Source organism: Streptomyces candidus, assembly GCF_014207445.1.
In the GTDB taxonomy this organism is placed as follows: Bacteria; Actinomycetota; Actinomycetes; order Streptomycetales; family Streptomycetaceae; genus Streptomyces; species Streptomyces candidus.
This window is the reverse complement of record NZ_JACHEM010000005.1, coordinates 114,745-171,645: the sequence shown is the minus strand read 5'-3', so window position 1 is coordinate 171,645 and position 56,901 is coordinate 114,745. Positions and strand designations below refer to the sequence as shown.

Genomic DNA, 56,901 nt, shown 5'->3' with positions numbered 1-56,901 from the left:
GCAACCTGTGCCGCTGCACGGGCTACCGCCCCATCCGCGACGCCGCGTACGCGGTCGGCCTGCCCACCGGTGACGACCCGCTGGCACAGCGCCGCGACCAGTCCCCGCCGGAGCCGGTGGCCACCTCGTACACACAGGGCGACAGCACGTTCCTGCGCCCGGCGAGTCTCGACGAGGCGGTCCAGCTGCTGCGCGACCGTCCCGAAGCGGTCCTGGTCGCCGGAAGCACCGACTACGGCGTCGAGGTCAACATCCGCTCCCGCCGCGACAATTGCATCGTCGCCATCGACCGGCTGCCCGAACTGCGGGAGCTGCGCGTCGAGTCCGAGTACATCGAGATCGGCGCGGCGGTCACGCTCACCGAGATCGAACGCCGTCTCGACGGCACCGTGCCGCTGCTGGCGGAGCTGTTCCCGCAGTTCGCGTCCCGGCTCATCCGCAACAGCGCCACCCTCGGCGGCAACCTCGGCACCGGCTCCCCCATCGGCGACAGCCCGCCGGTGCTGCTCGCGCTGGACGCCTCGCTGGTGCTCGCCAGTGCGGACGGCGAGCGCGTGGTCCCGCTGGCCGACTACTTCACCGGGTACCGGCAGAGCGTGCGCCGCCCCGACGAGCTGATCCGCGCGGTGCGCATCCCGACGCCCCTGTCGCAGGTCACGGCCTTCCACAAGATCGCCAAGCGGCGTTTCGACGACATCTCCAGTGTCGCGGTCGCCTTCGCGGTCGACATCGAGGGCGGAATCGTACGCAAGGCGCGCATCGGTCTGGGCGGCGTGGCCGCCACCCCGATCCGCTCCCTGGCCACCGAGGCGGCCCTGGAGGGCAGCCCGTGGACGAAGGAGACCGTCGAGGCCGCGGCCCGGGTGCTGCGGGGCGAGGGAACGCCGATGAGCGACCACCGTGCCAGTTCCCTCTACCGTTCCGCGATGCTCGGCCAGAGCCTGCACAAGCTGTACGCGCACACCACCGAGGCGGTTTCGTCATGAGTCAGCTGTCCGAACGCCCCGAGAAGCCGGTCGTCGGCGTCTCCATGCCGCACGAGAGCGCCTTCCAGCACGTCACGGGTGCCGCGCTCTACACCGACGACCTGGTGCACCGCACCAGGGACGTCCTGCACGCCTACCCGGTCCAGGTGATGAAGGCCCACGGCCGCATCACCGCCCTGCGCACGGAGCCCGCGCTGGCCGTGCCCGGCGTGGTCCGGGTACTGACCGGCGCCGACGTGCCCGGCGTCAACGACGCGGGCATGAAGCACGACGAGCCGCTCTTCCCCGAAGAGGTCATGTTCTACGGCCACGCCGTCGCCTGGGTGCTGGGAGAGACCCTGGAGGCGGCCCGCATCGGCGCGGCGGCGGTCGAGGTGGAGCTCGACGAGAAGCCGGCGATCGTCACCGTGCGGGAGGCCATCGAGGCCGAGAGCTTCCACGGCGCCCGCCCGCACATGGAGACCGGTGACGTCGACGCCGGCTTCGCCGACTCCGCGCACGTGTTCACCGGCGAGTTCACCTTCGCCGGACAGGAGCACTTCTACCTGGAGACGCACGCCGCGCTGGCCCTGATCGACGAGAGCGGTCAGCTGTTCATCCAGAGCAGCACCCAGCACCCGTCGGAGACCCAGGAGATCGTCTCGCACGTGCTGGGCATCCCGGCGCACGAGGTGACCGTGCAGTGCCTGCGGATGGGCGGCGGCTTCGGCGGCAAGGAGATGCAGCCGCACGGTTTCGCGGCCGTCGCCGCGCTCGGCGCCAAGCTCACGGGCCGTCCGGTACGGTTCCGGCTCAACCGGACCCAGGACCTCACCATGTCCGGCAAGCGGCACGGTTTCCACGCCTCGTGGAAGATCGGCTTCGACGCCGAGGGCCGCATCCAGGCACTCGACGCCACCCTGACCGCGGACGGCGGCTGGAGCCTGGACCTGTCCGAGCCGGTGCTCGCCCGCGCGCTGTGCCACATCGACAACACGTACTGGATCCCCAACGCCCGGGTCGCCGGGCGCATCGCCAAGACCAACACGGTCTCCAACACGGCCTTCCGCGGCTTCGGCGGCCCCCAGGGCATGCTCGTGATCGAGGACATCCTCGGCCGCGTCGCCCCGCTGCTGGGCCTGGACCCCGTCGAGCTGCGGGAGCGCAACTTCTACCAGCCGGGCCAGGGCCAGACGACGCCGTACGGGCAACCGGTCACCCAGGCCGACCGGATCTCCGCCGTCTGGGAGCAGGTGAAGGAGAACGCCTCCCTCGCCGACCGCAAGCGCGAGATCGCCGCGTTCAACGCCGCGCACCCGCACACCAAGCGGGCGCTCGCGCTGACCGGCGTCAAGTTCGGCATCTCGTTCAACCTCACCGCCTTCAACCAGGGCGGCGCGCTGGTGCTGATCTACAAGGACGGCTCCGTCCTGATCAACCACGGCGGCACCGAGATGGGCCAGGGCCTGCACACCAAGATGATGCAGGTGGCCGCGACGACGCTGGGCATCCCGCTGCACAAGGTGCGCCTCGCGCCGACCCGTACGGACAAGGTGCCCAACACCTCCGCGACCGCCGCCAGCGCGGGTGCGGACCTCAACGGCGGGGCAATCAAGAACGCCTGCGAGCAGCTACGCGAGCGGCTCCACCAGGTGGCCGGTACCCAGCTCGGCGGCAATGCCTCGGACGTACGCATCGTCGAGGGCGTCGCCCGGGTCCTGGGCAGCGACAAGGAACTGGCCTGGGACGACCTGGTGCGCACCGCGTACTTCCAGCGCGTCCAGCTCTCGGCGGCCGGCTTCTACCGCACCGAGGGGCTGCACTGGGACGCGAAGGCTTTCCGCGGTACGCCGTTCAAGTACTTCTCCAACGGGGCCGCCGCGACCGAGGTCGAGGTGGACGGCTTCACCGGCGCGTACAGGATCCGGCGCGTGGACATCGTGCACGACGTCGGCGACAGCCTCTCCCCGATGATCGACATCGGCCAGGTCGAAGGCGGGTTCGTGCAGGGCGCGGGCTGGCTGACGCTGGAGGACCTGCGCTGGGACACCGGTGACGGCCCGCACCGGGGCCGGCTCCAGACGCAGGCGGCGAGCACGTACAAGCTGCCGAGCTTCTCGGAGATGCCGGAGGAGTTCAACGTCGCACTGATGGAGAACGCCACCGAGGAGGGCGCGGTGTACGGCTCCAAGGCGGTCGGCGAGCCTCCGCTCATGCTGGCGTTCTCGGTGCGCGAGGCGCTGCGGCAGGCCGCCGCCGCGTTCGGTCCTTCCGGGGCCAGTGTGGAACTCGCGTCCCCGGCGACTCCCGAAGCGGTGTACTGGGCCATCGAGTCGGTCCGCGAGGGCGACGAGAAGCGCACCGGTATCACCCCTGACACCCACGCGCTCAGCAATGCCTGACATGACCTGGGTGGCCGCGGTCGCGCGGTTGCGGACCCGCCGGGAGACCGGCGTGCTCGTGACCGTCGCGACCGTGCGCGGCCACGCGCCCCGCAAGGCCGGTGCGAAGCTCGTCGTGGGCCCGGCCGGGACGTGGGGTTCCATCGGCGGCGGCAACATCGAGGCCGTCGCGATCGACCGCGCCCGCGAACTGATCGACGCGCCGCGCCCGGAGGCGGAACTGATGGAGTTCGCCCTCAACGACAAGGTGTCCGGTCCGCACGGCGTCCAGTGCTGCGGCGGGGCCGTCACCGTACTGCTCGAACCGCTCCCGGTGGTCCCCGCGGTGGCGGTGTTCGGTGTCGGGCACGTCGGACTGGAGCTCGCGCGCATCCTGGCCCGTCACGACCTCGATCTCCATCTGGTCGACACCCGGGCCGACATGCTGGCCGACGACCGGCTCGACGTCCTCACGGACGCCGTCGCGCAGGTTCACGTGCACCACGTACCGCTGCTGCCGGAGGAGGTGCTGGCGGAGCTGGCGCCGGGCACCCACGTGCTGATCATGACCCATGACCACGCGGAGGACGCGGCACTGTGCGATGCCGCCCTGCGCACCCCCGGCCTGGGCTCGATCGGACTGATCGGCTCCGCCGCCAAGTGGGCCCGGTTCCGCAAGCGCCTCGCCACCGAGGGCGGCCACGACGACGGCACCATCGACCGGATCAAGACTCCGATCGGACTGCCCACGATCAGCGGCAAGGAGCCCGCCACGATCGCGGTGAGCGTCGCCGCCGACCTGCTCCGGGCCTTCGAGGACGACCGGGGCTGAGCCTTCGAGGAGAACCGCGGCCCGACGGCGCCCCGGTACGGCGCGCCGTCGGTGCGCTCCGTCGGATGCACACCCCGGATGCGCACTGCCGGGGCGCCCGTCGGCATGGCGGCGACGGGCGCGGCGGGTGCCAGAGCTCCCCGGCTCCTCATCCGAGCACTGTGAGTAAGGCCATGAAACGGATGTTTGACGCACTTTCGGTGCAAGAGTGGCTTCATTGCCAGCTCGCCTGTCACGCAGGGCACTCGGATCACGTCGAGCGGTCGTCTCTCTGACGCGGTCCGGTCGTCACCGCCGGTGCGGGGCACGATCCACCCAGGAGCACGTTCGTTGACCGCCCTCGCCCGCTGGTGCGTCCGGCACCGGCTCGCCACCGTCGTCCTGTGGCTGTTCGTCCTCGGGGCCACGTCCGCCGCGGCCGTCTCCGCGGGTTCCGCCTACTCCAACGACTACGACGTGCCCGGCACCGAGTCCGGACACGCGAGCGCCCTCCTCGACGCCCACTTCGCGGACGGCGGCGGCGACGTCTCCACCGTCGTCTGGCACGCCGACGGCGGCGGTCGCGCCGCGGCCGACGGCGCGGTGGCCGACCGCATGGCACAGGTGCTCGACCGCATCGCCGGGCTGCCGGGAGTCGGCGCCGTGACCGGGCCCTACCCGGCCGGGGGCGGCTCCGACACGGCGGCACACGCGCCCGTGCGGTACGGCCCCGGTCAGCTCAGCGGGGACGGGCGGACCGCCTACGCCACGGTCACCTTCGACGCCCAGGCCGACGACCTCCCCGTCGAGCAGGCGCAGGCCGTGGTGGACACGGCGCGGGCCGCCGCGGACGACGACGTGCAGGTGGCTCTCGGCGGGAGCGCCATCGCCCTCACCGAGGCCCCGGACGCCCACCTCGCCGAAGCCGTGGGGGTCGTCGTGGCCGCCGTCGTCCTCTTCCTGGCGTTCGGTTCCGTCGCCGCGAGCCTCCTGCCGATCGCCACCGCCCTGGTCGGGGTGGGTACCGCCTACGCCGGTACCACCCTGCTCGGCCACGCGATGACGGTCGCCGACTTCGCCCCCATGCTCGGAACCCTCATCGGGCTCGGCGTGGGCATCGACTACGCCCTGTTCCTGGTGACCCGGCACCGGCGGGGGCTGCGGCGCGGCCTGTCCGTCGAGCACGCGGCGACCGAGGCCGTCGCCACGACCGGACGCGCCGTCGTGTTCGCGGGCGTCACGGTCTGCATCGCTCTGCTGGGCATGCTAATTCTGCGTCTCGGGTTCCTGAACGGGGTGGCCGTCGCCGCGTCGCTCACGGTCGTCCTGACCGTCGTCGCCTCCGTCACCCTCCTGCCGGCGCTCCTGTCCTTCATCGGCATGCGCGCGCTGGGGCGCCGCGAACGGGCACGGCTGGCCGCACACGGCCCGCGCCCCGAGGTCACCGGCGGCCTCGCCACCCGGTGGTCGGCGTTCGTGGAGCGCCGTCCGAAGCTGCTGGGCGCGCTCGCGGCCGTGATCATGGTGGTCCTCGCGATCCCCACGTTCTCCCTCCGGCTCGGCACCTCCGACCAGGGCAACAACCCGGCCTCTTCCACCACCCGCCAGGCGTACACGATGCTCGCCGACGGCTTCGGCCCCGGCGCGAACGGCCCGCTGACGCTCGTCGCCGAGCAGGGCGGTGCCGACGGAGGCGGGGACGACGCGGCCCGCGAGGCCGTGGAACACCTCGCGGCGACGCTGCGCACCACCGAAGGCGTGTCCTCGGTCGGTCGCCCCGCGTTCGGCCACGACGGGGAGACGGCCGCGCTGACGGTGGTTCCCGACTCCGCACCCCAGGCGCGCGAGACGAGCGAACTCGTCGACCGGCTGCGCGCGGACGTGCTGCCCGGCGTGGAACGGGACACCGGTCTCGACGTCTCGGTGGGCGGCATCACGGCGAGCTACGACGACTTCGCCCAGGTGATCGTGGGGAAGCTCCCGCTGTTCGTCGGTGTGATCGTGGCCCTGGGCTGCGTCCTGCTGCTGCTGGCCTTCCGTTCCGTGGGCATCCCGGTGAAGGCGGCCGTCATGAACGTGGCGGCGGTGGCCGCCGCGTTCGGCGTGGTGGTCGCGATCTTGCAGTGGGGCTGGGGCAGCGAGCTGCTGGGACTGGGCAGCGCGGGGCCGATCGAACCCTTCCTGCCGGTGATCATGGTGTCCGTCCTCTTCGGCCTGTCCATGGACTACCAGGTCTTCCTGGTCAGCCGGATGTACGAGGAGTGGCTGGCCACGGGCGACAACCGCCGGGCCGTACGGGTCGGACTCGCGGAGACCGGCCGGGTGATCAACTCGGCGGCCGTCATCATGATCGCGGTCTTCCTGGCCTTCGTGCTGAGCGGCGACCGGGTGATCGCCATGTTCGGCATCGCGCTCGCGTCGGCGGTCGCGCTGGACGCCTTCGTGCTGCGCACCCTGCTCGTGCCGGCGCTCATGCACCTCCTGGGCGGGGCGAACTGGTGGCTCCCCGCCCGCCTGGACCGGCTGCTGCCCCGGATCAGCATCGAGCCCCCGGAGCACACGGACGCCGCGGCCGGCGTCCTGCCGTCGCCGCGCGGTGCCGGTCCAAAGGGGCCCCCGTTCACTGCCGCGGCGGACGACGACAGGACACGCGCCTGACGCCGGAGGGAACGCTCGGGCGCGCGCTGTGGCGTGGGGCACGGCTGACAAGCCCGTGTTCCGCTCGTCGTCCATGTCGGTCATCCTGCCGGGCGTGGCAGGTCACCGCAGGTGCTATCGGCGTGCGGAGCCCGTGCGCACGGTGATCCGGTCCCCTTCGCTGCGGCGCTTCTTCTCGTATGCCGTGACCCGCTTCAGCGGGGAGGGGTCCAGCATCGGCTGGGCGCGTACGTAGGCGATGAAGCTCTCGCAGTCGCGCTCGAAACGGTAGGGCAGGCGGTGGGTGGCGAGTGCGGGAAAGCCGTCGAGGCCGAGCACGGTGCGCGAGGTACAGGCGACCCGGTAGTCGGCGCCGGGCTGCAGCGGTGCACCGTCGATGAACACCTCCGCCGCGTCGACGCGGTCACCCACCGCGCCTGCCGAGTTGAAGGAGTAGCGGACGTTGTGCGAGACAGCCAGCGGGGCGAACCGTACCGCTCCCGAGGAGTCCTTGGTCCACTGCTGTTCGAGGGCGTCGTGGATCTGTTGGCCCGTCACCGTCACGCTGACGGTGGGACTGCTCCGGCCGATCGCCGCCCACGCCTTCCCGAAGGTCACCGTGTCCCCGCCGTCGGCCGACGGGACCAGATCGCCCCGCATGACGGGGCGCCCGTCCTGGGGCGCGAGCGGGACGAGGGCGAGCTGCGCGGGAACGAAGGGATGGATGTTCGAATCGTCGTACGCCGGGACCGGGCTGCTCGCCGCCCACAGTGTCCAGTCGGCGGCGAGGTCGCCCATGGTGCTCTGCCCCGCCGCGTTCCGCACGCGGGTGAAGGGACCGCTCTGTCTGCCGATCGGGCTCCTCGCGCGCTCCAGCGCCCGCTCGGCCCAGTAGTCGGCGATCGCCTTGAGCTTCGGGTGCGGAGTGACGTCCCGGGTGTTGGGGTGGCTGGTGGACACGGTCAGATCGCGGACGACCTTTCCGGTCAGCGGGTCCAGGTAGAGGTTGATCTCGTTGATGACCTGCCCGTGGTACCCGGCTTCGACGAAGGGGCGGGGCACTCCGCGCGGATCGGGCACCATCATGTTGAACCGGCTGTGCCAGTGCCCGCAGACAATGGCGTCGATGTCCGGCGACACCTTCAGCGCGAGGTCGTAGGCCGGTCCGGACGGATTGCTGCCGCTGTTGAAGTCGTCGCCGGCGGTCGCTCCGTCGTGGATGCACAGCACGATCGCGTTCACACCGCGCACCTTGAGCTCCCTCGCGCACCGGTCTGCGGTCGCGAGATCCCCGAGCGTCCGCAGGCCGGGGTGGAAGGAGCCGGGCATGTTCTCCATGCCGACGACCGTGAGGTGGATGAACCCGATCGGCAGCATGCGGTTGCCCAGGCCACCCTGCACGTACTCGACGTGATACGGCCGCAGCACCGTCTGTCCGCTGCCCGAACGCACCACGTTGCCGCTGTAGTACGGGAAATCCGCCCCCTGGAACGGCTCTCCGGTGGAGTCCCTGAACCCGGTGTCCTGCCCCACCACCGGGAACGGCTCACCCTCCATCATGTGGCGGGTCAGGAACGAGGGCGACTTGTCGAACTCGTGATTCCCGGCGGTGGCGAAGTCCAGCCCCAGCGCGTTGAGCGCCTCGATGGTCGGCTCGTCCGCGAACGCCGCCGCACCGAACTCCCACCCGGAGAAGAGGTCGCCCGGCGCGAAGAACAGCGAATTGCGCCGCCCCTTGCGCAACCGCTGCAGATGGGTGCCCATCGCGGCGACGCCCCCCACCGTGTAACTGACGCCGCCTGCGCCCTGGATGACCGCATCCCTGCCGACCGGACCCTGGAGGTACCCGTGCAGGTCGGTGATGTTCAGCAACTGGACATCGACGTACGCATCGTCGCGGACACCCTCACCCGCCCGGTCGGAAGCATAAGCGGGAGCACCCACCGCGGCGCTCACACCCACAGCACCCACCGCGGCGAGGAAGGCCCGCCGCCCCGGGTCCGGTCGGCGGGCACCCGGCGGCGGCGCAAGGAAGGCACTCGGAGGAGCGCTCGGGGTATTCGTCACGCATGGACAGTAAATCCACCAATAGGAATATTAAGGGATTTACGTAGACGACCTGGCATATGTGCCCGTTTGACGCAACGACAGAACGCAGGGCGACACTCCGGCACACGCCCAGCGGGCGGTACGGAGCAGGTGGCGAGTACGGGTGCGGACGCGGGCTCAGACGAACGCGCCGATGCCCGTGACCGCGCGGCCGGTGATCAAAGTGTTGATCTCCCTGGTGCCCTCGTACGAGTAGAGGGCCTCCGCGTCGGCGACGAAACGGCCGATGCCGTAGTCGAGCACGATGCCGTTGCCCGCCAGGAGTTCGCGCCCCCAGCCCACGACCTCCCGCATCCGGGTGGTGCAGTGCGCCTTCGCCATCGCGGAGTGCTCGTCGCGGAAGGTGCCGGCGTCCTCCAGCTGCGCGAGCCGCACGACCATCCCCAGACAGGAGGTGGCATCACTCAGCATCCGTACCAGGAGGTCCTGGACGAGCTGGAACCGGGCGACGGGCCCTCCGAACTGCTCGCGCTCGCGCGTGTAGTCCAGGGCGATCCGGTACGCCGCCAGCATCACTCCCACGGCTTCCCACGCCACACCGCTGCGGGTGTGCCGCAGGACGTCCGCGGTGTCCCGGAAGCCATGGGCCTCCTGGAGCCGGTTCTCCTCGGGCACCCGGCACTCCGTGAGGACGATGTCGGCGTTCTCGACGGTCCGCAGGGCGATCTTGTTCTCGATGAGGGTGGCCTTGAATCCCGGCGTCGACGCCTCGACGACGAAACCGCGCACGCCGCCGCCCTCCCCCTCCTCCCTGGCCCAGACGACCACGAGGTCGGCGAAGGTCGCGTTGCCGATCCACCGCTTCTCGCCGTTGAGGACCCAGGTGTCGCCCTCGCGCCGCGCGGTGGTCCGCAGCCCCAGCGCGACATCGGAACCACCCTGCGGCTCGGTCAGTGCGAACGCCCCGATCTGCTCCATCCGGCCCATGGCCGGCAGCCAGCGGCGGCGCTGTTCCGGCGAGCCGCACCGGGCGATGCTCCCCATGGCCAGCCCCGCGTGCACCCCGTAGAACGTGGCCACCGACGCGTCGACCCGCGCCATCTCCAGCGCGATGAACCCGCTGAGCAGGCTGCTCGCCGGAGCGCCCGCGCACTCCTCGTACCCCATGCCGGCGATGCCCAGCTCCCCGAAGCGCGGGACGAGATGGTGCGGGAACGCCGCCTTCCCCCACCAGGCGTCGGCGTGCGGGGCCACCTCCTCGCGCAGGAACTCGCGTACCCGGTGGAGCGTTGCCCGCTCCGCGTCGTCCAGCAGTTCCTCGAACCGGTACAGGTCCTCTACCAGCATGCCGTCAGCCGTGTCAGCCATCTGTCCGCCCTCGTGCCGCGCGAGTGGGTGAATGATCGTTTACTGCCGGTTCCCGTACCCCTTGAGGCAATGGCAGAACCCCTCCTGACCGGGCGGCGACGTCCGGCCGCCGCTGTCAGTACCGCCCGCAGCGTCGACGTAGGTAAGTCGCCGGCGTGCACGCACCCGGGAACCGCCGCCGTGCCGATGGGGGAGGCACGCGCGCATGTCCCGTACCGCCGGAAGCGGCTGCCGTACGACCCGGGTGGACGAATCGTTTCCCTGCCCGACCCGGCGAGGTACGGGACACGTTTCGCACAGCCCGCATCCCCGTACACGTCGAAGGCGTTGAGCCTGGCATGACGCACGAGGACGATGAAGCGCTGCAGGACGCGGTCGCCCGCTGTCAGGCGGTCGAGCGGGCACTGGAGGACGCGCAGCGGCGCTACCGGCGGGCCCAGGAGGCATCCGCGCTGGCCGAGGCCGAACGGGTGAGGACCGGCCGGGCGGCGGCCCGGGCGGAGTCCACCCTTGCCGCCCTGCTCGCACAGCAGGAGGCGACCGTCGCCACCCTCACGGCGGTTCTGGAACGGCAGGCCCCCCGAAGGCGCCTGGGCGCGCGGCCCTCCGCGACGGGCGGTCGGCAGGAAGGTCCCCTGGCCGGCCCGCCCGGGGACCCGTCGGACACTGATCCCCACGGCACGCCGCACCAGGTCTCGCCACCGCGGTAGCAGCGACCACCGGCGCGCAGAAACGTTCTGCCGTCCCGGCGCGCCCCGGATCCCCGAGCTCTCGGAGCGCCAGGGGTACGCCCGCCGGGCGAGGGCGTGGCGACGCAGGGCCGCCGGGGCGACAGCGCAGCCGGGGAGCACGCACCCCGGGCCGTGAGCGAAGCCGAGGGAGAGATGGGCGTCCCGACGCAGAGCTCGCCGTTCCGTTACGTGCTCCTGGCCGGACCTGGGGACTTCGCTGGGGGCCTGGTGCGTGGGGAGGCGGCCGGACAGGCTAGGTTGCTCGGGTGAGTCTCCTTGATGATGTGGCAGAGCGCGACGGTTGGCGCTGCTGGGTGTGTGACGAGCCGGTCGACCCCGACGAGTCGGTCAACGACCCGCGGGGCCCCAGCGTCGACAGCCGGACCGCCGACCGGAAGGCCAAGGTCGCCGAGCGGCTCGCGCACCGCGGGTGCAACACCCGCAAGGGCGCGGTCAAGGCGGTCATCGCCTGGCCCGAGCACCTGTACGTGGTCGAGCCCGCGCCGCTGATCGCCGTTGCCGCGAGGCTCGAGCGCAAGGGGGGCCGCGAAATGGTGGGCCGCTGTCCGACCGAGCGGGACGCCCAGGAGGCGGCGGACTGGCTGGTGGACCGGTTCTCCCGACTCGTACCGGGCCTGCCGGTGACCGCCCACGTCGAGACGGGCGGCGGCCAGTTCCTCGTCACCCTCGCCACCGGCCGCCGCTGACCCCGCATCACCGGCGCCCGGACGCGACTGAGTTGAGCGGTCGGCCCACATCGCCGCGCCCGGCGCGGTGCGTACGGGCGCCTGGCCTCCCGGCCTCGCGGGGTGTGGTTCCCGTGGGCGTACGGCAGTTGGTGGACCGACAGTGGCGTGTAGCGTCGCCGCCATGGGCAATGACTGGCGGGCGGATCGCATCGGAAGCGCGCTGCGCGGAGAGAACCCGTCCGTCCTCAGGCGTCTCGACGCGGGGTTCGCGGTGATCGGGGACGTGCAGTTCCTGCCCGGATACTCGGTGCTGCTGACGGACGACCCAGCGGTGGAGCGGCTGTCGGACCTTCCGCGGGCGCGGCGCTCGGCCTTCCTGTCCGACATGGATCGGCTCGGGGAAGCCGTGGAGCGTGCGTGCGGGCGCCTGGACCCGGCTTTCCGCCGGGTGAACCTGGAGATCCTCGGCAATACCGACGGCTTCCTGCACGCGCACGTGTGGCCGCGCTTCGACTGGGAGCCCGCTGACGTCGTACGCATGCCTGTCTGGCTGTATCCGCGCGAGAGCTGGAGCGACGACACGTACGCACTCGGTCCGCAGCACGACGAGTTGCGGGAGGCGATCCGCAGGGAGCTGGACCGGTTGTCGGACGTACGGTGACGGTGCGGTTCCTGAAGGCACCCGCGGGCGGACGTTGCCGACTACGCGGCCGACGCCGCCGGCTCACCGAGCCGGGCGGCGGCAGTGCGCCAGGCGGCCGTCACCGCCGCGTGGGCGTGTCCGGTGCGGATGACGCCGTCGGCCGTGGGCTCGATCGCCGGCCCTACGTGCACGTGCAGGTCCGGGCGACGCAACGGCGCCGTGAGCAGTCCCCCGATCTGTTTGGCCCTGCTTCCGGAGGTGACCCGGCGAGCACCGGCCTGGCCCACGGGCACGACTGGAGCACCCGTGCGCCGCACCAGCCGGGACAGTCCGGAACGGAAGGCCCCAGGGGCCGCCTCCGCGACGTCCGCCCTGACCGGGAGACCGCCCTCGGCGTAGATCAGGACCAGGCGTCCGCGCTCCAGCGCCTCCGCGGCCCCGTCCAGGGCGCTTGCCGCGCGTCGGTCACCGCGGTGGACGGGGATGTGTCCCTCGCGGGCGAGCATGCGACCGAGGACCGGCACGCGCCACAGCCCCGCGGTCGCCATGACGACCGGACGGACCCCGAGACGGTGCAGGGCGGCGAGCACGACGGCGGGGTCGGCGAGGGAGGTGTGGTTCGCGGTGAGGATGCTGCCGGGGGCCAGTTCGGCCCCGGGGTCGGCCGTGACCGTAAGGCGTCCCACGGCCGGCACCAGGACGTCGGCGAGGCGGCTGAGCATGTGTCGGTCCCCTGACTCGGATGATGTTGAACTGCATCATCCGACAGCGGAACGCCGCGGACCTGAGTAGCCGTACTCATCCTGCCCGGTAACTCGGCCTGCCCGGTACCTCAACTTGCCCGGTGCCGCGACCTGCCGGCCGTCTCGACGCCACCGTCTTCGGCACCGACTTCTTCAGCTACCTCGCCCAGCACCCCGAGCTGTCCGCGGATTTCCACGCGGCGATGAGCCAGGCCGTCTCGGGGGCCGCCACCGCGCTCCCGTATGCCTTCGACTTCGGCAGGTTCGGCACGGTCACGGACGTCGGCGGGGGCAGCGGGACCCTCCTTGCCGGTGTACTCGACGCGCATCCGGGCCTCACCGGTACGGTCCTCGACACGACGGAGGGCCTCGCGGAGGCGCCGAAGACTCTGGAACGGCACGGGCTGCACGGACGCTGCTCGCTGTCGTCGACACCGGCGCCGAGGTGACCGACGGCGGAATCACGTACTTGAGCGACCGCAACATGTTGGTGAACGTGGGCGGCAGGGAGCGCACCCGCAAGGACTTCGAGGACGTGTGCCACCGCGCGGGCCTGTCCGTCACTTCGGTCACCCCGCTCCAGGAGGCCGCACCGTTCTCCCTGATCGAAGCTGTGGCGAACTGACGGCACGGTGCGGGCCGCAGGTCCCCGTCACCGCCGTGAGCCCGACGGGCCGCGGGCTGAACCGGAGCCCGAGTCGGAGTCGGCCCGCAGCGGCGGTCACGGAGCAGCGTGCACGCAGGTGAACTTCGAACGCCGCTGCATGGTCCGTGTGTTCTCTCGTCCCCAGATCACACCGGTGGCATCAGGTCGCTCTCGCTGATGGTGTACGTCAGCGGAGGGTAGTTGAAGTCCGTTTCCGTGTTCTCGCGGCGCCGTAGCCGGTAGAACTCGTGCCTCCCCTCATCGTCTGCCGACATGAGGCGTGCGCCCTGCGGGAGGTACGCGTGACCGTCCCGAAACCGAAGAAGGGTCTTCGACGCGCGAAACGTAACGCCCAGCCACTGATTCTCCGTTGACCGAACGGCTGTGTCCAAGACGATTTTGTGCCTGAGCAGCCGGTTCAACTTCACCGAGAACGCGACCACACTGTGTTGAGCGAGGGGGATTTCGAACTTCTCACCACCGGGCCCCTTTGCTTCGAATATGATCTTTCTCTGTGGGCTCACTTCGGGACGCTCGTAGCACGAGAATACGGCAATATGGGAATCGTCGGCCAGATCGAGGGCCTGATCGGAATGGCCACCCATCGTTTTGTAGGCGTTCGTATAGTTCTCGACAAGAGCGTTGTTGAAGCCGATCGGGAGTTCCGCACTTTTGCGAATCCGCTGTGCCAGCCGTTCGTGAACCGTCTGGAAACGCTGCGCCGGTCCGCCGTACTGAGTGGTCGTGCGTACCAGCGGCACTACCCCCGCTTCGTCGACCCTCGTGAGTACGGCGGCTCGCCGCCCTTTTCCCACGTCTTCCCAATGCACCGACGCGGACAGCTCTGTGAAGAGATTCCTTTCGGAGGGCAAAATGAATTCGAGGATCTCATCCGCGAGCCTGGACTCGGGGTGCATCGTAGTCTCCCGTGTTCATACTGAAAATAAAGTCGGAACCGTACTCGACGAAGGACGAGTTCCTGTTCTCCTCGGCGTACAGTCGGCGCAGTTCGTCCATGCCTTCCGCGGTGGGGGGCTCCAGTTCCACCCACCCGTCGGACCCCTTGAGGAGCGTGCGTCCGTTCTTGTGCACGGCTTCGGTGCTCGAACAGCGCACCACGTACCCCAGACGGGTCGGGAGCACCTCGGCGTCCAGCGTCGCAGGCCGGATTTCGTGCGTATACAGGCGGTTGGTAGCCAGTGGCATGAAGAAGACGGAGCCGGGACAGAGGGTGAGGCTGAACTGCAACGGGAGCGCCGACCTGGCGGTCTCTTCGGTCTGTTCCTTGAGACGGAAGTGCAGTTTCGTCAGCCCGCTGACACCCCTCACTCCGTAGTCGAAACCATCTTTGGCCAACGGCTGCAGCTTGTCGAGCCGGTCATAGAAGGTGCAGAAGGCCATGATTCCGTTGCGGGGCATGTCCTTGGTCTTGTCGGCGTGGGCCGAGATCCTGGCCTTGGACTGCTTGCGCCCTTCCGTCGCACGGGTGTTGTGGTAGATCTGCGCGAGAACGTGATTGAGCGGTGCGTGGTTCCGGAAGAGGGTGGCGGCCTCGCGGTTCAGCGCCTCGACGATGCGGGTGTCGGTCGGGCCGAAGTTCTCGGTCGGTCCCGAGAGGTTTGTGGAGCAGCGGAGCAGGCGGAAATGCAATGCGTCGCCGTTTCGGGTGACGGGCGTCAGATAGATCCCGCTGCGACGGGCTGTTCCGGGCTTGGTGGACTCCGTCAGGGACTGGAACGTGTGCTCCGCCCGGATCCGTCCGAAATGATCGGCACCGGGTTCGAAGAAACGGCGGTAGTACACGCCGACACCGTGTACGCGAAGGGGAACCCGGCCGAGGCCGACGGAAGTCCACGGTTCGCCGCCGTCCTCGCGGTAACCGTGTGCGAGTTCCCGTACGACGAACACACGCTCAGCCACATCCAGTTGACGACGACTGATCCGGGATATGTCGCCGCACAGGTAGACGGTCCGCCGAGAGAGGTCGGGCGAACCGGACGCGAGAAACTCGGGCGTGATCGTGGCCCCGAAGAAGTTCCTGACCAAGTCATCGCCATGCACCGTCGAAGGGGCGACCAAGAGGTTGTTCGCCTCGTCGACGCAAGCTTCTGGAGACTCAGTTGGGTACATCAAGACGGCACCTGCCATTCGCAGATCCTGACGGACTGCTCAAACCGTGAACATGGCGACGGCCCGCACTCCTTCATGGGCCTGCGAAGCGCGAATGAAGGAGACGGACCTCTGTACCCCGATGCTCTCATGGGGTTCGACAGCGGACAACGGGCTTCCCATGAACCAGCTGCGATCGGGTTGTCCCGCACGGGGTGCGGCGACTTCTACGGGTCTTGTCGCTTGGTCGGCGAGGTCGGCGAGGTCCACGGCGTGCAGATCGAACCCGTCCGAAGAGGCGGGTGGGTCGCCGACAGGCCGGGCGACGTAGGCGGTGCGCATGCCGAGGCCCTGTGCGCCACGCAGGTCCCAGGCATGGGCGGCGACCATCAGCAGCCGCTCCGGTGGCAGCCCGGAGACGGTGACGGCCAGTTGGTAGACCCGCCGGGTCCGGCTTGCAGGTCCGGGCTTCCTCGGCGGACAGGGCCTGGTGCCAGCGCAGTCCGGCGTGGGCGTTGAGTCCCAGCAGCGCTGTGCGGCTCGCGTTGGAGAGGCCGATCAGCGGGAACCGTTCGGCGAGCCGGGCCAGCCCTGCCACGGTGTCGGGCCAAGGCGGGAGCCTGCGGCCCGAGAGTGCCAGCACTGCTACGGCAGCCGGGTCGTCGACTCCAGCGGCCCGGCGACGAGCCGGGCGGCCTCCAGGTCGAGGCTGTCACCGGCAAGGTAGCGGACGCCGGCGAGGATGCGGCGCTGCTCGCGGTCGATGTGCTGCTGCCACAGAGACAGGAGCTGCTCGACCTGGGGAGCGTCGAGAGCGGGGGCGAGTTCTCGAATGCCGGCGCGGATACCGGCAGGTTCGTCGACGAGTGTGCCGAGGACGTCGAAGACGACGGCACCGATCGCTGGCTCTGACATGAGAGAGGTCTCCCGGACGAAGCAGCGGCGTGCGGCCGGCTGTTGGGCGAACGCGGCAGGTGGCCGCTCGTATTCCCCCGGCCGGCGCCGGCTGCGTCGGCAGCGCAGCGAACGCATACACCGCCACGCTCGCCGAGCCGCAACGCGCGACCGGCGTACCGCCTTGGAGCACTCCCAGCGGGCGACCCGGCGGCTCGGTCACGCAGAGTGGCCGTCCACCTCCCGTCCGGCGGCCCCCAGCACGTGGGTTGCGGTGGAGGCAGCCGCGTGATCTTCCCCGCCGGGGCATGTCCGCTGCGCGAGGACGTTCCACCGCGGCGTTCGGGCACTACGCGAGCCAGGCAGCGAAAGCGATCGAGAGCATGCAGGCTGCTCCTGCAGCTTCAGGCGCCTTGCTCCACGACGTCATCCATCGGCCGTCACCGCCGTGCTCGATTCCTGAGCCCTCTGCCACGGACACCGCACCTGCGGAGTGGCCTGCCGTCCCCCACGACCTTGGCCGTCAAGAAGGCAGCGGCGAGCGGTCAGCAGGCCTGGCCCGCTCCTCGGCCCGGATGTACGAACGGCGGAACGGGGCTCCTTCGCGCACGGTCACGCAAGCCGCTCGACGGTCTCAAGGACCTGGCGCGTACCGTCCTCTCCGGCAAGAGCCGCGGCGAGCTCGCCGGCGCGGGCGCGCAGGGCGGGGTTGTGGACGGCTTCGGTGAGCGCCGCGGAAAGGCTCTCCGCGGTGAGTCGCTGAAAGCGCAGCCGGGGTGGCGCGACGCCCAGCGCGTGGAGGCGGGCGGCCCAGAAGTGCTGGTCCAGCTGCACCGGGACGGGGACGGCAGGAACCCCCGCTCGTAGCCCGGCCGCGGTAGTGCCCGCGCCTGCGTGGTGGACGACCGCCGCGGTCCTGGGAAAGAGCCAGGCGTGGGGCACTTCCCGCACCGTGATCAGGTCGTCGTTCTCCATGTGCAGGCCGCTCCAGCCCGCCTGGATGATTCCGCGCACCTTCGCGCGGCGCATGGCATCGGCGAGCAGAGCGCTCAGTGCTGGGGCCTCGGCGGTCACGCAGCTGCCGAACCCGGCGAAGACCGGCGGCGGTCCCGCACCGAGGAAGTCCAGCAGTCGGGGCTCCGGTTCCCATTCCGGGTCGGGCTGGGGCCACCAGTAGCCGCAGACCTTGTGCGCCGACGGCCAGTCCGCCGGGCGGGGCACGACCCGGGGGCTGAACCCGTGCAGGACCGTACGCCCGCGTGGCAATCCCAGCAGCCCGCCGAACCACTGTCGTGGCAGGCCGAGTTCGCGGCGCAGCGCTCTGGCGGCCGGGGCGAGGATGCGGTCGGTACCGGCCTGCAGGGCGTACGCGGCCAGGCGGTTGCCGTGCGGTCCGAACGAGCGGGCGCCGGTGACAAGCGGCGGAAAGGCGGCGGTGGGCCGGACCGGCTGGAGGTAGACCCCGATGCTCGGCAGCCGAAACGCCTCGCCGAGCACCGCACACAGGGGGTCGGTGACCGTGGAACTCAGCACGACATCGGCGCCCTGCCGTACGGCAGCTGCCACGCCGACGGCCAGCGGCGGCATGAAGTCCCGCGCCATACGTGCCACTCGTGCCATGGCCACGGGCGGACTGACCGCTCTGGCCAGCCCTTGACCGGCCTGCGAGGCCAGCTCCTGGCGCGGATCGACGGGCAGCGCCCGGTACCCGAGGCCATGGGCGGTCACCGCCCGCCCGAAACGCTCGTGGGTCGCCACGGTCACGTCGTGTCCCGCGCCGCGCAGCCGCACGCCCAACCCGGTGTACGGGGCCACATCACCCCAGCTCCCCGCCGTCACGATCAGTACGCGCACCGGTACAGCATGTCAGAACCGGAAAGCAGGGGGCGTCCCCGAGCACGTGCGATTCGGATCTGGCACACCCTGGCACACCCTGCCCCTACCGGCTCCGCGCAGCGACACCGCGCGGCGACGAGGCCGGGCCCAATCGCCGGGTCCCACCCATGGGGCGTACCTGGAGGGCGGCTGCCCGGAGCCCTGCGGCGATCATCTGCCCCCGAGGGCGCCACGGCGAGACGGCGCCCCTCGGGTGCACCGTGCGGAGCCCCGCGGCGGGGGCGTTTTCGGCGCATCCGGGCAGGGGGCCGACGTCTTCGGCCCACCCGCCAACGGGACGGTCGGCACTGGGTGGGCTCCGGCGGCACCGCATCGCTGCGAAGGTGCTGCGTCCACACCGCAGTGGCCACGGTGGGGTCCGGGGCCGCTTCCGCATGGAGGGCGTGGGAGGAAGTGGAGCTGCCCTGCCACCAGGCGTGGCCGACCCGATCCCCCTCTGCGCGCGCCGGGACCGGTGACCCGGACAAGCCGAACTCTCAGGTTTCGTAGCGCTTCCAGAACTTCACGGCACCCTTGGGGTTGTTCGCCGAGTTGGACTTGTGCGCCACCAGGCAGAGGTAGTGCTTGCCGTTGAGGGACGTGCGGTCGTTCACCGCGTACTGCTGGTTGACCTTCCACGCCGAATAGCCTGCGGCCATGTGAGGCTCCCTTCCCGTGGTCGGCACGCTGCCGACGTGGGAAATCATCCCACGGACGCGTGGCGCGCGAACCCGACGACCGGTCCGTGGGGTGGACGATGATGCCCGGGTGAGCATCATCGATGGGAATAGGCTGACCGGTAGCAGATTCGAGGACCTCATCGAAGCCGGTGCGCCTCGCCTCGTCGCCGACCAGGACACCGACGACGGTGTCTCTTTCGCGCTCTCGCCTCGCCTGTCCGCTGCGCTCGCGGGCGACGCCCTCCAGGCTGCAAGCCGTCGCCGCCTGGTGGGCCCTGCTGCGCGCGGAGGACGGCGCGGTCATCGACAAAGAAGGCGTGGACGCGATCGTGGGTGATCTGGCCGTCCTCGTCGGCAGCGCCCGGTGGCAGAACCAGGGCGTCTAGTGCCGGGTCGCCCAGCAGTGCCAACAACGCTATTTTCTGGCGGGGTTGGCGGCCAGCACCGCCGCCAGGCCCTCCTGCAGGTCCTTGACGAAATATTCGGGAACCTCGAGCGACGGGAAGTGTCCCCCGGTGTCAGGTGCTCGCCATCGTACGATCTGCCGGTACCGCTCCTGCGCCCATGCGCGCGGATACTTCTCGATGTCGCGGGGATACATCGTGATCGCCGACGGGACGTCGACCCGTAGTCCAGGGTCGAGCGAGTTGTGGCTTTCGTGGTAGATGCGAGCCGATGATGCGCCGGTCCTGGTCAGCCAGTACAAGGTGACGTTGTCGAGAACCCTGTCCCTGGGAATGGTCTCGAACGGGCTGTCCTCGGTGTCCGTCCACTCGGCGAACTTGTCGAGGATCCAGGCGAGAAGTCCGACCGGCGAGTCGACGAGGGAGTAGCCGATGGTTTGCGGCCGGGTTGCCTGCTGCTTCGCGTATGCGGCGCGGTCGCGCCAGAAGGCGCGGGTCTCCTCGGTCCATGTGCGCTCGGCGGCCGTCAACCCGTCGGTGGTCAGACCGGGCGGTGCCTGCGCGAACGTGGTGTGGATGCCGAGCACGTGTTCCGGGAATCTGCCGCCGAGAATGGTGGTGATGACGCCTCCCCAGTCGCCGCCATGGGCTACGAACTTGCTGTACCCGAGCCTTCCCATGAGTTGCACCCAGGCGGCCGCGATCCTCTCGGTTCCCCAGCCGGTGGTGGCCGGTTTGCCGCTGTAACCAAAGCCTGGCAGCGATGGGACGACGACGTGGAACGCCGGTGCGTCCGTGCTTGCCGGCTCCGCCAGTTCGTCCACCACGTGGGTGAACTCAGCGATGCTGCCCGGCCACCCGTGCGTCAGGATCAACGGGGTGGCGTCCGCGCGGGCGGATCGACGGTGCAGGAAGTGGATTTCCAGATCGTCAACCGTCGTACGGAATTGCCCTACCTGGTTGAGGCGCGCCTCGAACGACCGCCAGTTGTACTCCGTACGCCAGTAGTTCACGACGTCCACGAGGTCGGCAAGGGGAACGCCTTGGTCCCATCGGCGCGGGTCGGGCGCGGCGCACTGGACCGTCTCGGCTTCCGGCAGCCGTGCCGCGGCCAGTCGGGCGTGCAGATCGTTCAGGTCGGTGTCGGCCGCGTGTGCTTCGAATGCGCGCACGTCGTCGGCTTGAGGATTCATGTGTTTGCCCTCCCGGGGTGAGCTGGCCGTGGTGACAGCACCACGAACAACGGCGGTCTCAGCGTCGGCGAGAAGCCGACGTGTGGACACGGGGCCTCCTCGTCATCGAACGGTACCGACGGAGATCGCCGGAACCGGCTAAGACGGTTCTAGTCGGTCTCGCCGCGGTGCGCAACCGGCTATGGTGGTTCCATGCCTGCTCAGTTCCCCGATTTCCGTCTCGGCAAAGTGTTGGCGACCAGCTTCACGGCGACCCTGACGGAGCGTTGTGGTGACGCGGTGGAACGTATTCCCACGCCGAACAGACTCGTCGACTGGCTGGCGGTGAGCGGTTTCGCCGTGGAGTCCTGCACCGCTGCGCAACTCGAACGTGCCCGGGAGCTGAGGGAGTCGATTCACACTGCCGCGACGGCGGCCGCGCGCCGAGACCCTCTCCCGATGACTGCTGTCCGGGTCATCAATGACCGCAGCACGCAAGGCCGGGCCGCTGCCGTCCTGACGCCGGAGGGCAATCGGCAGTGGCGACTGGGCTCGGCTTCGTCCGTAGAAGATGCGCTGGGAGTGGTCGCCGCCGACGCGATCAGCGTCATCGCAGGCGAGCGAGACGGAAGACTGGCCTTGTGCGCATCGCCGACCTGCCAGGCAGCCTTCTTCGACACCAGCCGCAGTCGCACCCGTAGATGGTGCGACATGAACACGTGCGGAAATCGGCAGAAGAAGGCCCGCTTCCAGGCCTCCAAGCTCGGAATCCCGGATTGAACCGCCCGGAAGGCGGACACCGCTTCCGTGACAACCGCATGGGACGCGGTAAGCCTGCTCCGTTTTAGTCAACCCTGCGGGCTGTGCGGCGACTTGCACACCGGCACCCTCCGCGCCGGCTCCGCGTCGGAGTCCGGCGGAAGTGGCACATCACGGGTTGGCCGGCGGGATGTCGGCAGGTCCCGGGTTCGGCGGATCGGGGAAAAGAGCAGGATCAGCGCGGCGAGCGGAACGCCCGCAGTCGTGAGGGCCATGGCGGTACGGAGGTCGAACGCGGTCCCGAGCGCGCCGCCCAGCAGCGCTCCGACGGGGATCGTTCCGTAACTGAGGAAGGACGTACTCGCGGTGAGACGGCCGAGGAGGTCCGGCGGGCAGTAGCGCTGCTGGAAGCTCGCCTTGAGGATGTTGCCGGCGACGACGCCCGCGGAGACGCTGAAACCGCCCGTGACGAAGAGCACGATCCCCACTCCGTCGACGGTCAGCGGGATGAGCAGACCCAGCGTGGGGAGTCCCAGTTCGAAGACGAGTGTCGCGCGGGCCGTGCCGATCCTGTGGGCGACTCGGCGTGCGGCGAACGCCCCGGCGACGCCCCCGGCACTGGTGGCCGCGATGAGTGCGCCGACCGCGCCCGGAGTCAGGCCGACGCTCCTGACCAGGAAGACCACTTGGATCGACTGGTACCCCATCAGGGCCAGGTTGGAGGCGGCGCCGAACAGGGTGAACGTGCGGAACCAGGGGTCGATCGCGACCAGGCGCAGGCCCTCGCGGACTTCACCTGTCAAAGAGGGGCGGCGACGTCCGGGTCCGGCGGTGCGGGGTTCTCGATGCCGGATGCCTGCGAGGCACAGGAGGGAGACGAGGAACGTCGCGGCGTTGGCGAACATCCCGTTCACCGCACCTGCCAACTGTGCGATCAGGCCCCCGGAACCGAGCCCGGCGATCTGCGCGGCGGACGCGCTGCCGTGCAGTTTGGCGTTGCCCTCGGGCTGGTCGTCGGGTTCCAGAATGCTCGGGAGGTAGGCGGTGTAGGCGGTCTGGAAGAACACCGCGGCCGTACCGGTCAGCAGGGCCACGGCCAGCAGGAACCCGATGCTCAGGCGCCCCGACCAGGCGGCGAGGGGGACGCCGGCGTAGAGCGCGAGGGAGACCGCGGCGGCGGTCAGCATGATCGTTCTGCGGCGCAGCCGGTCCACCCAGACGCCGACCGGGAGACCGATGATCAACCAGGGAGCCCAGGCCGCGGCGCTCAGCAGACCGACTTCGAGCGTGCTGGCGTGCAGGGTGGAGACGGCGATCAGCGGCATCGTCACGCCGGTGACGGACGCGCCGAACTTCCCGGCGGTCTCGCCGCACCACAGCAGACGGAAATCGCGGTGGCGACGCAGGAGACCACCGCGTACGCCGGCGCGTATGCCCGCACTCATGCCGTGCCGCCCTCCTTGCGGGGAAAGGACTGCAACTGCACGACGACCGGAAGCGCGTCCGGCGCGGGCTCGGCATCCGACGCGGCGGTATGGCGTGCGATGACGGCCATCAACTCCGCGTTGAGTGCCTCCAGTTGCGCCGGGTTCATCCGCAGGTCGCTCCAGTCCGAGACGGTGCCGGCGCTCCGCCACCTGTCGTCCCAGTCCTCGCCGAAGTACTTCACGACCCGGCTGAAGTACTGCTGGGCCACTTCGTGCAGATAGACCGACAGGGCGCCCCGGGTGTCGGGGTCGTCGCGGAAATCGGCGGTGTTCAGCTCGTTCGGGACGTCGACCCGTTTCCACCAGCGCTCGCGTTTGGTACCCCGTCCGGATTCCTCCTCGATGAAGCCGTGTTCAGCGAGGTGACGCAGATGCCAACTGACGGTGCCCGTGTTCTCACCGAGGCGCTCGGCGAGCCTGGTGGCGGTGGCGGGGCCGTCCAGAGCGAGCAGCTCGTAGATGCTCATGCGCAGCGGATGCGCCAGCCCTCGCAGGCTGCGCGCGTCCAGGCGCCGGGCGGGTCTGGCGGGCTCGGGGAGACGTGCGGGTTCTTCGGACATGCCGTCAGAGTAGATCGCAGAGTGTTCTCTGCACAGGAGTCTCTGCAGAGAACACTCTGCCTGTTTTCGCATCGGCCGCGATGACCGGTGCCCTGGTACGCGCAATTGCCTCGCGGATGGGCCGCCCCGCGATCTACCCTCGCGGTCATGACGTCACACGATGCGCGTGAGGACTCCCGGATCGCTTCCGTTGGTGCCGGGGCGGTGATCCGGCGGGAGACCGCTGACGATCACCGAGAGGTACGCGAGGTTCACACGCGCGCCTTCGGTGACGGCGAGCGGGTTCCCGGGCTCGTGGACGCACTTCGCGTCACGGAGGCAGCCCTGGCGCCGATGTCCTTCGTCGCTGTCGTTGATGACCGGGTCGTCGGGCATGTCCTGCTGAGTGCGGCGCGGTTGGACGCGCCGCGCCGGATCGTGGACGTCCTGTCGCTGTCACCGCTGGGCGTGGCACCCGAGTTCCAGCGTCAGGGCATCGGTACGCGACTCCTCGCCCACGCCCTCGATGCGGCCGACAGTCAGGGTGTGCCCCTGGTGTTCCTGGAGGGTTCGCCGCACTACTACGGCTCGCGTGGCTTCGAGGGCGCCGCTCCGGTGGGCTTCCGTTCGCCGTCGCTGCGTATCCCCGAAGCCGCGTTCCAGGTCGCCCGGTTGTCCGCCCACGAACCGTGGATGACGGGCACCTTCGTCTATTCGGAGGTCTTCTGGGCCTTTGACTGCGTCGGCCTGCGCGACCCCGCGGCCTGAGGGGGCCTGGCGGACGGGAACCGACCACGCGGCGGCCGCCCTCGTGATCAGCTGATGCCATGGAAGCCATATGGACAAGCGTCGTAGCCGTCGGGGGCACGCTCATGGGTGCCGTGATCACGCACCTCTTCCAGCGCCTCGCGTCCGGACGCAGCGAGCTGTTCGCGCGGTCCGAAGCGCTCCGGCAGGAGCGCATCGCCACGTACAGCTCGTTCGCAGCGGCGGTGGAGGACTACCGCCACGGCCAGGCGGACCGCTGGTACCGCAAACGGCAGGACCCTGACGGGGAAGCGTTCATCACGGCACGCGATGAAGCGCACCGCCTCCGCACGGCGACCCGGCAAGTGCTCTATCGGGTCGAATTGCTCACTGACGACCAGGAAGTGGTCCACGCCGCCGAGGAGGCCTATCGGTGCACCCGGGACGTGTCGACCGCGCGGGACCAGGACGAGCGGGACACCTTGGACGCCCGCGCGAGAGAGGCGATCGAGGCATTCGTAGCCGGTGCTTCGCCCCTGGTCCGTTGACCTGCTGACAGCGGCCCGAGTCACTCTTCGGGCCACTTCCCTCCCGGCCCGCCTCGCGAGGGGTGACACGGGCCGGGCGGGAACGCTGCCACCCGCCGGTGCGGGCCGGTCGGGCGACGCGCCCTGGGCTCGCCTCCGCTCGCGCCGCAGCACCCGGCATACGTCCCGGCCGAACGGGGTCAGGCGTACACCCGTACCGAGTTCGTCGAGGTGAGGCTCGTCCACAGTCCTGTGCTGCAGTTGTTGACGTTGAGGTTCCACGCCACGCTGCCCGTGCCGTTGTACCCCGTGAGGCCCTGCACTCCGGCCCCGCCCGTCTGGCAGTTCTTCACTGTGTAGTCGCCGATGAGGTTGGCGACGTTGTACGTGCCGTAGCGGTAGAACCGGTACACCACGGGGTGGTGGGAACCGCCGTCGAAAATGTCGCCCTTGTAGATGCAGACATAGCCCGACCCGCAGGTGGGAGTCTGGGCCGCGGCAGCCGGTGCGGCGGAGGCGAGCAGTGCCGTGGGGACGGCCAGGACGAGACTTGCGACAAATGCGCCCAGGGAGCGCCTCTTTGAGCCCGAGGGTCGCGATCGGAGAACGGACTGGATGGTGTTCACGTGTACTCTCCCGGTTTCTTCCAGCGAGGAATCGGTACGTCCGACAGCAGTATGAGCCTCCGCGCCTGCTCCACCCAGGGCGCACTTCCGCGCGCACACGCCTGAGCCGCGGCGTCGCGGCGTGGAGGTCATGATGGGGTCATGCGCACTCGGCCTGTACTCGTCTTCGACGGTGACTGCGGCTTCTGCACCACCTCCGTGCGGTTCGTGGAACGACATGTCCGGCCCCGTTGCGCGATCGTCGCGTGGCAGTTCGCGGACCTGCGGACGCTCGGTATCACCCAGGAGCGGGCCGAGCACGAGGTGCTGTGGGTGACGCCGACGGGAACCGTGTACGGCGGCGCCCTGGCTGTGGCGAAGGCGTTGCTGAGTGCGGGGCGTGCGTGGTCCCTGTGCGGGGCGCTGCTCATGCTGCCGCCGTTGCGCTGGGTTGCCCGCGGTGTCTACCGGTGGGTTGCGGACAACCGTCATCGCATGCCGGGAGGGACGGCGGAGTGCGCCCTGCCCAGCCGTGGAACGCCAAACCCGTAGCGGCCGGACCGGGGGGCGCACGTACGTGGCGGTTACGGGGGCTCGCGGGGCGGCACCCGTACGGAGGAACTCCCCGCCCCGAGCCCCCGTGCACACCAGCCGGACAGGGGTACCGGAGGACATGGTGAGTGTCTCTCCACGACTTTCGGGAGGTACGGGTCTTGTTCGAGGACTTCGAGTCGAGGCGGGTCCAGGTCGACGGGGCGTCGGTTTTCGTTCGCCACGGCGGGCAGGGCCCGCCGGTGGTGCTGCTGCACGGCCACCCGCGGACGTCCGCGACCTGGCACCGCGTCGCCCCGCTCCTGGTCCGGCGCGGTTTCACCGTGGTCTGTCCCGACCTCCGGGGTTACGGCAGGTCAACCGGTCCGGCGCCCACCGCGGACCACACCGGGCACTCCAAGCGGGCCGTCGCCGGTGACGTGGTCGAGGTGATGCGCTCCCTCGGCCACGATCGGTTCGCGCTTGCCGGACACGACCGTGGCGGCAGCGTCGCGCTGCGTCTTGCGCTCGACCACCCCGACGCGGTCTCGCGGGTGGCGCTGCTCGACTGCCTGCCCCTCACCGAGCACCTGTCCCGCATCACGGCCGAGTTCGCCACCCAGTGGTGGCACTGGTTCTTCTTCGCCCAGCCGGACATCCCCGAACGGGTCATCAACGCGGACCCGGACAGCTGGTACCGCGGCGACCCGCAGAGCATGGGGCAGGAGAACTACGACGAGTGGCGCGCGGCGACGCGGAACCCCGACGTGGTGCGGGCGATGCTGGAGGACTACCGGGCCGGCCTCACCGTCGACCGGCGGCACGAGGAGGACGACCGCGCCGCCGGAGTACGGGTCCGGTGCCCGGCGCTGATCCTGTGGTCGCTGCGGGACGATCTCGAGGACCTGTACGGGGACCCGTTGAGGATCTGGCGGCAGTGGGCGCCGGACGCGCGGGGCCACGGCATCGACTCCGGGCACCATGTGGCCGAAGAGGCTCCGGAAGCGCTCGCGTCCTCCCTTGCGCACTTCTTCGCCGAACCGCCTGAGTAGGGGCCCTGCGGGTCGTTTCCGGCATCCGCGGACCGGTGCAACACCCATGCGGGGCCCCGGCCCGCTCGGCAGCCCGCCCGAGGGTGGCGGGCGCCTCCACTGCGGCGGCCCCGATCCCGACCCGATGTTCATTCGCAAACGCCTCGCCGTCCTGGTTGCCACCCTGGCGGTGGGCTCAGGCCTGGCCTTCGCGCCGTCGGCTTCGGCGGCTCCGCAGGCGGCCGCCGGCTGCCCGTACCCGTACGTCTGCTTCTACAAGGGAACGACGAAGACGGGCCAGTACAAGGACGTCACCAGCGGCTGGCAGAACCTCGGTGCCAGCAAGGGCGCCACTTCGATGGTGAACACCCGCCGCGACGACATCGTCTACACCCACTTCACCAACGGCCGGACCTGGTGCACCCCGCCCCACCGCACCACCACGTTCAACTCCTGGCTGGTCGACAAGATCCGCATCAGCTCCGCCTCCGGCTGCTGACACACGATGACAGCGGCGGCCCGCACTCGCGCGAAGGCGAGTGCGGGCCGTCCGTCCGGGGCAGGCCGACCGGGTGGGCGAGTCCCCCTCGGGCGCGTCCCGCGGGGCCACCAGGGAAGCCGGCGATGCGGCTCTCGGGGTGTCGGGGCCCCCGGGGCGTTCCGCCGGTTCCGGCGTCAGATCAGGGCGTCCTTGTACGCGATGTTCACCCGTCGGTCGCCGGACTCGCCCGAGGCGAAACCGAAGGTCAGGCGGGGGCGGAAGGTGCCGGGGCGGGCCGGGTCGGGGACCAGCATGATGTTCATCCCCTCGGGCTCCCGGAACACGAGGCTCTTCAGGGCGCGGGTGAGTCCGCGCTGCGAGGCACCCGTATTGAGATCGATCTTGGTGATGTGGGTGGTGCCCACGTCCGACGTGTTCGTCGGGCCGCCGCCGGTGTAGGCCTCGCCCTCGTACATGTACAGGTAGGAGCCGTAGAGGCAGAACCCCTGTGCGTCGTAGACGGGCCGGGGCAGGTCCGGGAAGTGGTGCAGCGGCGCGCCCAGCGGGGCCGCGACGGCCGTGTCCAGGTCCCAGACGGCGCACTGGAGCCGGCCGTTACGGGTGAAGCGCACCAGCACCCGCCGGTGCTGCATGTCGACGACAGGTCGCGGTGAGCCCAATGTGGTTCCGGCGCCCGGGAGTTCGAGAGGATCCGGGGTCCGGTCCTTGAAGTCCATCGCCGCGCGGTCCGCCGCGTCGTCCCAGTGAAAGCTGCGGGGCGGCTGGCCGGCCGCGGGTCCCATGTACTTGATCCGGCAGAGCCTGGTGCCGAAGCCCGTGTCGGCGGAGTTGGGCTTCGAGTCGTACTCGATCCAGAGGTACGGGGCGGAGCCCACGCCCGTCGCTTCGACACCGATCTGTGCGCCGTGCCCGAATCCTCGCAGGTACATCCGGCCGAGCTTGGTCGAACCGTCCTCGCTCAGCTTGGTGATCGCGATGTCGCCCTCGCTCTTGCGCTGCGCGTAGGACACCCCGTCGTCGGGGTTGTACATGACCTGGGCCACGTACCAGTGCTTGTTGAGGTGGTCGTAGCCCGCGCACTGCATCACGGTCGGGCACCAGGCCTGCTTGTGCATGAACAGGGCGGTCGCCCCGTCGCTGAAGTCGAACGACGGTGAGGAGGGCAGGGCCGTCGCACCCGCCGCGGTCACGGCTCCCCCCGTGGTCTGCGCCGCGGCGGTGGCGGCACCGCCCAGAACCAGACCGGCGGCAGCACCTCCGCCGAGCCGTATGAGCCCTCGCCGGCTGACCGGCTCCGTACCGAATGCGCTCATCATGTCCCCCTCGTCAAAAGGATGTTGGGGGCACAACCTATGGCACTCGGGACGGGCGGTTTCCGCAGGAGGCCGGCCGGCTGGACCGGATGACTTCCTGCGGCAACACCTGCGGGCCGAGTCGCACGGACGGGGCCGGTGGGGCGTGCGGCTACGGCAGCCGAACGCGCGGGTGCGCCCCGGCGTCGGGGCGCACCCGCGGAACTCTCAGCGGGTCACGTCAACTGGTCACGACGCCGAGATCTGCTGGAGCGCCGCACCCTGGTAGCGTGCCCCGGCGTTCCAGAGGATGAACGACTTCATGTTGTTCGCGGCGGCGGCCCTGATCTGGTCGGCCACCTGGGAGGGCCCGTAGGTGCTGCCCATGGAGAAGTCCTGGAGCCACGGGACGACTTCGCTCTGGGTCTCCTTGGTCTGACGGGCGAAGTCGGCCAGGGAGCGGTGCACGATCGCGTACGGCGACGTGTCGGGCGCGGCCACCCCGTACTCGCCCGGCCCCCAGTGGGACGGGTAGACCATCGGCGCGATGTAGTCGCTGACCTTGGCCAGGGCCGGGATGTCCTGGGCGATCTCGGTGGGCCGGGTGGCCGCGATGCCGAATACCGAGACCCCGAGGTACTTGCCGTGCGGACGCATCGCGGTCTGCGTCTCGGCGACGAACGAGGTGATGGACTGCTCCGGGGTGGCGGACCCGATGCCGGGGAAGCGCATGCCGGACAGCGGGCCGTCGGGGCGGCGCACGTAGTCGTACAGGACGTCGTCGAAGCCGAGCCGCGCCGCTTCGACGGCGAGGTCCTGGTTGTACTTGCGGACCGTGGGGTCGGCGAAGTTGGTGAAGGCGAGGGCGCCGTAGTTGCCGCCGCCGTAGGGCTGCCCGGCGGAGGTCAGCACGACCTGCTCGCGCTGCCCCGACTTCCAGGCGGCCGTCGCGAGCATGGGGTCGCGGAAGGCGACGATGCGGCCGATGACCTGGGCTCCGGCCGCATGGATCTCGGCCACCGCCTTGCGGGCGTCGTAGTAGCCCTTGGCCGCGCCGATCTTCCGAGCCAGCGGCACCTGGGAGTTGTACCCGACCTCGCCGTCCTCGTCCTTGACGTCCAGCTGCACGGCGTTGAGCTTGCCGCTGCGCACCAGGTCGAGGATGCCCTTGCGGAGAGTGTCGTCGCCCCAGCCGATGGCGGTGATGTGCGCGGCGCGGATCATCGGGCGGCGGCCCTGGGCGGAGACGGTGCGCGTCGTGGTGTTGCCCGCCCGGTCCACGGCAACCACCTTCACGGCGGGGGTGCCCTTGGCCACGGTGGCGCGGAACGCCCCGCCGTCGTCGACGGGGACCTCCTTGCCGTCAACGGTCACCTTCGCGTCGGTGGCGGCCTTCCCGGTGAGCGTCACTTCTTTGTCGGTCTGCTTCACCTGGGGTACCGCGACGCTGAGGTCGGGTGCGGTGGTGTCCACGGTGAAGTCCACGACCTCGCGGGAGGAGCCGAACGGGAATCCGCCGCCGCCCTCCACCACCAGGGTGTGCCGCCCCTCGGTGAGACGCGGAAGCGCGAGCTTGATCCGGTCGCCCTCGGCCCTGGCGGGCACCGGCGCGCCGTCGAGGGTGGTGCGCAGGTCCTCGGTGCCGTCCCCCCTGGCGTCCAGGTAGGCGCTCACCTGCATGGCGCGCTGCTTGTCCAGTACGTCTCCGTCGGCCAGGCCGCGCACGCCGGACCCGGGGGCGAGAAAGGTCCACGCCCCGACGCCGGCCCCGGCCACGGCGAGTACTCCGGCAGTCGCCAGCAGAGTACGTCTGCCCTTGCGGCCTCGGCGACGGGAGGAGGGGTTCGGTATGTCACGCGTAGCCATCTGGTGTCCTTCGGGAGTGACTGGGGTGTTCCTTTCAGTGATTGCCGCCCGGACGCGTCACTGTTCCTTCTTCGCGCGGATGTCACCCGGCCGGGTGTGTCCCTCCCCGCGTGGCGACTGCGCCATCCAGGGGGCAGTGCGGTACGAGCAATCCCCAGGCCGGTAGGGATGGGCGCGACACGTTCGTCTTGGAGGCACCCATGCGTCACCGGCTACGCCCGCTCTGCGCCCTGACCGGCGCCGCTCTGCTCGCCACCGGCTGCTCCTCGGGGGCGCCACCGGCCGCCGTGGAGCGCCCGGCCGCCGCGTCTCCCGCAGCGGCGAGCCCCGCCGCCGCGGGGAACCCGGCGGAACTCGGCGTGAACGAGCTCGGTCAGGTGCCCGTCCTGATGTACCACCAGCTCACCGAGAAGCCCGCCAGCGTTTACGACCGCACCCCGGCCGACTTCCGGGCCGAGCTCGAACGTCTCGCCCGCGAGAAGTACGTGCCGGTGACCGCCCGGGACTTCCAGGAGGGGCGCATCGCCACCCCGGCCGGGACGCACCCGGTGGTCCTCACCTTCGACGACTCGACCAACAGCCAGGTGCGTCTGGGCCCGGACGGGGCGCCCGCCCCGAACACGGCCGTGGCGATCCTGGCCGAGACGGCGCGGAAGTATCCCGGGTTCAAGCCCGTGGCGACGTTCTTCGTCAACGCGGACGCCTTCTCGGCCACCGGTCCGGACAAGGCGCTGGCGTGGCTGAAGAAGCAGGGTCACGAAATCGGCAACCACACCGACCAGCACCAGAACCTCCGCTCCCTGGACGCGGCGGGCGCGGCCGGGGCCATCGCGGCGGGCCAGCGGGCGATCGAGAAGGCCGCCCCCGGAACCTCCGTCACCTCCCTGGCGCTGCCCTTCGGGGCGATGCCCGAGCCGGCCGGCGTGGCCGCACAGGGCGAGGGGTACCGGTACAGCGGGGTCTACCTGGTGGGCTCCAACCCCTCGCTCTCGCCCTTCGCCAAGGAGTTCGCGCCTGCGGCGATCCCGCGTATCCGTTCGGCCGGGCCCAAGGACGAGGACGCCGAGCTGGGGTCCGCCCGCTGGCTGGACCGGCTCGCCGCCCAGAAGAGCTGGTACGTGTCCGACGGCGACCCGCGCACGGTCGCCTTCCCCCGCGCGGCCCGGGACAAGCTCGCTCCGGCGTTCGCCGGGCAGGCCCGCCCCTACTAGGTCCCCCCTACTCGGCGGGCCGGCCCGGCCACGGGCCGTCCTCGGTGGGGAGGTCCTCGTGCGGCGGTGGGGTGTGGTCCGCGAGCATCCTCGCGAGAGTGGACCGGAGCCGGTCCTGCTGACCGGCGGGGAGCGTGGCCAGGATGCCGGCGAGCGGCCCGGCGGGAAGCTGGGCCATGAGCCGGCAGATGTCGATCTCCATGTGGCTGTCCTGGCCCGACTTCCATTCCGCCTCGTTGTGCAGCGGCAACCCGGCGTCCGGCAGCCTGGCCACCCGGTCGGCGGCCGCGAACCGGACCTCCTGCGGGGCGGCGGTGGCTCCGTGGGCGCTCATCTCCACCGCGACCGCCAGGACCCTGCTCTCGATGACGAGTTCGTCGGGAAGCATGCCGTAAAGAGCGTCGATCTCCTCCTCGGAGAGGGCACGCGAGAAGAGACGAGTCCGTTCGTCCAGCATCAGCGCCTCCAGGTTCTCGGCGCTCAGAGCGGGGAACGCGGTGCTGGGCTGTTCTGCCATGGGAGGTCCTTTCGGGGCGGAACCCGCTGCTGACTGCGCGGTGTGGGCGCCGTGGCGAAAATGTTCCCTCGGTGGGCCGTCCCATCGGGACGGCAGCGACCCGTCACTCGAATGCCGCACAACTGTCTCGACGCGCCGCCGGTTCTCCGTGCGCGCCGGAAAGGAGTGCTGGTCTGGTCCCGATACCGCTCGGTGCCGATGCCCGGCACCATGGAAGCGACGGTGGGACACGGGTGGGAAAGGGGGCCGGTGGCGCGTGGAGCGCGGTCGACCGCTCACAGGACATGGGTGAGGGTCACGGTGCCGTGGCGAAGGAGGACCGATGGTGCGCTTCGACGACCGGCCCCTGGACCCGCGGCGGCCCGGAAACCACCGGACGACCACCTTTTCGTACGTACGCCGCCATCCGGACGGTCCCGCGCGCCGTGCGCGCACCGGAGGTACCCGCACGGGCGAAAGGCGGCATGGTGCGCGTCGGCCCCGGTGGTGGCGGCGTTCGCGGCCGGGATCACCTTCCCCCGTGAACCGCTCCTCGCGTCCGGCATCGTGGCTTCCGGCCGCAGCGGTCGCCTCTGCGGCCCGTCGCGGTGACCGCACGGCGATCGCGCCGATCCGGGCGCGGCCGTGGCGAGGAGCGGCCGGGTGACGCTCCAGGACCTGTACCAGATCCTCCTGGTGGCTGGCGTGGTGCTGCTCGCGAGCATCGCCGCCGCCCGTGCCGCGCACCGTCTCGGTCTGCCCAGCCTGCTGCTCTTCCTCGGCGTCGGCGTGCTGGTCGGCGAGGACGTCTTCGGTCTGCACTTCGACAACGCGGCACTCGCCCAGTCCCTCGGCACGGCCGCTCTCGCCGTCATCCTCGTGGAGGGCGGTCTGACCACGCAGTGGAGCGACGTCCGGCGACTGCTGCTGCCGGCCGGCGTCCTGGCCACCGCGGGTGTGGCGCTGTCGGTCCTGGTCACGGCCGCCGGTGCGCACTGGCTGCTGGGGATGGACTGGCACCTGGCCCTGCTGCTCGGCGCCATCGTCTCCTCCACCGACGCCGCCGCCGTCTTCGCCGTACTGCGTGCCCTGCCGCTCCCGCAGAAGGTCACCGGCCTGCTGGAGGCCGAGTCCGGCTTCAACGACGCACCGACGATCATCCTCGTCCTGGTGTTCAGCACCGCCGCCGCGGACCTTCCCGGCCCGGTCCACATCGTCGGCAACCTCCTTTACCAGCTCGTCGTGGGCGCCCTGCTCGGGCTGGCCATCGGCCGCCTGGGCGCCGCGGCCCTGCGCCACATCGCCCTGCCCGCCACCGGGCTGTACCCGCTCGCGACCGTCGGGTTCGGCATCGTCGCCTTCGCGGCGGGCGGTGCCGCGGGCGCCAGCGGCATCATCGCCGCCTACCTGTCCGGCCTCGTCCTCGGAAACGCCAGGCTTCCCCACCGTGCGGCCACCCGCTCCTTCGCGGAAGGCGCCGGATGGCTGGCGCAGATCGGTCTGTTCGTCATGCTCGGCCTGCTGGTCACGCCCAACGAGCTCCCCGCCGCCGTTCTCCCCGCCGTGATCGTAGGGCTCGTGCTGCTGCTGGCCGCACGGCCCGTCTCCGTCCTGGTGTGCCTGCTGCCGTTCCGGCTCCCGTGGCGCGAGCAGGCCTTCATGTCCTGGGCCGGACTGCGCGGCGCGGTCCCCATCGTCCTGGCCACGTTCCCGATCGTCGCCGGGGTCCAGGACGCGGACCGGCTCCTCAACATCGTTTTCGTACTCGTCGTCCTGTTCACCCTCGTCCAGGGCCCCAGCCTTCCGGCCATGGCCCGGCTGCTGCGCCTCACCCGGGCCGACGCGCTGCGGGACGTCCAGGTGGAGACCGCGCCGCTGGACCTGCTGGACGCCGACCTCCTCACCCTCACCGTCCCGGACAGGTCCCGGCTGCACGGCGTGGCGGTCTTCGAACTCCGCCTTCCGTCCCCGACCGTGCTCACCCTGATCCTGCGTGACGGCACCACCCTCGTCCCCCGCCCGGACACCGTCCTGCGGGCCGGGGACGAACTCCTGCTGATCACGACACCCGAGGTGCGCGACGCGGCCGAACGCCGGCTGCGGGCCGTGGGACGGCGCGGCAAGCTCGCCCGCTGGTTCGGCGAAACCGGCGATCCCTTGCACCGCACACCCGCCGACTGAGGAACCGCACTCCTGCTTGAGGGGCGACCGCGCCGTTCTTCCGTTCCGTCGGCCGGGGCCATCGTGCTCAAGCCCCTCGTCCGTCCCGCGCGTATCTCCCGGCGAAACAATTGGTGCGATTTGTATATTGGCCGGCGACCGATCGCTGCTTGCCGGGACGGCTTCTGGTTGACTGACGTACAGGAGTTCCTGACCGTGCGCACCGGCCACGACGTCACGAGTGGCCGAGGCCGCGGTCGCTGTCCGGGTGCGGCCGAACGCCGTGCCCTGCTGGAGCGCCGTCACTCATGTCGTGCCTCCGTCCGGTCCCGGGCGCATGCTTCCGGGGGAGCGCTGCAGGACACTTCCGGAGAGAGGCCGCGTCGCGTGCGAGTCCATTGTGAGGTGGTTGGGTGTGCTTGAAGTCCCGCTCTGGCTGTGGGTGGCATTCGCCGTGACGGTGGTCGTGTCACTGGCGGTGGACCTGCTGTCCCATCGCAAGGCGCACGTCATCGGTTTCAAGGAGGCGGCCGCCTGGAGCGGCGTGTGGGTGAGCCTCGCCCTGATCTTCGGCGCGGTCGTCTTCCTCGTCCTGGGGACCGGCGCCGGTACGGAGTACACGACTGCGTGGCTGCTGGAGAAGAGCCTGTCGGTCGACAACCTGTTCGTCTTCGCGGTGATCTTCGCGTACTTCAAGGTGCCTCGCGCCTATCAGCACCGCGTGCTCTTCTTCGGCGTCATCGGCGCGCTCGTCTTCCGCGGCATCTTCCTCGCCCTCGGTGTGGCCGTGGTCAGCCGCTTCACCGCCGTGCTGTTCGTCTTCGCGGCGATCCTCTTCTACAGCACCTACAAGCTCCTGAAGGGCGAGGAGGACACCTTCGACCCGGGCCGCAGTTTCGCCGTCCGGCTGCTCCGCAAGATCGTCCCGGTCCAGGACGAGTACGCCGGGGCCAAGTTCTTCGTCAAGGAGGCCGGCAAGCGGGTGGCGACCCCGCTGCTGGCGGTGGTCGCGGCGATCGAGGCGGCCGACCTGATCTTCGCCGTCGACAGCGTTCCGGCCGTCCTCGCCGTCAGCGACGACGCCTTCATCGTCTACACCAGCAACGCGTTCGCCATCCTCGGCCTGCGGGCCCTCTACTTCATGCTCGCCGGACTGCTGGACCGCTTCCACTACCTGAGCAAGGGCTTGGCGATCATCCTCGCCTTCATCGGCGTCAAGCTCATCTTCCAGGCCTCGCACAAGATGATCAGCCCCAGCATCCCGGAGATCCCGTCGCTGGTCAGCCTCGCGGTCATCGTCGTCGTGCTGACGGTTTCCGTGGTGCTCAGCCTCAAGAGGCCCGCTCCGGCGGACCCGGAGGAACCGACGGACGAGCAGCAGGCCGCCCCGGCGCGAGAGGCGACGGAGCCGCCGGACCCACAGCCGTCCGCCGACGTGGACGAGGAGGCGCCGCAGACCGACGGACACCGGCCCGCCTCCGCGACCACCGGACACACCGGCCCACCGCCTGCGAAAGACGCCCCCGAGCCGCCTGCCGGTCCGGCCGGCCGGGACGCCTGACCGGCCACACTCCCGCTCCAGGAACCCCGGCCGTTCCCCAGACGCCCCACCGGCCCCGAATAGGCGCCGCCCACTTCCCGGCCGAAAGAAACAGGCCTATCGTAAAGATATGGTCAAACCGAAGCGAGAACCCGAAGAGTACTCGTGTCCGACCTGCAAGGGATCGGTGCCGGTCGTAGCCCACCGCCACAAGACCCTCGGAGTGTTCGTGCCCGTCTGGGGACCGGGCCCGTGTCCGCACCGCGAATGCCCCGACTTCCGGCTGGACCCCAAGCGCAAGCGCTCCTCGTCGCAGTAGCCACCGCGACCGTACGGCCGGTTCCGGCGCGCCTCGGCGAGGCGGATACGGCGCTCACGTGGGACGGGGCCGGGTGCTGAGCGCCGGATGCCGCGGGCCGAGAAAGACGGCAAGGCCCCCGGGCGCGGGGTCGGTCACCTCCGTCCAGCCGGCACTCGCGTAGCAGTCGACGGCCGGCCGTGCCGCAACGGACGTCAGCAGCCAGCAGCGTCCGTCGGCCCGGTCCTCGGTCACCGCGTGAAGCAACCGCGCGCCCAGGCCGAGGCCGCGGGCCACTTCCGAAACCGCGAGTTCGTCCACCTCACGGCCGCCGCACAGCCACTCAGCCGCCCGCTCATTGCCAAGGGCCGCGGATACGCGGGCATAACTTCGGTCGCCGGGAAACGGGTCCGGGGTCGTCCAAGCGGTCGCCCAGCCCAGCACCCGCTCCGCATCGAGCGCGAGAGCGGCGGTGAAACCGGGCCGGCCCACCTCCCCCGCGAGCCGGCGCAGGTAGGCGTCGGCGTGCTCCGGCCCCTCACCCCAGGGGGGCGCGCCGAACGCCTCCGCGTAGACGTCCCGCACACCTTCCGCGTACCGAAGCAGTCGCCGCCCACTGACGCGCTCATCTGTTGCCACCCTGCTCACACGGCCTTCGACGAAGCGGCGGGCAGCGAGGTCAGGGAGGCGTACGCCTCGGTTTCCAGTACGACCGGCCTACTCACAACGCAACCCCCTATGCATGCAATAAGTACTTGCAATATATGTGCAGCAGGAGTGCGACGAAAGCTCGGCGGACCAGCCCTCACCAAGGACGGGGCAGGACATCCGCGATATGGAGCGCTGAAGCAACGAGCCTCTCGGTGAAGGGGGGTTGGGAATCAGCCGAGGGGATGACGTCATGTGCGTCCTCGCGGCGGTCGCTGACCGTACGCCGCCCGGCAGGCGTTCGCCGCCCGTCGGGGAGAACGGGCGGCGAACGCGTTCGGGAACCTCACGAGGGCTGCCCGTCGACCGGCAGTCGAGCCGGGGCGGGCAGCCGCCCGAGGCCGTCAGAAGGAGTAGAAGGCGCTCTCGGCGGCGTCCTTCATGCAGGTGTTGCCGAAGGTCTTGACGTGGTGGACGCGTTCGCCGCGTAACACCCCCTCAACGGTGACGGTGAGGGGATCCCACTGCTTGGTGCACATGCGGCCGGGCGTGGCCGTGCCCAGCGCGGAGAGGTCGCCCTGTACGGCGTTGAGTTCGGCGCAGGCGGCCTTGGGCGCCGGGTGCGTGCCCGCGACCGGCAGACAGGACAGCGTCACGGCCCGCTGTACGGCGCCGGTCTGGCCGGCGTCGCCGCGGTGGACCGAGAGGACCAGCGCGGTCGGTGCGTAGAGGCTCGTGGCGTTCGGGCGTGCGCCGCTCGTGTCGCTGGCCTGCGCAGCAGGGGCGACAGCCATTCCGGTCAGGACGACGGTGGACGCGAGGGCCATTCCTGCAAGGGTGCGCATGGAAATCACCTTTCCCTTCGTGAGGGTGGGGTCGGCTGGGAACGGCGCCAGTCTTACGGCAGAAGGCCTCCGACCGCACATCGACCGGGCGAAATCCGGAAGTTCGCCCTTTTCCATCACGGGTGAAAGGCGGAGGCCTTCGCCGTGCACCCCCTCCGGGAAGTGCGAAAAGCTCGACGGGAAGAAGCCTACGGATCGGCGTCACAAGAGGTTTGGGTCCAGGACAAGCGGCGAAACGACGCCCTGGCGCTCGTTCCGCTTCCGGGGTTCACCGCACTTGCGGAGCTTGCGGCGCGGTGGATCGGGGGACGACATCGGTCAGCGGGCCGGCCCGAAGGCCGGCCCGCTGAACCGCCCGGCGTGGCGTGCACCGTCCGCGCCGGGGCCCACGATCCGTGTCAGCGGTGCGGACGCTCGGGCAGAGGCCGCTCGCCGACCCTCGTCACTGGCCTGCGGGCACGGTGTCCTCGAAGGTCGTGCCGGCCGTCCGGTAGGCGGCGACCTTCGCGGCGACCTGGGCCGGGGTGAGTACCTGGTCCTTGACGTGCAGCACGTAGTCGACCTTCTGGTCGTAGGCGCGCGGAGTGGTGCTGGTCTGGCCCGCGAGGTCGATGAGCCACTGGTTGAAGTTGATGGACATCGGGCGTTCGGGGAGGTACCGGGCGTCGTGGCGGCCGAACTCCTGGCCGTCGACGTAGTAGGTGATGTTGTTGTTGTCGATCGTGAGGACGAGGTCGTGCCAGCCCGCGTAGCTGGTGCGCGCCTCGGTGTGCTGGTTGACGGCCTCCCAGGGGTCGGGCCGGTAGGTCTCCCACGACGTGGCGTAGAGGATGTTGGCGGGTTCGCCCCAGCCGCCGTTGGGCAGGTACTCGAAGTCGTACTCGGCGTAGTCGTCCGCCATCGGAGCCTTGAGGTCGTTGATGGTGAAGAACGTCTGGACGATGCGGTCGCCGTCGGGGCCCGTGGACTTCGGAGCGTCGGAGAACCGCACCCGGGCCGCGTACGTCCCGTTCTTGAACTTCATCGCCTGGGTGAGGACCTCGGTGTGCTTCGTGGTCTGGGGCGTACCCGCGGTCGAGGTCTCCAGGTTCATGATCGAGTTGGTCCCCTCCTTGGCGAAAGTGACGTTCTGCGGCGCCCAGCTCGCGCCCGGTACGCCCGGTCCGCCGGCGTTGGACCGTACGCTCCAGCCGTGGGCGCCGATCGCCGGGTCGGTGTGCGAGGTGTAGTTGAAGTCGTCGAAGAGCGAGGCTCCGGTGGGCGGCGGATCGGTCGGGTCCGGGTCGGGTCCCGGGCCGCTGCCCTCGGGCGCCGTGCCCCAGACCTGCGTGCCGCCGACGCTGGCGGTGACCTTCGACCAGTTGGCGTACGAGGTCTGGCCGGGCCCGAAGGAGTAGTCGTCGTTCTGGTTCAGCGGCTGCCAGTTGGAGCGGTGGAAGCGCAGCTGCATGTCACCGGTGTTCGCGCCGGGTGCCAGGGTGCCCGCGCCGGCGGTGAAGCCGATCTCCAGGTAACGGTCGGCGGTGGCGGTCGGCTTGGCGAGGGTGCCGAAGGTGCCGGTGATGTTCGCGCAGCCCTTGACGGCCCAGGAACAGGCGAAGGTGTACGAGGCGCCCGCGTCGGCCTTGAAGTAGTACCGGATCTTGACCTGGTTGAGAGCGACGGGGGCGGTGCCGGTGTTGACGGCCTTGAACCAGGGCTCGACCTGGTCGCTGCCCGAGGCGCTCTGCCGGTACTGGACGGTCAGCGGCTCACCGGCGGCGACGGCGGGCGTCGCCGTCAGGGCGGCGCAGCCGAGTCCGGCGACGAGGGCGGCGGCCAGGGCCGCCCGGATCCTGGTGGTGCGCGTTCTGCTGTTCGTGCTGATGGTGGTCACCTGGTGGTCCTCTCAGGACGAAGGATCGCGGAGGGACGGCTCGGCACTCCGAGGGCGTCGAGCCGGGTTCGGTGGTGGTGCAGCCGGGCCTGGAAGCCCGGCCAGTCGCGCCCGCCGGACCAGGCGGTGTCGGCCAGCGCGCACAGCCTCGGGAAGGCGAGGTACTCGGCGTGCGCCGCCGTGCTGACGTACTCGGTCCACAGCTGGGCCTGGGTGCCGAGCACCCGGGCGGCGGCCGCCGGCTCCCAGTGGGCCGGTGCGGGTTCGGTGGCATAGACGGCGTGCAGGTCGACCGCGTCGCCCGGCTGGCCGGGCGGTTCGCCGGGGTCCTCGGACTGGGGGTAGTCGAGGTACGTGGAGCGGTGCGGTGCCATGATCACGGGCTGGCCGCGGCAGGCCGCCGTCCGCCCGTGGTCCGCGTCGCGCCAGGCCAGGGCGGCGAAGGAGGCGGGCAGGTCGCGGCCGGTCTCGGTCCATCCCAGCGGTTGCCTGCCACGCGCGGCCAGGTGGTTCCCGACGCGTTCCATGAACCATCCGTGGAGTGCGTCGGGGCCGTCCAGCCCCGCTTCCGCGACGCGCCACAGGGCGTCGGGCGAGCGGTGCCATTCGGTGGTGGGACACTCGTCGCCGCCGACGTGGACGTAGGGCGAGGGGAAGACGTCCATGACCTCGTCGAGGACCGTGCGGCAGAAGTCGAGAGCCTCGTCGGTGACGCCGAGGACGGTGTCGCACACGCCTCGGCCCTGCCACACCTCCAGTCGCCGTCCGGGGAAGTTGCCGAGGTGCGGGTAGGCGGCCAGGGCGGCCCGCGCGTGGCCCGGCATCTCGATCTCCGGTACGACGGTGACGCCCCGCTCCGCGGCGTGCGCCACCAGCCCGCGCAGCTCCGTACGGCTGTACGCGCCGCCGTACGGCACCCCGGCGGCCTCGGTGAGCCGGGGGTACGCCGCGACCGGCATGCGCCAGCCCTGGTCGTCCGTCAGGTGCAGGTGCAGCACGTTGAGTTTGTGCAGGGCCAGCAGGTCGGTGAAGCGCCGCAGGAAGGAGACGGGCTGGAAGTGGCGGGCCACGTCGAGCATCGCGCCGCGCCAGGCGTACCGGGGTACGTCCGTGATCTCGACGCCTGGGAGCGTCCAGCGCACTCCGCGTACCGGTTCCGAGCCGAGTGCGGCGACCGGCAGGAGTTGCCGGAGGGTCTGTACGCCGTGCCGGAGTCCGGCGGCGCCCGCCGCGCGGAGCAGAACCGTTTCACCGCTGATGGTCAGGCCGTAGCCCTCCGCGCCGAGGCCGGTGAGACCGGTTTCCAGGACGAGGACGACCCGGCCGTCGGGGGCGAGGGGCAGCGGGAGGCCGGTCGCTGGGGCCAGCAGGGTGCGCAGCAGGGCGGCGGCGGGCTCGGCCCCCGGGGTGGCGCGGATCGCCGTCGCCTCGTCGAGGGTGAAGGTCCCGGAGGACCGGCTGAGTTTGGCGGGAACCGGGACGAGCCCGGCGTCGGGGGAAGGTCGTGACACGGGGTCTCCTAGCCCTTGACCGCGCCGCCGGCGAGGCCGGAGGCGACCCGGCGCTGGAGCACCAGGAAGAGGATGAGAACGGGCAGCGCGAAGAGTGTGGAGGCGGCCATGGTGGCGCCCCAGTCGGTGCCGAAGACGTTGGAGAACGAGGAGAGCCAGACCGGGAGGGTGCGGTCGTCCTGGTTCTTGATGATCAGCATGTTGGCGAAAGCGAACTCGTTCCAGGCGGTGATGAATCCGAAGAGCGAGGTGGCGAGCAGGCCGGGGGCGAGCAGCGGGAGGGTGACCCTGCGGAACGCGGCCGCCCGGGTGCAGCCGTCGACCTGGGCGGCTTCCTCCAGCTCTCTCGGTATCCCGGTGAGAAAACTGCGCAGGGTGACGATGGTGAACGGCAGGGTGATCATGAAGTAGACGAGGGTGAGGGTGGGGAGCCGGTCGAGCATGTCGGTGTCGCGGGCGATGACGTACATCGGGATGAGGAGCGCCTCCCAGGGGGCGACCTGCGCGATGAAGACCATCAGGACGAAGCCGCGACGGCCCTTCCACCGCAGCCGCGCCACCGCGAAGGCGGAGCCGAGGGCGACCGCGAGGGCCAGCAGCACGCAACCGGCGGTGACGATGAGGCTGTTGCGCCAGAACAACCAGAACCCGTCGGCGTTCACCGCTGCGGAGAAGTGCTCCAGCGTCAGTGAGGTGGGCAGGAAGAGGGGTGTCTCGGCCTGGATGTCGGCGGTGGGCTTGAATGCGGTAAGGACCATCCAGTACACGGGAAAGGCGCAGACCGCGAAGGTGAGCAACGCACCCATGTGCAGGGGCAGCCGGCGCAGTACGCGGGACGGGGAGGCGGGGACGGGTCTCACAGCTCGGCCTCCTGCCGGAACATCTGGCGGAAGTAGAGGATCAGGGCCGCGATCAGGATGAGTACGGTGACGGTCGCCGCGGCGGCTCCGAGGTCGTAGCGGTGCAATGAGCGGGCCACCTGGTAGGCGTAGACCGGCAGAGTGGTGGTCGCTCCGCCCGGGCCGCCCCCCGTGACGGCCCAGATCTGCGCGAAGCACCGGAAGACCCAGATGACTTCGAGGCTCAGGACGAGCCCGAAGATCGGCCTGAGCAACGGCAGCGTGATCGAGTGGAAGATGCGCCAGCCGCCCGCGCCGTCGATCCTGGCCGATTCGAAGAGTTCGGTGGGAACGGTGGTCAGCGCGGAGTGCAGGGTGATGGCGACGAACGGCACGGACTGCCAGACCACGAGCAGCACCAGGACGGTGAAGGCGGCGGGTCCGTGCGCCAGCCAGGAGTAGTCCTGGAAGGACTCGAACCCCAGTCGCACCAGCAGCCAGTTGACCACTCCCAGCCGGGACGAGAACAGCCACTGGAAGACGGTGGTCGTGGCGATGACGGGGCTGGCCCACGCGAGCACCAGGCCGCTCAGGACCAGGGTCCGCATCCTTCTGCCCAGGCGCTGGAGCATCAGCGCGACGGCCGTGCCGATCACCATGATGAGTACGACGTTGATCGCGGTCCACCACAGCGTGCGGCGGGTGACCCGCCAGAACTCGGCGTCTCCCAGGATCTCCCGGTAGTTCTCCAGACCGGCGAAGTGCGCGCCGCCCCGGATGAGTTCGGCCATCCCGTAGTGCTGGAGGGAGATCAGCAGGTTGCGGGCGAGGGGGTAGGCGAGCAGGGCGGTGATGCCGAGCACGGTGGGTGCGATGAGCAGGTACGGCCACAGGGAGCCGGGGAGCGCCCGTCGCCCACCGGGCGGCACGGGGGCGGGTGCCGGGGAAGGTGCGGGGGCGGCGGTCGTCGCCGTGGGGACGGGCACCTTCGTCGCTCCGGGGCGGGCGGCGGGGGGCGTCATGCCGTCGTTCCCGGCCGGTGCCCGGTCATGAGTTGAGCGTCTTGCTGATGGCGTCGGAGGCGTCCTTCGCGGCCTTCTGCCGGTTGCTGCCGGTCAGTACGGCGGTCATGTACTCCTTGATCGGGTTGGTGGCCTCCACAGCGGCCCACTGCGGGGAGTTGGGGGTCGCGCGCCCTTGTGCGGCGGCCGCGGCCATGGCGGCGGTGCCCGCGTCGTCCTGCAGGGCGTCGGCGAGCGAGGTGCGGTTGGGCACGTAACTCATGGTTTTGGCCAGGTCCCGCTGCCACTTCTCTCCGGCGAGCGACTTGACCACTTGGTAGGCGGCGTCGGGGTGGGCGGAGGCGGCCGGAATGATGAGGTCCGACCCGCCGGTGAAGGTGGCTCCCGGAGTGCCCGCCGTGCGGCCGGGGATCGGGAAGAAGCCCAGCTTGCCCGCCAGCGCCGGGTTGGCCTGCTCCACGATTTTGGCGCCGCCCGGAACGGCGATGACCTGCGCGACGTCCCCCTTGGCGAAGACGTCCGCCTGCGGCGGTTTGGCCTCGTCGGAGTCCTTGGGGCCCTTGCCGAGGGCTTGCAGCCGCTGGTAGAAGTCCATGCCCCGAGTGGCTTCCGGGCTGTCCAGCGCACCCTTCCATTCGTCGCCCTGCTTCTCGGCGAGTTCTCCGCCCTCCTCCCAGATGAAGCCGGCGAGGGTGTACCAGTTCTGGCCGGGGAGGTAAATGCCCTGCGTCTTGCCCCGGTTCAGCTTTTCGGTGATCCGCAGCCACTCGTCGCGGGTCTTGGGCGGAGCCGTGACTCCGGCCCGGGCGAAGAGGTCCTTGTTATAGATCACGACGCGGTTGGCCGCGTACCAGGGGATGCCGTACTGCTTGCCGTCGACCTTCCCGGGCTCGGCGAGGCCGGGCAGCCAGTCGGCGCCCTGCAGTTCCGTGACCTTGTCGCTCAGATCGAGGACGCCGCCGCTCTGCGCGTACTGGGCGACCTGGGTGTTGCCCACCTCGATCACGTCGGGGGCGTCCTTGCTGGCGAGCGCGGCGGTGATCTTCTCGCCGATCCCGTCCCACTCCTGTATCTGAATGTCCAGAACGGTGTCCTTGTGCTGCTGCTCGAAGTCCTTCTCGAACCGCTGGAGATACGCGTCGGAAACGCTGTCCTTCATGATCCATACGGTGAGCGTGTCCGGGCCGCCCGCCTGGCCGGAGCCGGACGGGGCGCTGCTGCAGGCGGTGAGCACACAAGAGGCCGCGAGTACTGCGGCAGTGGGGATGAAGCGGATCTTCACTGGATTCACCTCGCGGGAGAGTTGACCAGTTGGCCAACTGGGCAACGATGTGGCTCGAAGGTGGCATAGACCAATGAGGGCGTCAACCCCTGGGTAAACAAGGGTTTTTGGTGACCCGCCGTACGGAGAGCGTCTAAACTCTCGTTTACCAGCAGACCAGTTGTGGGCAGCACGGCAGAGAGGTCCGAGTCATGGAGAGCAGCTCCTCAGGTGCCGTACTCAAGCGGGAGCGGGTCCGGGAGTTCCTCCTGGGACTGATCGAGGCACGCAGTCCCGGCGACGCCATTCCCTCGGAACGCACGCTCAGCCGCGAACTGGGCGTCTCTCGCCCGACGCTGCGAGCCGCCGTCGACGAACTCGTCGCCACGGGGCAGCTCGTGCGCGAACACGGCCGCGGGATGTTCGTCGCGCCCGCGAAGATCACCCAGGAGCTCGTGTCGGACGACACCGCTTTCGCCGTGCCCCGGGCCGGCGGCACCTGGTCCAGCAGACTACTGAGGCTGGACACCATCCGCGCGGGCGCCCGCATCGGCCGCAAGCTGCGCATTTCACCGGCCGCCGAGGTCATTTACATCGCCCGGCTGCGACTGGTCGACGGCACTCCGATCGCCATAGAGCACCTGCACATCCCGGCCGACCTCGTGCCCTCCCTGACACCACAGGAACTGGAGGCCGGGGACCTCTACGACCACCTGCGCGAGCACCACGAGGTCCATGTCGACCAGGCCGTGCAGTCCATCGAGCCGACCGTCGTCAACGAGGCCGAGGCCGGGGTGCTCGACGTTCCGGTCCTCTCCCCCGCGCTGCTGATCGAACGCCTGACCACCGACACCGCCGGCCACCCGGTCGAGTACGTCCACTCCATCTACCGGGGCGACCGCTACCGCATCGTCTCGCGGCTGGCCCTGGGGGTCACCGCCCCGCACTCGCGCCCCGGCAGCCACCATCCGGGCATCCCGCCGGGCGACTTCGCGCACGGGGACATCATCAGGTCGTCGACGACGGGAGACGCGCGCTGACCGGGCGTTCACCTCCCGGTCGGCGGCCGGAAACTCAGGCCGCCGCGGAACGGAACGTACTGGGACTCAGGCCCCTGTGGCGTTTGAACGCGGCACTGAACCCGAAGGCGTCGGCATAGCCCACGGACCGCCCGATCTGGGCGATGCTGAGGTCGGTGTCGGTCAGCAGCGTCTCGGCCTCGTCCATGCGGCATTCCGTGAGGTAGGCCAGGGGCGGGCGGCCCATCAGCTGGGTGAAGCGCTTGGCGAACAGCGCCCGGGAGACCCCGGACCTGGCCGCCAGCGAAGCCACCGTCCAGGTATCGGCGGGCCGGTCGTGGAAGGCCTGCAGTGCGGGAGCCAGAACCCGGTCGGCCAGGCCCCGGTACCAGCCCGGCGCGTCGGCGCCGGCCTGGTCGAACCAGTTGCGCAAGGTGCACACCAGCGCCCAGTCGAGCAGCCGGTCCATCAACGCCTGCGAACCGGCGGAGAGATGGGCCGCGTCGGCGGCGGCCTTCTCCAGCCAGGCACAGACCTCCACGTCCTCGGCGATCACCAGGACCGGCGGCAGGGCACGCAGGAGCCGCTCGTGGCGGTGGCCCGAAGCACGATAGGCGCCCACGATCAGCGCGGTCGCTTCCGGCGAGTCCCTGCCCCACCGGATGCCGCCGAGTTCCTGGGCGGTGCACTCGGTGTCCGAGGTGAAGCACGCGATCTCGTAGGCGGCGTGGGAGCCGTGGACAGTGCCGGGATGGTCCACGAGATGGAACGGCGCGGGACCGCGCACGATGGCCGTGTCGCCCACACCGACCGCGCGCTCGGTGCCGTCGGGCAGCAGCAGGGTGCCCCCGCCACGCAGCACGCTGATCATGGTGAGAGGTGCTTCGTCGGAGAAGCGGATGGACCAGGGTGCGGTCAGGACGGCGTGGCTGACGACCGAGCCCTCGGCCCGGATGCCACTCAACAACGAACTCAGAGGATCCACGGAACAGATCGTAGACGCTCTCGTATGCTCCGGAGCGTTTCTCCCATGGATCATCCACATCGCTGCGGCTGTACTGAACTCATCGCACCGACCGACACCAGCCGGGAGACACCGTGACGCAGCACGACAGCCATGCCAGGACAGCCCTCGTCGTCTTCGCGCACCACCGCACCGATTCCCTCACCGCGCACACGGCCCGCCGCGCCGCCGCCCGGCTCGAAGCCGCCGGGTACCGCATCGACCTGCTCGACCTGCACGCAGAGGGGTTCGACCCCCGGATGAACGTGTCCGACGAACCGGACTGGGCCGACAGGGAGAAGGTCTACTCCGACGAGACGCAGGCGCACATGCAGCGCATCCTCGACGCCGATGTGGTCGTCGCCGTCTTCCCGGTCTACTGGCAGAGCGTGCCCGCCCTGCTCAAGGGCTGGATCGACCGGGTGTGGAACTACGGGTTCGCCTACGGCCGCAGCAAGGCCCGCCTCGCCGGCAAGCGCATGCTGTGGCTGGGCCTGGCCGGCGCCACCGCCGACGATCCCATCGTCGAGCAGATGCACACCGTCCTCGAAACCAGCCTGAGCGAAGGCATCGCCTACTACTGCGGCATCTCCCAGTCCACGGTCGGTCTGCTCACCGACGCGGAGGACCGCCCGCAGCGCGTCGACGCCGAAGGCAACCTCACGGTCGGCGAAGCGGTAGCGGGCGTCGAACGGGAGGCGCAGTACGCCGATTTCGACCGGCGGGCCGGGGAGTTCGTGGACAGGTTCGCCGCCGGGGAACTCGTCGCAGCCTGACCACAGCGCAGACACGCGCCGCCCTGGACGGCCCGTGGGCGTCGAACGTCGGGGCCGACCTCGTTTGCGGCCCCGACGCTTCGGCGCGCACGGGCAAGGCGCGGACACGTGGGCCCCGGGTTGCCCGCGCGGGAGGCGAAAGCGTGTGCGTCGGAGGGGAAGCCGTAGTACTACTGAGTGGGCCCGGGACGCGGCCGCCCTCGCCGGTGGAGCGTGTCCGGTTCCTTGCCCTTGCTGGTGGCGCGTATGTCCTTCTCCTGGGAGTCGTCGATGGCTGTTCGTCGTGTCGTACCCAACATCCCGTCGGGGTCCGTCCAGGAGAGCCGTGCGTTCTACGGCCTGCTGGGCTTCGAGGAGGTCATGAACCACGGCTGGATCATGACGCTTGCCTCCCCGTCCAGTCCGGCAGCGCAGATCAGCGTCATGACCAGTGACAGGACCGCGCCGGTCGACCCCGACATGAGTGTCGAGGTGGACGATGTGGACGCGGCTTACGCGATCATGCGGGAGAGCGGCGCGGAGATCCTCCACCCCATACAGGACGAGGACTGGGGTGTACGGCGGTTCTTCGTCCGCGATCCCAGTGGACGGGTCGTCAATGTGCTGGCGCACCGCGCTCGTCCGGGACAGTAAGGACGACATGCCCTCGCCCTGCCTCGGTACGGGAGACCGTCGCCGATGCCGCGCAGGAAACCGTCACCGAGTGCCTCTGGCAGGCGTGGCCGTTGTGCGCCGAGCACGGGCTGGGCATGCGTGCGCGGGACGTGGAGGGGCAGTACCCACTCGGTGAGCAGGTGCGCGACGTCTGCCTCGAACCGGTCGTGACCGGGGACGCGTGCGGCCAGCTTGCGCAGGAGGGCGGCGGGGACGTGCGGCTGGGGAGCCAGGTCACCACGAGGACACTGCGGGCCGCGCCGATACGGACGGCGAGCGTGGGCGCGGCGAGCGCCCCCGCGATTCCGGCGGCTCCCGCGACGGCCAGGACCGCCCCGGTGGCGGTGCCGCTGTGCCCGTCGCGCTGCCGGGTGAGCAGGACGCCGAAGTAGAGGGCGGCCAAAGCCCCGTTGACGACGGAGGTCCACAGCAGGACCAGACGGAGGACGGCGGACTCCGCCACAAGCCGCAGGCCCGCGGCGAGTCCGGCACGGAGGGGGGTACGGGAACGTGCGGGGGCGGCGTCGGCCCTGACGCCCGGTCGCGCTGCCGCCGGAACCGGGGGCGGCTGCCCGTCGAGATCCTCCCGGGCCCGAACGCTCCGCGGTCAGCCCGGGGCGAGGACCGGCAGGCCCCCCGCGGCCTCGCCGGGTGGCTGACCGCTCCACCCCCGGCCCGGGGCAGCCACCGGCCGCTCCCCCACCTCCGGTCGGGAGACCGTGCGGGCGTATCCCTCGGGCGGGGTGGGCATGGCGATCGTGCCGCGTGCGGCGGCCTCGTACACGGCGGTGGCGAAACGTTCCACCAGCACCCCGGCCAGCACCAGCGCCAGAGGCGGACGGCCCGTGGCCACCGCGACCGCGACGAGGCCCATGGCCAGGGACGCCGCGCACGCGGACCACACCATCACCGGTTTGCGGGCCCTCCCCGCCAGGACCGCCCCCTTCCGGTTCTCGGCCGCGGCCCGCAGGTGCCGATGCCGGCCCCCGGATTCCGGAGCCGACCACCCTCACGCGTACGCGGCCGGTACGCGACGCCGTGTGCTCGAACTCGTGGGCACGGCGGAGCTGTTCACCATTCGTCCAAGAAATTGCCGAGATGACGAAGGAACTGAAACGAGCCGGAGCCTCACCGCCCTTCTTCGAGCGCCACGAGACGGCTGACTTCCTCGCCGCTAACCTCCCGGCGGCTCAATTCCGTTGGTGCGGACAGGAGTGGTACGAGATCACGACATCGTTCGAGGCTTACCGGCGCAGGGCCTCCTGGCACGCGTCTTCACGCCCGGTGGACCACCTCTGCGCGTGCGAACCGCATTCGCTCGGGCACATACGACGCACGCCCACCTGCACATGACCGGCCCACGGCCGCATTCCCGGCGGCAAACCCCTGCCACTGGCCACCGCGCGGGACGGGCCCGATGAATCCGCCCCGGAGGAAGACGGTGTTGCGGGACAACAGGGCTCGACCGCGCCCCTTTCCGCAAGCCCTTTCGCCTCGCCATTCTGGCCGGAAGAGGCCAGCTACCGGCACGGCAAATGTGAAGCCTTTCCCCGGTTCCGCCGGCCAGCCACCGCGAGTGCCTCACGTGGACGCTCTTGCGTGGGCCGAGGCACTCGGCAGGGAATTTCCGCCCCGGCAGCCTCTGCGTCCAACCGGTGGCCGGTCCCGTTGATCACCTGCCGGGGATGGCACCACCGGCCGGTGTTGCCGGTCGCGTCGTTACCACTGGGCAAAAGCGGTTCCAGCCAACTCGGCTGCGGGCCGGCCTGCCGCAGCCCGGCCCGACTCCCGTGACCGGAAGGAGCCCGTACACGCCGAGCGGGGGTCGCCAAGGAAAGCGCCCGCTCCCCGGCCGTGCGCGGACCGAGCAGCGCAACCGCCCCCGGACCGTGCGCGAACTCTTGACACCCGCATTTCGGCCGCTCTACCTTCCAGGACACGTGAGAGCGCTCTCAGACGCCCCTACCGTCAGGACTTCGAGGTGCTGTCCATGCACTTTCCCCGCTCGCGTCCATCCCCCCACCGCAGACCAACCGCCGCTCTGATACTGGCCGCCGCGCTCACCGCCGTCGGCCTGGGTCCCGCCGCGACACCTGCGGCTGCCGCCAACGTGCCAGTAGGCTCCGGCAGTTACTCCGACACCCGACCCCCGGGAACCTCCGGGCCCACCACGAACACCGGTGCGCCGGTGACGCCCAAGGTCACCGCCGCCGCCAAGGGCAGGCCGGTCCCCACCAACGACTGGTGGTCCTCACTGGCCTTCCAGCGGTACGGCGACAATCCGTACTCCACCCCGATGTACGGGCACCCGCTCACCTACCAGGCGACCGCGGGCGGCCTGGAGGTCGGCTATCCCACGACGCCCGCGATCGTCGGGGAGGGTCGCCAGTACGAGTACGCGCACAAACGGGACCTCACGCTCGGTCTGACCGGTCTCAACTCCCCCGACACGAAGGCCGACGACTGGTCCGACTGGACCGTCACCCCGTACTGGTCGGACGGCGCCCGCACCCTGCGCACCACCATCGGCCACGGCATGCCCTTCGTGTACGCGAAGGGATCGGGCGGCGACGCCCGGATCACCACCGCCGCCGCGCCGACCGTCTTCGCGGACCAGGGCAACGTCCTCGGCATCACGGTCTCCGGCCATCACTACGCCCTGTTCGCCCCGAGCGGCAGCGACTGGACCGTTTCGGGTTCCACGCTCACCGCAGGACTGGGGGGCAAGGACTACTTCTCGCTCGCCGTCCTGCCCTCCGCGGACGCGCTCGCCACGTACAAGAAGTACGCGTACAGCTTCGTCACCGGCTCCAAGGCGACCTGGTCCTCCGCGGCCGGGTCGGTGAAGGCGGCCTACACCCTCACCACCCAGGCGCAGGAGGGCACCGAGACCGGCACGCTCCAGGCCCTCTACCGGCACCAGTGGCGGCATACGTCCGATCCGCTGACCCCCTACACGTACGTGTCGCCGCGCGGCACGATGAAGGTCCGCGAGGGCACGTCCTTCAGCACCACGCAGAAGGCGTCGCCCGTCCTGCCCGCCCTCCCCAAGTCCTCCGGGGTCGACCGGGCGCGTCTGAAGACGTATCTCGACGAGGTGGCGAACGCCGCCGACCCGTTCTCGGGCGCCACCGACACCTATTGGACCGGCAAGGCACTGGGCCGGCTCGCCCAACTCGTGCCGGTCGCCGACCAGATCGGTGAGGCAGCCACCCGGGACAAGCTGCTCGGCCTGCTCAAGGGCCGCCTCCAGGAGTGGTTCACCGCCGGGGGCGCGAGTGAGTTCTCGTACGACAAGGACTGGAAGACGCTGACCGGCTACCCGGCGTCGTACGGCAGCGACACCGAGCTCAACGACCATCACTTCCACTACAGTTACTACGTCTACGCGGCGGCCGTCGTTGCCCAGTACGACCAGGCCTGGGCGGCCGACTCGGCGTGGGGCGGCATGGTCAAGACGCTCATCAAGGACGCGGCCAACCCCGCGCGCGGCGACACCGCCTTCCCCTTCCTGCGCGGTTTCGACGTCTACGCGGGCCACAGCTGGGCCTCCGGGCACCAGGGCTTCGCCGCGGGCAACAACCAGGAGTCGTCGTCCGAGTCGACGAACCTCAGCGCCGCCCTGGTGCTCTGGGGGTCGGCCACCGGGAACGCGGAACTGCGCGATCTGGGCTCCTACTTGCTGACCACCGAGTCGGAGGCGATCGCCCAGTACTGGTTCGACGCCGACGAGCAGGTCTTCCCCGCCGGCTTCGGCCACGACACGGTCGGCATGGTGTGGGGCAGCGGCGGGGCGTACGCGACGTGGTGGACGGCGAACCCGGAGGAGATCCACGGCATCAACGTCCTGCCGGTGACCGGGGGTTCGCTCCACCTGGGCGGGCACAAGGCCGCGATCCGGCGCAACCTCGCCGAACTGGTACGGGAGAACGGCGGCCCCGCCGTCGAGTGGCGGGACATCCTGTGGGAGTTCGAAGCGCTCGCCGACCCGGCCGCGGCCAAGGCCAAGTGGGACGCGGGCCATGCCGGTTACACGCCGGAGCAGGGGGAGTCCAAGGCGCACACCTACCACTGGATCGGCACCCTGGACGCGCTCGGCGCCCCCGACACCTCGGTGACGGGCGACCTCGCGACCTCGTCGGTCTTCGCCAAGGGAACGGTACGCACCTACGCGGCACACAACTACGGCACTTCGCCCCGCACGGTCACCTTCTCCGACGGCGCCACCCTGACGGTCCCGGCCCGCTCCACGGCGACGGGCACCGGAGCGGGCGGCACCCCCGACCCGGACCCGGACCCGCCCACGGGTAACGTCTTCCAGCTCCGCACGGGCGGCACCCTCACCACGGCGACCGGCTCCACGGCCGGCAGCGACACCGTCGCATCGGGGGACGGCGGGAACCATGACGGCACCCCGTACCGCCCGCTGGTCTACGAGGCGAAGCGGGTCAACGGCACCCTCACTGCCGGTAGATCCACCGCCTTCCGCCTCCAGCTGGACGCGGGAACCGCGGTCGGCCTCGGCCAGCAGGCCAGGGTCAGCTACGACCTGACGGGGGACGGCAGCTTCGAACGGACGGAAACCTACCGGTACTTCGCGACCGACCCGGTGGCCGGCTGGGAATCGTACCGTCAGGACAACGGCCTCAAGTCGGCGACAGGCACCCTGGGGGACCTGAAGGGCGGGACCGTACGCCTGGAGGTGTGGTCGGCGATCGGCAACGCACCGGCGAAACTCCGCACCGGGACGGCCGATTCGACGCTGACCATCCCGTTCGGCTGATCCGCACAGGCCGGCCCGCCGCACAGCGGCCACGGGCGCCGGCGGGGCTCTCCAGCCCCGTCGGCGCCCGCGCCTACACCTACGCCGACGCTCTGCGCACCAGTTCGGTGGGCGTGACCACCGACTCGGGCGTCGCCGCCCCCGCACCCCCTTCGGCGAGCATGCGCATCAGCAGCCGGACCATCAGCCGGCCCATCTCCTCGACATTCTGGCGGACCGTCGTCAGCGCGGGGTCGGTCCGGTCGACCACCGAGGCCATGTCGTCGAAGCCGACCACCGCGACGTCCTCGGGAACTCGCAGCCCCCGCTCGCGCAGCGTCCTCAACACGCCGGACGCCATCAGGTCGTTGGCGGCGAACACCGCGTCCAGGTCCGGGCACCTGTCGAGCAGCTCGGCCGCCGCGCGCGCCCCGCTCTCCTCGGTGAAGGCCCCCTCCACGACCAGCTCGGAGCCGGTGGCCGGACGCGCGTCACGGTAGCCGTCGTACCGGTCCACCGCGGAAGCCTGGTCGAGCGGCCCCGCCACGTGCGCGATCCTTCTCCGCCCGAGCGAGACGAGATGACGCACCGCGTCCCGCGCGCCGCCCCGGTTGTCGCAGTCGACGTACGGCACCCCGGGACCGGACGCGGTGCCCGGCCTGCCGCCGTACACGCACGGCACGTTCATCCGGCCGATGACGGCGGGGAGTTGGTCGTCGTGGTGCGGCGAGAACGCCAGTGCCCCGTCGACGTGGCCGCCCCTGAGGTAACGGGCGACCCGGTCGTAGTCGCCCGGCCCCTCCACCCACAGCAGTACGAGCTGGGAATCGTGAGCCGTCAACTCGCGGCTGATACCGCGAAGTTGACGCTCGAAGAAGGGGTCGGAGAAGATCCTGAACTCCGGTTCGGCGATGATCACCGCGACGGCGTCGTTGCGCCGGGTGACCAGGGTGCGGGCCGCCTGGTTCGGGACGTACCCCAGCTCCTCGACCGCCCGGTGCACCTTCTCCACCAGCGCGGGCCGGACACCCGCGCCGCCGTTCACGACACGGGAGACGGTCGCCCGCGAGACCCCGGCACGGGCCGCGACCGCTTCCAGCGTGGGGCGGGCCGCACCCGGCCCAGGGTTCTGCTCGGGCAAGGGGCGCTCCTCGTCTCCGTCACACTGCCGCCGGGCCAGGCTACCCGCTCCGACCTGCATCGCCCCGGCCTACGGCACACCCGGACTCCGGGCCGCACGGCCCACACCTGCTACAGCTCCGCTCACACCGGGGCGCCGCCGGTACCGGGACAGCCGTTGCGCCCGTCCGTTTCGGCAATCCCCCACACGGAGTACCCAGACCCACAGGAGTGATCGAACGCAGCATTACGGCGGGCTGCGCTCAGTCACCTCAAGGACTGCCGGGTCATTCGACATCTCGTTCCATATTTCGTCCCCGTACACCCGTAACGGCGACAGGAACGGCCCCGTTGTCCGAGCACCTGTCCGTATCGCGACCCGGGGAACACTCATGCATCGTCCGCATCACCCTGCTCTCCTTCATCCTGCGTTCGAAATCCCGGCTCCTCCCTCGGCCGTCTTCGAGTTGCTCACCCGGGGCCCGTCGTACCGGGCTCCGAACCGGTTCAGCGCGGGAGGTGTCCGGTGAAGCGGTTCTTCGGGCCCGTGACGATGGCCGAACCGAAGGTCTCGGCGGCCGAACGGGAGCTGTTCGGCGGCCCGTTGCGTTACGACCTGGGCTGGTCCCAGCACGAACACGCCGCCCTGGACCTGACCATGCTGTCCGCACTGCGCTCGATGCCCTCGCTGGTCGGCGCGACCCTGCGCATGGCCTGGAGCGCGGACCGCCGGGGACTGATCGCCGTCATGATCAGTGAGATCGGCCAGGGCATCGCCGCGGCCGTCGGCCTGCTCGCCGTCAACGCCGTGATGCATGCCCTGCTCGACGGCTCCGGCACCCCCGCGGAGCGGGTGCACGCCCTGTTGCCCGCTCTGCTCGCCGTCGCGGCCGTCGCCGTCGTCAACTCCGCACTGGCCGGCTGGTCCACGGCACGGGCGGGCCGCCTGGAGCCGCTCGTGGAGCGGATCGCCACCACCCAGTACCTGGCCGCCGCCGCTTCCGTGGAGCTGGAGGCCATCGACGACCCCGACTTCCGCCGCCTCATCGACGTCGCCCAGCAGGGGCCCGGCTCGGCGCGTCGCATGATCGGGGTCGCGGTCGCCGCGCTGAACAGCACCATCTCGCTGGTGGCCACGGCGGGGGTGCTCACCGTCCTGGACCCCGTGCTGCTGCCGATGCTGATCCTGATCGCCGCACCGCGCGGCTGGGGCGCCATGCGGGTGGCGCAGGAGCGGTACGTGTCCGTGATGAGCTGGATCGAGCACGTACGGGCGAGCCGTCTGATCGGAAACCTGCTGACCGAACGCACCGCCGCCCAGGAGGTGCGCATCCATGCCGTCGGGGCGTTCCTGCTCAGCAGGTACGAGGGCATGGCCCGCAGCGCCGAGTCCGAACAGGAGCGGCTGGCCTCCAGCAAGGCGGTCACCGAGTGGGTCGCCGCCGCGCTGTCTGGTCTGGCGATGGCCGCGACGTACGGGGTGATGTTCTGGCTGATCATGAGCGGCCGGATGAGCCTGGCGGTGGCCGGGACCGCGGTCATCGCGGTGCGCTCCGGGTCGGCCGGCCTGGGCGCCCTGGTGATGAACGTGAACCATCTGCACGAGGAGTCCTTGTACGTCCGTGACCACGGGCGCTTTCTCGTCCAGGCGGCCCGGCGCGCCATCCCGGAGGGCGGTGCGCCCGTCCCCGAGCGGGTCGGGCGGATCGTCCTCGACCAGGTCACCTACCGCTACCCCGACCGCGAGAGCCCGGCGCTGGACCACGTCTCCCTCACCCTGCCGATGGGTTCGGTGACGGCCGTGGTCGGCGAGAACGGCTCCGGCAAGAGCACCCTGATGAAGGTTCTCGCGGGCTTGCTCCTGCCGCAGGAGGGGGTTCTGCGCTGGGGCGCGGCGGACGTCGAGGGCCTCGACCGCGCCCAGGTCTTCGACCGTGTCGCGCTGCTCACCCAGGATTTCCAACGGTGGCCGGTGACCGCCGCGATGAACATCCGGCTCGGCCGGCCCGCCCGCCCCGCGTCGTCGGAGGACTTGCGGCCGTCCGTCGACTACGCCGGAGCGGGCCCGGTCGTCGACAAGCTGCCCGACGGCCTGCAGAGCCTGCTGGCCCGGATGTTCCGCGGGGCGATCGAACTCTCCGGCGGGGAGTGGCAGAAGGTGGGGCTGGCACGGACCCACTGGCGCAGCACCACCTCACGGGCGGACAGCGTGCTGATCGTGGACGAACCGACCTCCGCACTGGATCCGCGCGCCGAGATCGAGGCGTTCGACCGTATCCGCCGGCTCGCCGCTCCGCATCGCGCGGTCGTCCTGGTCACCCACCGGATGTCCGGGGTCCGGCACGCGGACCGGATCTACGTCCTGCACCGCGGACGGCTGGCCGAGCACGGCAGCCACGACGAGCTCATGGCGCTGCGGGGGCGGTACGCCGCCATGTTCGACGCCCAGGCCGCCCAGTACGCGCCTTCCGCCGGTATCCCGAGGCCCGCCTCTCCTCCCGTGACGGATCCGGCGTGACCCCGCCGCGGGACCCGGGCCGGGTGCGCCGGACGGAGGGCCGGACCGGGCCCCCGCGCCGGACGTGGGAGCCGGGCCTCGGGGCGTCATGGCAGGGTGCTCGAAGCGGCAGCACGCGCTCAGGGGGCGTCACCCGAGTAGTGGAGGCGGCAGGTGATACCGGGGCCCATGGTGCGGGGTTCGCCGGGGCGCGGGTCGTACAGGGCGCGGCCGCCGGGGAACTGTCCCAGCTCCGTGGGCAGGGCGACACCCTCGTCGACTTCTCCGGCTCGCCATCCGTGGATGTCGAGCAGCAGACCGTCCAGTGGTCCGCCGACCAGTTCGGCGTAGGCGCGGTGCGGGAGGGGGCCGGGGTTGGGAACGTCGTGGTCGCAGCCGTAGACCCGGCCGCGCAGGAGCTGCTCGTCGTCGTTCATGCCGTTCAGCTTTCCAGCCGCCACTGACAACGGGCCCCGCGACTGCGCGATCCGCTGGTCGGCGGAGGCTGGTCAGCGGGGCGGGAAGGCGGCAAGAGCGTGCTCCCACCGGTCTGCCGCGTGCAGCAGGGCGGTCGTGTCCGTCCGCACGTCCACGGTGTACTGGTGGAGGGCGGGCCGGTCGTCGCCGCGCTGCCACGGAGGCGCTGCCTCCAGGGAGAGGTGGAACCGGATCGCCGCCGCC

General features: G+C 70.5%; 51 protein-coding genes and 1 pseudogene (2 of these 52 cut by a window edge). 25 read left to right on the top strand and 27 right to left on the bottom strand.

Going from position 1 to position 56,901, the window contains the following annotated elements:
* The 4 genes from HNQ79_RS11785 to HNQ79_RS11770 all read left to right on the top strand — a co-directional run.
* Window positions 1-986, top strand: partial view of a xanthine dehydrogenase small subunit gene (locus HNQ79_RS11785; protein ID WP_185029794.1) — the 3' portion only. Its footprint begins 508 nt before the window's first position; only the last 986 of its 1,494 coding nucleotides appear in the window; the start codon falls outside the window, past its left edge; it ends in the stop codon at window positions 984-986.
* Window positions 983-3,367, top strand: coding sequence for a xanthine dehydrogenase molybdopterin binding subunit (gene xdhB / locus HNQ79_RS11780; protein WP_185029793.1), 2,385 nt, complete (start codon window positions 983-985; stop codon window positions 3,365-3,367). The genes HNQ79_RS11785 and xdhB overlap by 4 nt, the downstream gene beginning before the upstream one ends.
* Before the next feature lies 1 nt (window position 3,368).
* The gene (gene xdhC, locus HNQ79_RS11775; RefSeq protein WP_185030286.1) at window positions 3,369-4,178 is read left to right on the top strand and encodes a xanthine dehydrogenase accessory protein XdhC; all 810 of its coding nucleotides are present in this window, start codon (window positions 3,369-3,371) and stop codon (window positions 4,176-4,178) included.
* Between the two features lie 330 nt (window positions 4,179-4,508).
* Entirely contained in the window at window positions 4,509-6,815 is a 2,307-nt protein-coding gene (locus HNQ79_RS11770; RefSeq protein ID WP_185029791.1) for an MMPL family transporter, read from the top strand.
* Window positions 6,816-6,929: 114 nt separating this feature from the next.
* Here the strand turns inward: HNQ79_RS11770 and HNQ79_RS11765 are convergent, their stop codons facing one another.
* Window positions 6,930-8,861: a bifunctional metallophosphatase/5'-nucleotidase gene (locus tag HNQ79_RS11765; protein WP_185029789.1), complete on the bottom strand. Its 1,932-nt coding sequence runs from the start codon at window positions 8,859-8,861 to the stop codon at window positions 6,930-6,932.
* 159 nt (window positions 8,862-9,020) lie between these two features.
* The gene (locus tag HNQ79_RS11760) at window positions 9,021-10,211 is read right to left on the bottom strand and encodes an acyl-CoA dehydrogenase family protein (protein WP_221507624.1); all 1,191 of its coding nucleotides are present in this window, start codon (window positions 10,209-10,211) and stop codon (window positions 9,021-9,023) included.
* A 338-nt stretch (window positions 10,212-10,549) separates the two neighbouring features.
* On the opposite strand from HNQ79_RS11760, the gene HNQ79_RS11755 reads away from it, so the two are divergent.
* From HNQ79_RS11755 to HNQ79_RS11745, 3 genes are all read left to right on the top strand, one after another.
* Entirely contained in the window at window positions 10,550-10,921 is a 372-nt protein-coding gene (locus HNQ79_RS11755) for a hypothetical protein (protein ID WP_185029787.1), read from the top strand.
* 287 nt (window positions 10,922-11,208) lie between these two features.
* Entirely contained in the window at window positions 11,209-11,649 is a 441-nt protein-coding gene (locus HNQ79_RS11750; protein ID WP_185029786.1) for a hypothetical protein, read from the top strand.
* 163 nt (window positions 11,650-11,812) lie between these two features.
* Window positions 11,813-12,292 (top strand): HIT family protein, encoded by a 480-nt coding sequence (locus HNQ79_RS11745; protein WP_185029785.1) that lies wholly within the window; start codon window positions 11,813-11,815, stop codon window positions 12,290-12,292.
* A gap of 41 nt (window positions 12,293-12,333) precedes the next feature.
* Here the strand turns inward: HNQ79_RS11745 and HNQ79_RS11740 are convergent, their stop codons facing one another.
* Entirely contained in the window at window positions 12,334-12,996 is a 663-nt protein-coding gene (locus HNQ79_RS11740; RefSeq protein WP_185029783.1) for a lysophospholipid acyltransferase family protein, read from the bottom strand.
* A 122-nt stretch (window positions 12,997-13,118) separates the two neighbouring features.
* Between HNQ79_RS11740 and HNQ79_RS34950 the strand changes: the two genes are divergently transcribed.
* Together HNQ79_RS34950 and HNQ79_RS34945 are read left to right on the top strand one after the other, a co-directional pair.
* Window positions 13,119-13,466, top strand: coding sequence for a methyltransferase (locus HNQ79_RS34950; protein ID WP_444545295.1), 348 nt, complete (start codon window positions 13,119-13,121; stop codon window positions 13,464-13,466).
* Between the two features lie 20 nt (window positions 13,467-13,486).
* Window positions 13,487-13,642, top strand: a complete 156-nt coding sequence (locus HNQ79_RS34945) for a hypothetical protein (protein ID WP_444545294.1) — start codon at window positions 13,487-13,489, stop codon at window positions 13,640-13,642.
* A 167-nt stretch (window positions 13,643-13,809) separates the two neighbouring features.
* On the opposite strand, the gene HNQ79_RS11730 is transcribed toward HNQ79_RS34945, so the two are convergent.
* The 5 genes and pseudogenes from HNQ79_RS11730 to HNQ79_RS11710 form a co-directional block, all read right to left on the bottom strand.
* Window positions 13,810-14,580: a hypothetical protein gene (locus tag HNQ79_RS11730; RefSeq protein ID WP_185029781.1), complete on the bottom strand. Its 771-nt coding sequence runs from the start codon at window positions 14,578-14,580 to the stop codon at window positions 13,810-13,812.
* Window positions 14,552-15,793 (bottom strand): hypothetical protein, encoded by a 1,242-nt coding sequence (locus HNQ79_RS11725; RefSeq protein ID WP_185030281.1) that lies wholly within the window; start codon window positions 15,791-15,793, stop codon window positions 14,552-14,554. The genes HNQ79_RS11730 and HNQ79_RS11725 overlap by 29 nt, the downstream gene beginning before the upstream one ends.
* Before the next feature lie 222 nt (window positions 15,794-16,015).
* A pseudogene (locus HNQ79_RS11720) lies at window positions 16,016-16,687 on the bottom strand (haloacid dehalogenase type II); the annotation flags it as partial.
* A gap of 591 nt (window positions 16,688-17,278) precedes the next feature.
* Complete coding sequence (locus HNQ79_RS11715) at window positions 17,279-18,520, bottom strand: glycosyltransferase (RefSeq protein WP_185029779.1); 1,242 nt, start codon at window positions 18,518-18,520, stop codon at window positions 17,279-17,281.
* A gap of 518 nt (window positions 18,521-19,038) precedes the next feature.
* Entirely contained in the window at window positions 19,039-19,200 is a 162-nt protein-coding gene (locus tag HNQ79_RS11710; RefSeq protein WP_185029777.1) for a carbohydrate-binding protein, read from the bottom strand.
* A gap of 209 nt (window positions 19,201-19,409) precedes the next feature.
* Between HNQ79_RS11710 and HNQ79_RS11705 the strand changes: the two genes are divergently transcribed.
* Window positions 19,410-19,607: a hypothetical protein gene (locus HNQ79_RS11705; RefSeq protein ID WP_185029775.1), complete on the top strand. Its 198-nt coding sequence runs from the start codon at window positions 19,410-19,412 to the stop codon at window positions 19,605-19,607.
* Between the two features lie 29 nt (window positions 19,608-19,636).
* On the opposite strand, the gene HNQ79_RS11700 is transcribed toward HNQ79_RS11705, so the two are convergent.
* Window positions 19,637-20,818, bottom strand: a complete 1,182-nt coding sequence (locus HNQ79_RS11700; RefSeq protein ID WP_185030278.1) for an epoxide hydrolase family protein — start codon at window positions 20,816-20,818, stop codon at window positions 19,637-19,639.
* A gap of 192 nt (window positions 20,819-21,010) precedes the next feature.
* On the opposite strand from HNQ79_RS11700, the gene HNQ79_RS11695 reads away from it, so the two are divergent.
* Window positions 21,011-21,577 (top strand): CGNR zinc finger domain-containing protein, encoded by a 567-nt coding sequence (locus HNQ79_RS11695; protein WP_185029774.1) that lies wholly within the window; start codon window positions 21,011-21,013, stop codon window positions 21,575-21,577.
* Between the two features lie 68 nt (window positions 21,578-21,645).
* Here the strand turns inward: HNQ79_RS11695 and HNQ79_RS11690 are convergent, their stop codons facing one another.
* A complete protein-coding gene (locus HNQ79_RS11690; protein WP_221507623.1) occupies window positions 21,646-23,001 on the bottom strand; it encodes an MFS transporter in 1,356 nt (451 codons plus the stop codon).
* Window positions 22,998-23,603 carry an ArsR/SmtB family transcription factor gene (locus HNQ79_RS11685; RefSeq protein WP_185029772.1) on the bottom strand — a complete coding sequence of 202 codons (606 nt, stop codon included), beginning with the start codon at window positions 23,601-23,603 and terminating at the stop codon, window positions 22,998-23,000. Before HNQ79_RS11685 ends, HNQ79_RS11690 begins: the two co-directional genes overlap by 4 nt.
* Window positions 23,604-23,807: 204 nt before the next feature.
* On the opposite strand from HNQ79_RS11685, the gene HNQ79_RS11680 reads away from it, so the two are divergent.
* Both HNQ79_RS11680 and kilB read left to right on the top strand, forming a co-directional pair.
* Window positions 23,808-24,350: a GNAT family N-acetyltransferase gene (locus HNQ79_RS11680; protein WP_185030272.1), complete on the top strand. Its 543-nt coding sequence runs from the start codon at window positions 23,808-23,810 to the stop codon at window positions 24,348-24,350.
* A gap of 104 nt (window positions 24,351-24,454) precedes the next feature.
* On the top strand, window positions 24,455-24,877 hold the full coding sequence (kilB, locus tag HNQ79_RS11675; RefSeq protein ID WP_506005052.1) for a plasmid transfer protein KilB: 423 nt from the start codon (window positions 24,455-24,457) through the stop codon (window positions 24,875-24,877).
* A gap of 179 nt (window positions 24,878-25,056) precedes the next feature.
* On the opposite strand, the gene HNQ79_RS11670 is transcribed toward kilB, so the two are convergent.
* A complete protein-coding gene (locus HNQ79_RS11670; RefSeq protein WP_185029769.1) occupies window positions 25,057-25,482 on the bottom strand; it encodes a hypothetical protein in 426 nt (141 codons plus the stop codon).
* A 141-nt stretch (window positions 25,483-25,623) separates the two neighbouring features.
* Between HNQ79_RS11670 and HNQ79_RS11665 the strand changes: the two genes are divergently transcribed.
* The 3 genes from HNQ79_RS11665 to HNQ79_RS11655 all read left to right on the top strand — a co-directional run bounded on the left by HNQ79_RS11665 (window position 25,624) and on the right by HNQ79_RS11655 (window position 27,522).
* Window positions 25,624-26,013 carry a thiol-disulfide oxidoreductase DCC family protein gene (locus tag HNQ79_RS11665; RefSeq protein ID WP_185029767.1) on the top strand — a complete coding sequence of 130 codons (390 nt, stop codon included), beginning with the start codon at window positions 25,624-25,626 and terminating at the stop codon, window positions 26,011-26,013.
* A gap of 161 nt (window positions 26,014-26,174) precedes the next feature.
* Entirely contained in the window at window positions 26,175-27,044 is an 870-nt protein-coding gene (locus tag HNQ79_RS11660) for an alpha/beta fold hydrolase (RefSeq protein WP_185030269.1), read from the top strand.
* 124 nt (window positions 27,045-27,168) lie between these two features.
* Window positions 27,169-27,522 carry a hypothetical protein gene (locus HNQ79_RS11655; RefSeq protein ID WP_185029765.1) on the top strand — a complete coding sequence of 118 codons (354 nt, stop codon included), beginning with the start codon at window positions 27,169-27,171 and terminating at the stop codon, window positions 27,520-27,522.
* Window positions 27,523-27,698: 176 nt separating this feature from the next.
* Here HNQ79_RS11655 and HNQ79_RS11650 read toward each other — a convergent pair whose 3' ends face one another.
* The gene (locus HNQ79_RS11650) at window positions 27,699-28,841 is read right to left on the bottom strand and encodes a hypothetical protein (protein WP_185029764.1); all 1,143 of its coding nucleotides are present in this window, start codon (window positions 28,839-28,841) and stop codon (window positions 27,699-27,701) included.
* Between the two features lie 225 nt (window positions 28,842-29,066).
* Window positions 29,067-30,683 carry a putative glycoside hydrolase gene (locus HNQ79_RS11645; protein ID WP_185029762.1) on the bottom strand — a complete coding sequence of 539 codons (1,617 nt, stop codon included), beginning with the start codon at window positions 30,681-30,683 and terminating at the stop codon, window positions 29,067-29,069.
* Window positions 30,684-30,883: 200 nt separating this feature from the next.
* On the opposite strand from HNQ79_RS11645, the gene HNQ79_RS11640 reads away from it, so the two are divergent.
* Entirely contained in the window at window positions 30,884-31,894 is a 1,011-nt protein-coding gene (locus tag HNQ79_RS11640) for a polysaccharide deacetylase family protein (protein ID WP_185029760.1), read from the top strand.
* A gap of 7 nt (window positions 31,895-31,901) precedes the next feature.
* Here HNQ79_RS11640 and HNQ79_RS11635 read toward each other — a convergent pair whose 3' ends face one another.
* Entirely contained in the window at window positions 31,902-32,411 is a 510-nt protein-coding gene (locus HNQ79_RS11635; RefSeq protein ID WP_185029759.1) for a hypothetical protein, read from the bottom strand.
* A 642-nt stretch (window positions 32,412-33,053) separates the two neighbouring features.
* On the opposite strand from HNQ79_RS11635, the gene HNQ79_RS11630 reads away from it, so the two are divergent.
* Together HNQ79_RS11630 and HNQ79_RS11625 are read left to right on the top strand one after the other, a co-directional pair.
* The gene (locus tag HNQ79_RS11630) at window positions 33,054-34,571 is read left to right on the top strand and encodes a potassium/proton antiporter (RefSeq protein WP_185029757.1); all 1,518 of its coding nucleotides are present in this window, start codon (window positions 33,054-33,056) and stop codon (window positions 34,569-34,571) included.
* A 394-nt stretch (window positions 34,572-34,965) separates the two neighbouring features.
* Window positions 34,966-36,111 (top strand): TerC family protein, encoded by a 1,146-nt coding sequence (locus HNQ79_RS11625; RefSeq protein WP_229923385.1) that lies wholly within the window; start codon window positions 34,966-34,968, stop codon window positions 36,109-36,111.
* Window positions 36,112-36,463: 352 nt separating this feature from the next.
* Here HNQ79_RS11625 and HNQ79_RS11620 read toward each other — a convergent pair whose 3' ends face one another.
* The 7 genes from HNQ79_RS11620 to HNQ79_RS11590 all read right to left on the bottom strand — a co-directional run bounded on the left by HNQ79_RS11620 (window position 36,464) and on the right by HNQ79_RS11590 (window position 44,411).
* Window positions 36,464-36,973: a GNAT family N-acetyltransferase gene (locus HNQ79_RS11620; RefSeq protein ID WP_229923384.1), complete on the bottom strand. Its 510-nt coding sequence runs from the start codon at window positions 36,971-36,973 to the stop codon at window positions 36,464-36,466.
* Window positions 36,974-37,440: 467 nt separating this feature from the next.
* Window positions 37,441-37,881, bottom strand: coding sequence for an SSI family serine proteinase inhibitor (locus HNQ79_RS11615; RefSeq protein WP_185029753.1), 441 nt, complete (start codon window positions 37,879-37,881; stop codon window positions 37,441-37,443).
* A 442-nt stretch (window positions 37,882-38,323) separates the two neighbouring features.
* Window positions 38,324-39,748 carry a cellulose binding domain-containing protein gene (locus HNQ79_RS11610; RefSeq protein ID WP_185030247.1) on the bottom strand — a complete coding sequence of 475 codons (1,425 nt, stop codon included), beginning with the start codon at window positions 39,746-39,748 and terminating at the stop codon, window positions 38,324-38,326.
* Between the two features lie 5 nt (window positions 39,749-39,753).
* A complete protein-coding gene (locus HNQ79_RS11605; RefSeq protein ID WP_185029751.1) occupies window positions 39,754-41,268 on the bottom strand; it encodes a beta-N-acetylhexosaminidase in 1,515 nt (504 codons plus the stop codon).
* Window positions 41,269-41,276: 8 nt separating this feature from the next.
* Window positions 41,277-42,074, bottom strand: coding sequence for a carbohydrate ABC transporter permease (locus tag HNQ79_RS11600; RefSeq protein WP_185030245.1), 798 nt, complete (start codon window positions 42,072-42,074; stop codon window positions 41,277-41,279).
* A gap of 50 nt (window positions 42,075-42,124) precedes the next feature.
* Window positions 42,125-43,000 carry a carbohydrate ABC transporter permease gene (locus HNQ79_RS11595; RefSeq protein ID WP_373312536.1) on the bottom strand — a complete coding sequence of 292 codons (876 nt, stop codon included), beginning with the start codon at window positions 42,998-43,000 and terminating at the stop codon, window positions 42,125-42,127.
* Window positions 43,001-43,154: 154 nt separating this feature from the next.
* Complete coding sequence (locus HNQ79_RS11590; RefSeq protein ID WP_373312526.1) at window positions 43,155-44,411, bottom strand: extracellular solute-binding protein; 1,257 nt, start codon at window positions 44,409-44,411, stop codon at window positions 43,155-43,157.
* Window positions 44,412-44,602: 191 nt separating this feature from the next.
* Here HNQ79_RS11590 and HNQ79_RS11585 point away from each other — a divergent pair, with 191 nt between their 5' ends.
* Complete coding sequence (locus HNQ79_RS11585) at window positions 44,603-45,430, top strand: GntR family transcriptional regulator (RefSeq protein WP_185029746.1); 828 nt, start codon at window positions 44,603-44,605, stop codon at window positions 45,428-45,430.
* Window positions 45,431-45,464: 34 nt separating this feature from the next.
* Here HNQ79_RS11585 and HNQ79_RS11580 read toward each other — a convergent pair whose 3' ends face one another.
* Window positions 45,465-46,394, bottom strand: coding sequence for an AraC family transcriptional regulator (locus HNQ79_RS11580; RefSeq protein WP_444545293.1), 930 nt, complete (start codon window positions 46,392-46,394; stop codon window positions 45,465-45,467).
* Between the two features lie 113 nt (window positions 46,395-46,507).
* Here HNQ79_RS11580 and HNQ79_RS11575 point away from each other — a divergent pair, with 113 nt between their 5' ends.
* The 3 genes from HNQ79_RS11575 (at window position 46,508) to HNQ79_RS11565 (ending at window position 48,234) form a co-directional block, all read left to right on the top strand.
* On the top strand, window positions 46,508-47,188 hold the full coding sequence (locus HNQ79_RS11575; protein WP_185029744.1) for an NAD(P)H oxidoreductase: 681 nt from the start codon (window positions 46,508-46,510) through the stop codon (window positions 47,186-47,188).
* A gap of 270 nt (window positions 47,189-47,458) precedes the next feature.
* On the top strand, window positions 47,459-47,821 hold the full coding sequence (locus HNQ79_RS11570; protein WP_185029742.1) for a VOC family protein: 363 nt from the start codon (window positions 47,459-47,461) through the stop codon (window positions 47,819-47,821).
* 92 nt (window positions 47,822-47,913) lie between these two features.
* Window positions 47,914-48,234, top strand: coding sequence for a hypothetical protein (locus tag HNQ79_RS11565; RefSeq protein ID WP_185029740.1), 321 nt, complete (start codon window positions 47,914-47,916; stop codon window positions 48,232-48,234).
* A 215-nt stretch (window positions 48,235-48,449) separates the two neighbouring features.
* On the opposite strand, the gene HNQ79_RS11560 is transcribed toward HNQ79_RS11565, so the two are convergent.
* Entirely contained in the window at window positions 48,450-48,749 is a 300-nt protein-coding gene (locus HNQ79_RS11560; protein ID WP_185029738.1) for a hypothetical protein, read from the bottom strand.
* Between the two features lie 1,083 nt (window positions 48,750-49,832).
* Between HNQ79_RS11560 and HNQ79_RS11555 the strand changes: the two genes are divergently transcribed.
* Window positions 49,833-52,625: a glycosyl hydrolase gene (locus HNQ79_RS11555; RefSeq protein WP_185029737.1), complete on the top strand. Its 2,793-nt coding sequence runs from the start codon at window positions 49,833-49,835 to the stop codon at window positions 52,623-52,625.
* Between the two features lie 79 nt (window positions 52,626-52,704).
* On the opposite strand, the gene HNQ79_RS11550 is transcribed toward HNQ79_RS11555, so the two are convergent.
* Window positions 52,705-53,745, bottom strand: coding sequence for a LacI family DNA-binding transcriptional regulator (locus HNQ79_RS11550; protein WP_229923383.1), 1,041 nt, complete (start codon window positions 53,743-53,745; stop codon window positions 52,705-52,707).
* A gap of 531 nt (window positions 53,746-54,276) precedes the next feature.
* Between HNQ79_RS11550 and HNQ79_RS11545 the strand changes: the two genes are divergently transcribed.
* The gene (locus tag HNQ79_RS11545) at window positions 54,277-56,241 is read left to right on the top strand and encodes an ATP-binding cassette domain-containing protein (protein WP_185030240.1); all 1,965 of its coding nucleotides are present in this window, start codon (window positions 54,277-54,279) and stop codon (window positions 56,239-56,241) included.
* Between the two features lie 119 nt (window positions 56,242-56,360).
* Here the strand turns inward: HNQ79_RS11545 and HNQ79_RS11540 are convergent, their stop codons facing one another.
* Window positions 56,361-56,657, bottom strand: a complete 297-nt coding sequence (locus tag HNQ79_RS11540) for a hypothetical protein (protein WP_185029733.1) — start codon at window positions 56,655-56,657, stop codon at window positions 56,361-56,363.
* Window positions 56,658-56,729: 72 nt separating this feature from the next.
* Window positions 56,730-56,901, bottom strand: partial view of a WapI family immunity protein gene (locus HNQ79_RS11535; protein ID WP_185029732.1) — the 3' end only. 314 nt of this gene lie beyond the right edge of the window; the window shows 172 of its 486 coding nt (coding positions 315-486); its start codon lies beyond the right edge, outside the window; its stop codon occupies window positions 56,730-56,732.

What these genes read in the sequence shown, in the direction of transcription:
- HNQ79_RS11585 (WP_185029746.1), top strand. Translation starts at nt 44,603, where the DNA reads ATGGAGAGCAGCTCCTCAGGTGCCGTACTCAAGCGGGAGCGGGTCCGG.
- HNQ79_RS11740 (WP_185029783.1), bottom strand. Translation starts at nt 12,996, where the DNA reads ATGCTCAGCCGCCTCGCCGACGTCCTGGTGCCGGCCGTGGGACGCCTT.
- HNQ79_RS11540 (WP_185029733.1), bottom strand. Translation starts at nt 56,657, where the DNA reads ATGAACGACGACGAGCAGCTCCTGCGCGGCCGGGTCTACGGCTGCGAC.
- HNQ79_RS11570 (WP_185029742.1), top strand. Translation starts at nt 47,459, where the DNA reads ATGGCTGTTCGTCGTGTCGTACCCAACATCCCGTCGGGGTCCGTCCAG.
- HNQ79_RS11725 (WP_185030281.1), bottom strand. Translation starts at nt 15,793, where the DNA reads ATGTACCCAACTGAGTCTCCAGAAGCTTGCGTCGACGAGGCGAACAAC.
- HNQ79_RS11655 (WP_185029765.1), top strand. Translation starts at nt 27,169, where the DNA reads ATGTTCATTCGCAAACGCCTCGCCGTCCTGGTTGCCACCCTGGCGGTG.
- HNQ79_RS11635 (WP_185029759.1), bottom strand. Translation starts at nt 32,411, where the DNA reads ATGGCAGAACAGCCCAGCACCGCGTTCCCCGCTCTGAGCGCCGAGAAC.
- HNQ79_RS11555 (WP_185029737.1), top strand. Translation starts at nt 49,833, where the DNA reads ATGCACTTTCCCCGCTCGCGTCCATCCCCCCACCGCAGACCAACCGCC.
- HNQ79_RS11645 (WP_185029762.1), bottom strand. Translation starts at nt 30,683, where the DNA reads ATGGCTACGCGTGACATACCGAACCCCTCCTCCCGTCGCCGAGGCCGC.
- HNQ79_RS11730 (WP_185029781.1), bottom strand. Translation starts at nt 14,580, where the DNA reads ATGCACCCCGAGTCCAGGCTCGCGGATGAGATCCTCGAATTCATTTTG.
- kilB (WP_506005052.1), top strand. Translation starts at nt 24,455, where the DNA reads ATGGGTGCCGTGATCACGCACCTCTTCCAGCGCCTCGCGTCCGGACGC.
- xdhB (WP_185029793.1), top strand. Translation starts at nt 983, where the DNA reads ATGAGTCAGCTGTCCGAACGCCCCGAGAAGCCGGTCGTCGGCGTCTCC.
- HNQ79_RS11545 (WP_185030240.1), top strand. Translation starts at nt 54,277, where the DNA reads ATGGCCGAACCGAAGGTCTCGGCGGCCGAACGGGAGCTGTTCGGCGGC.
- HNQ79_RS11685 (WP_185029772.1), bottom strand. Translation starts at nt 23,603, where the DNA reads ATGTCCGAAGAACCCGCACGTCTCCCCGAGCCCGCCAGACCCGCCCGG.
- xdhC (WP_185030286.1), top strand. Translation starts at nt 3,369, where the DNA reads ATGACCTGGGTGGCCGCGGTCGCGCGGTTGCGGACCCGCCGGGAGACC.
- HNQ79_RS11650 (WP_185029764.1), bottom strand. Translation starts at nt 28,841, where the DNA reads ATGATGAGCGCATTCGGTACGGAGCCGGTCAGCCGGCGAGGGCTCATA.
- HNQ79_RS11690 (WP_221507623.1), bottom strand. Translation starts at nt 23,001, where the DNA reads ATGAGTGCGGGCATACGCGCCGGCGTACGCGGTGGTCTCCTGCGTCGC.
- HNQ79_RS11615 (WP_185029753.1), bottom strand. Translation starts at nt 37,881, where the DNA reads ATGCGCACCCTTGCAGGAATGGCCCTCGCGTCCACCGTCGTCCTGACC.
- HNQ79_RS11600 (WP_185030245.1), bottom strand. Translation starts at nt 42,074, where the DNA reads ATGGGTGCGTTGCTCACCTTCGCGGTCTGCGCCTTTCCCGTGTACTGG.
- HNQ79_RS11755 (WP_185029787.1), top strand. Translation starts at nt 10,550, where the DNA reads ATGACGCACGAGGACGATGAAGCGCTGCAGGACGCGGTCGCCCGCTGT.
- HNQ79_RS11760 (WP_221507624.1), bottom strand. Translation starts at nt 10,211, where the DNA reads ATGGCTGACACGGCTGACGGCATGCTGGTAGAGGACCTGTACCGGTTC.
- HNQ79_RS11710 (WP_185029777.1), bottom strand. Translation starts at nt 19,200, where the DNA reads ATGGCCGCAGGCTATTCGGCGTGGAAGGTCAACCAGCAGTACGCGGTG.
- HNQ79_RS11695 (WP_185029774.1), top strand. Translation starts at nt 21,011, where the DNA reads ATGCCTGCTCAGTTCCCCGATTTCCGTCTCGGCAAAGTGTTGGCGACC.
- HNQ79_RS11700 (WP_185030278.1), bottom strand. Translation starts at nt 20,818, where the DNA reads ATGAATCCTCAAGCCGACGACGTGCGCGCATTCGAAGCACACGCGGCC.
- HNQ79_RS11745 (WP_185029785.1), top strand. Translation starts at nt 11,813, where the DNA reads ATGGGCAATGACTGGCGGGCGGATCGCATCGGAAGCGCGCTGCGCGGA.
- HNQ79_RS11560 (WP_185029738.1), bottom strand. Translation starts at nt 48,749, where the DNA reads ATGGTGTGGTCCGCGTGCGCGGCGTCCCTGGCCATGGGCCTCGTCGCG.
- HNQ79_RS11665 (WP_185029767.1), top strand. Translation starts at nt 25,624, where the DNA reads ATGCGCACTCGGCCTGTACTCGTCTTCGACGGTGACTGCGGCTTCTGC.
- HNQ79_RS11640 (WP_185029760.1), top strand. Translation starts at nt 30,884, where the DNA reads ATGCGTCACCGGCTACGCCCGCTCTGCGCCCTGACCGGCGCCGCTCTG.